General features: G+C 68.6%; 39 protein-coding genes, 2 tRNA genes, 2 pseudogenes and 1 riboswitch (1 of these 44 running past the window's edge). Of the genes and pseudogenes, 16 read left to right on the top strand and 27 right to left on the bottom strand.

The genetic code is table 11. The features are described 5' to 3' along the window. The first annotated feature begins 64 nt into the window (after window positions 1–64). From ACFORO_RS33025 to ACFORO_RS33000, 6 genes are read left to right on the top strand one after another with little or no spacing between them, the layout of a single operon-like run. Window positions 65–598, top strand: a complete 534-nt coding sequence (locus tag ACFORO_RS33025) for a hypothetical protein (protein ID WP_354739617.1) — start codon at window positions 65–67, stop codon at window positions 596–598. Between the two features lie 17 nt (window positions 599–615). After that, window positions 616–2,049, top strand: a complete 1,434-nt coding sequence (locus tag ACFORO_RS33020) for a hypothetical protein (RefSeq protein ID WP_377873528.1) — start codon at window positions 616–618, stop codon at window positions 2,047–2,049. Beyond that, the gene (locus ACFORO_RS33015; RefSeq protein WP_377873527.1) at window positions 2,046–2,864 is read left to right on the top strand and encodes a hypothetical protein; all 819 of its coding nucleotides are present in this window, start codon (window positions 2,046–2,048) and stop codon (window positions 2,862–2,864) included. The genes ACFORO_RS33020 and ACFORO_RS33015 overlap by 4 nt, the downstream gene beginning before the upstream one ends. Beyond that, on the top strand, window positions 2,861–3,949 hold the full coding sequence (locus ACFORO_RS33010) for an energy-coupling factor transporter transmembrane component T (RefSeq protein ID WP_377873526.1): 1,089 nt from the start codon (window positions 2,861–2,863) through the stop codon (window positions 3,947–3,949). The genes ACFORO_RS33015 and ACFORO_RS33010 overlap by 4 nt, the downstream gene beginning before the upstream one ends. Continuing rightward, complete coding sequence (locus tag ACFORO_RS33005; protein WP_377873525.1) at window positions 3,946–5,493, top strand: ABC transporter ATP-binding protein; 1,548 nt, start codon at window positions 3,946–3,948, stop codon at window positions 5,491–5,493. The genes ACFORO_RS33010 and ACFORO_RS33005 overlap by 4 nt, the downstream gene beginning before the upstream one ends. Then, on the top strand, window positions 5,490–6,287 hold the full coding sequence (locus ACFORO_RS33000) for an ECF transporter S component (RefSeq protein ID WP_377873524.1): 798 nt from the start codon (window positions 5,490–5,492) through the stop codon (window positions 6,285–6,287). Before ACFORO_RS33005 ends, ACFORO_RS33000 begins: the two co-directional genes overlap by 4 nt. A gap of 28 nt (window positions 6,288–6,315) precedes the next feature. Here ACFORO_RS33000 and ACFORO_RS32995 read toward each other — a convergent pair whose 3' ends face one another. From ACFORO_RS32995 to ACFORO_RS32970, 6 genes are all read right to left on the bottom strand, one after another. After that, a complete protein-coding gene (locus tag ACFORO_RS32995) occupies window positions 6,316–7,089 on the bottom strand; it encodes an enoyl-CoA hydratase (RefSeq protein ID WP_377873523.1) in 774 nt (257 codons plus the stop codon). After that, window positions 7,086–7,970, bottom strand: a complete 885-nt coding sequence (mmsB, locus tag ACFORO_RS32990; RefSeq protein WP_377873522.1) for a 3-hydroxyisobutyrate dehydrogenase — start codon at window positions 7,968–7,970, stop codon at window positions 7,086–7,088. Before mmsB ends, ACFORO_RS32995 begins: the two co-directional genes overlap by 4 nt. Further along, on the bottom strand, window positions 7,967–9,001 hold the full coding sequence (locus ACFORO_RS32985) for an enoyl-CoA hydratase/isomerase family protein (RefSeq protein WP_377873521.1): 1,035 nt from the start codon (window positions 8,999–9,001) through the stop codon (window positions 7,967–7,969). Before ACFORO_RS32985 ends, mmsB begins: the two co-directional genes overlap by 4 nt. A 70-nt stretch (window positions 9,002–9,071) precedes the next feature. Then, window positions 9,072–10,211, bottom strand: a complete 1,140-nt coding sequence (locus ACFORO_RS32980; protein ID WP_377873520.1) for an acyl-CoA dehydrogenase family protein — start codon at window positions 10,209–10,211, stop codon at window positions 9,072–9,074. Window positions 10,212–10,219: 8 nt separating this feature from the next. After that, the gene (locus ACFORO_RS32975; protein WP_377873519.1) at window positions 10,220–11,719 is read right to left on the bottom strand and encodes a CoA-acylating methylmalonate-semialdehyde dehydrogenase; all 1,500 of its coding nucleotides are present in this window, start codon (window positions 11,717–11,719) and stop codon (window positions 10,220–10,222) included. Between the two features lie 158 nt (window positions 11,720–11,877). Beyond that, window positions 11,878–12,048: riboswitch (cobalamin riboswitch) on the bottom strand. A gap of 59 nt (window positions 12,049–12,107) precedes the next feature. Further along, window positions 12,108–13,508 (bottom strand): short-chain fatty acyl-CoA regulator family protein, encoded by a 1,401-nt coding sequence (locus ACFORO_RS32970; RefSeq protein ID WP_377873518.1) that lies wholly within the window; start codon window positions 13,506–13,508, stop codon window positions 12,108–12,110. Between the two features lie 247 nt (window positions 13,509–13,755). On the opposite strand from ACFORO_RS32970, the gene ACFORO_RS32965 reads away from it, so the two are divergent. The 3 genes from ACFORO_RS32965 to ACFORO_RS32955 are packed head-to-tail and all read left to right on the top strand — an operon-like array spanning window position 13,756 to window position 17,277. Beyond that, the gene (locus ACFORO_RS32965; protein WP_377873517.1) at window positions 13,756–15,237 is read left to right on the top strand and encodes an MmgE/PrpD family protein; all 1,482 of its coding nucleotides are present in this window, start codon (window positions 13,756–13,758) and stop codon (window positions 15,235–15,237) included. Beyond that, entirely contained in the window at window positions 15,237–16,130 is an 894-nt protein-coding gene (prpB, locus tag ACFORO_RS32960) for a methylisocitrate lyase (RefSeq protein ID WP_377873516.1), read from the top strand. Before ACFORO_RS32965 ends, prpB begins: the two co-directional genes overlap by 1 nt. A 28-nt stretch (window positions 16,131–16,158) precedes the next feature. Then, window positions 16,159–17,277, top strand: a complete 1,119-nt coding sequence (locus tag ACFORO_RS32955; RefSeq protein WP_377873515.1) for a bifunctional 2-methylcitrate synthase/citrate synthase — start codon at window positions 16,159–16,161, stop codon at window positions 17,275–17,277. Between the two features lie 111 nt (window positions 17,278–17,388). On the opposite strand, the gene ACFORO_RS32950 is transcribed toward ACFORO_RS32955, so the two are convergent. The 3 genes from ACFORO_RS32950 to ACFORO_RS32940 all read right to left on the bottom strand — a co-directional run bounded on the left by ACFORO_RS32950 (window position 17,389) and on the right by ACFORO_RS32940 (window position 20,897). Further along, window positions 17,389–18,090, bottom strand: a complete 702-nt coding sequence (locus ACFORO_RS32950) for a tyrosine-protein phosphatase (protein WP_377873514.1) — start codon at window positions 18,088–18,090, stop codon at window positions 17,389–17,391. Window positions 18,091–18,477: 387 nt separating this feature from the next. Continuing rightward, entirely contained in the window at window positions 18,478–19,173 is a 696-nt protein-coding gene (locus ACFORO_RS32945) for a hypothetical protein (RefSeq protein ID WP_377873513.1), read from the bottom strand. A 65-nt stretch (window positions 19,174–19,238) separates the two neighbouring features. Beyond that, a complete protein-coding gene (locus tag ACFORO_RS32940) occupies window positions 19,239–20,897 on the bottom strand; it encodes a DUF885 domain-containing protein (protein WP_377873512.1) in 1,659 nt (552 codons plus the stop codon). A 446-nt stretch (window positions 20,898–21,343) separates the two neighbouring features. Between ACFORO_RS32940 and ACFORO_RS32935 the strand changes: the two genes are divergently transcribed. Then, complete coding sequence (locus tag ACFORO_RS32935) at window positions 21,344–22,843, top strand: PucR family transcriptional regulator (RefSeq protein ID WP_377896698.1); 1,500 nt, start codon at window positions 21,344–21,346, stop codon at window positions 22,841–22,843. Between the two features lie 180 nt (window positions 22,844–23,023). Here the strand turns inward: ACFORO_RS32935 and ACFORO_RS32930 are convergent. From ACFORO_RS32930 to ACFORO_RS32905, 6 genes and pseudogenes are all read right to left on the bottom strand, one after another. Next, a pseudogene (locus tag ACFORO_RS32930) lies at window positions 23,024–23,848 on the bottom strand (hypothetical protein); the annotation flags it as partial. Continuing rightward, window positions 23,787–24,323, bottom strand: a pseudogene (locus ACFORO_RS32925) (MFS transporter); the annotation flags it as partial. The pseudogenes ACFORO_RS32930 and ACFORO_RS32925, both read right to left, overlap by 62 nt. A 277-nt stretch (window positions 24,324–24,600) precedes the next feature. Beyond that, window positions 24,601–25,881 (bottom strand): NAD(P)/FAD-dependent oxidoreductase, encoded by a 1,281-nt coding sequence (locus ACFORO_RS32920; RefSeq protein ID WP_377873510.1) that lies wholly within the window; start codon window positions 25,879–25,881, stop codon window positions 24,601–24,603. Window positions 25,882–26,190: 309 nt separating this feature from the next. Next, window positions 26,191–26,667: an SRPBCC family protein gene (locus ACFORO_RS32915; RefSeq protein ID WP_377873509.1), complete on the bottom strand. Its 477-nt coding sequence runs from the start codon at window positions 26,665–26,667 to the stop codon at window positions 26,191–26,193. Next, window positions 26,664–26,912, bottom strand: coding sequence for a hypothetical protein (locus ACFORO_RS32910; RefSeq protein WP_377873508.1), 249 nt, complete (start codon window positions 26,910–26,912; stop codon window positions 26,664–26,666). The genes ACFORO_RS32915 and ACFORO_RS32910 overlap by 4 nt, the downstream gene beginning before the upstream one ends. 87 nt (window positions 26,913–26,999) lie before the next feature. After that, window positions 27,000–29,063 (bottom strand): prolyl oligopeptidase family serine peptidase, encoded by a 2,064-nt coding sequence (locus ACFORO_RS32905; RefSeq protein ID WP_377873507.1) that lies wholly within the window; start codon window positions 29,061–29,063, stop codon window positions 27,000–27,002. 210 nt (window positions 29,064–29,273) lie between these two features. Between ACFORO_RS32905 and ACFORO_RS32900 the strand changes: the two genes are divergently transcribed. Together ACFORO_RS32900 and ACFORO_RS32895 are read left to right on the top strand one after the other, a co-directional pair. Further along, on the top strand, window positions 29,274–29,435 hold the full coding sequence (locus ACFORO_RS32900) for a hypothetical protein (RefSeq protein WP_377873506.1): 162 nt from the start codon (window positions 29,274–29,276) through the stop codon (window positions 29,433–29,435). Further along, on the top strand, window positions 29,432–29,932 hold the full coding sequence (locus ACFORO_RS32895) for an SCO family protein (RefSeq protein ID WP_377873505.1): 501 nt from the start codon (window positions 29,432–29,434) through the stop codon (window positions 29,930–29,932). The genes ACFORO_RS32900 and ACFORO_RS32895 overlap by 4 nt, the downstream gene beginning before the upstream one ends. A 168-nt stretch (window positions 29,933–30,100) precedes the next feature. Here the strand turns inward: ACFORO_RS32895 and ACFORO_RS32890 are convergent, their stop codons facing one another. Continuing rightward, a complete protein-coding gene (locus ACFORO_RS32890) occupies window positions 30,101–32,389 on the bottom strand; it encodes a S9 family peptidase (RefSeq protein ID WP_377873504.1) in 2,289 nt (762 codons plus the stop codon). Between the two features lie 742 nt (window positions 32,390–33,131). Between ACFORO_RS32890 and ACFORO_RS32885 the strand changes: the two genes are divergently transcribed. Both ACFORO_RS32885 and ACFORO_RS32880 read left to right on the top strand, forming a co-directional pair. Continuing rightward, on the top strand, window positions 33,132–33,938 hold the full coding sequence (locus tag ACFORO_RS32885) for a hypothetical protein (RefSeq protein WP_377873503.1): 807 nt from the start codon (window positions 33,132–33,134) through the stop codon (window positions 33,936–33,938). After that, window positions 33,935–35,107, top strand: a complete 1,173-nt coding sequence (locus ACFORO_RS32880; protein WP_377873502.1) for an ImmA/IrrE family metallo-endopeptidase — start codon at window positions 33,935–33,937, stop codon at window positions 35,105–35,107. Before ACFORO_RS32885 ends, ACFORO_RS32880 begins: the two co-directional genes overlap by 4 nt. 299 nt (window positions 35,108–35,406) lie before the next feature. On the opposite strand, the gene ACFORO_RS32875 is transcribed toward ACFORO_RS32880, so the two are convergent. The 10 genes from ACFORO_RS32875 to ACFORO_RS32830 all read right to left on the bottom strand — a co-directional run bounded on the left by ACFORO_RS32875 (window position 35,407) and on the right by ACFORO_RS32830 (window position 48,672). After that, a complete protein-coding gene (locus ACFORO_RS32875; protein WP_377873501.1) occupies window positions 35,407–36,111 on the bottom strand; it encodes a tetratricopeptide repeat protein in 705 nt (234 codons plus the stop codon). Then, window positions 36,057–37,649, bottom strand: a complete 1,593-nt coding sequence (locus tag ACFORO_RS32870; RefSeq protein ID WP_377873500.1) for an ATP-binding protein — start codon at window positions 37,647–37,649, stop codon at window positions 36,057–36,059. Before ACFORO_RS32870 ends, ACFORO_RS32875 begins: the two co-directional genes overlap by 55 nt. Window positions 37,650–38,368: 719 nt before the next feature. Continuing rightward, window positions 38,369–39,379 (bottom strand): hypothetical protein, encoded by a 1,011-nt coding sequence (locus ACFORO_RS32865; protein WP_377873499.1) that lies wholly within the window; start codon window positions 39,377–39,379, stop codon window positions 38,369–38,371. 644 nt (window positions 39,380–40,023) lie between these two features. Next, entirely contained in the window at window positions 40,024–40,554 is a 531-nt protein-coding gene (locus ACFORO_RS32860; RefSeq protein ID WP_377873498.1) for a hypothetical protein, read from the bottom strand. After that, window positions 40,551–40,949 (bottom strand): hypothetical protein, encoded by a 399-nt coding sequence (locus tag ACFORO_RS32855; protein WP_377873497.1) that lies wholly within the window; start codon window positions 40,947–40,949, stop codon window positions 40,551–40,553. The genes ACFORO_RS32860 and ACFORO_RS32855 overlap by 4 nt, the downstream gene beginning before the upstream one ends. A 540-nt stretch (window positions 40,950–41,489) precedes the next feature. Then, window positions 41,490–41,924 (bottom strand): RES domain-containing protein, encoded by a 435-nt coding sequence (locus tag ACFORO_RS32850; RefSeq protein WP_377873496.1) that lies wholly within the window; start codon window positions 41,922–41,924, stop codon window positions 41,490–41,492. A gap of 347 nt (window positions 41,925–42,271) precedes the next feature. Further along, on the bottom strand, window positions 42,272–45,400 hold the full coding sequence (locus tag ACFORO_RS32845) for an SNF2-related protein (protein WP_377873495.1): 3,129 nt from the start codon (window positions 45,398–45,400) through the stop codon (window positions 42,272–42,274). After that, a complete protein-coding gene (locus ACFORO_RS32840; protein WP_377873494.1) occupies window positions 45,397–46,989 on the bottom strand; it encodes a GmrSD restriction endonuclease domain-containing protein in 1,593 nt (530 codons plus the stop codon). The genes ACFORO_RS32845 and ACFORO_RS32840 overlap by 4 nt, the downstream gene beginning before the upstream one ends. 502 nt (window positions 46,990–47,491) lie before the next feature. Continuing rightward, window positions 47,492–48,304, bottom strand: coding sequence for a tyrosine-type recombinase/integrase (locus tag ACFORO_RS32835; protein ID WP_377873493.1), 813 nt, complete (start codon window positions 48,302–48,304; stop codon window positions 47,492–47,494). Window positions 48,305–48,598: 294 nt separating this feature from the next. Then, window positions 48,599–48,672 (bottom strand) — tRNA-Pro (locus tag ACFORO_RS32830). Window positions 48,673–48,771: 99 nt separating this feature from the next. Between ACFORO_RS32830 and ACFORO_RS32825 the strand changes: the two genes are divergently transcribed. Further along, window positions 48,772–48,845: transfer RNA gene (locus ACFORO_RS32825), tRNA-Gly, on the top strand. Here ACFORO_RS32825 and ACFORO_RS32820 read toward each other — a convergent pair. After that, window positions 48,814–53,541: a HAMP domain-containing protein gene (locus ACFORO_RS32820; protein WP_377873492.1), complete on the bottom strand. Its 4,728-nt coding sequence runs from the start codon at window positions 53,539–53,541 to the stop codon at window positions 48,814–48,816. The genes ACFORO_RS32825 and ACFORO_RS32820 overlap by 32 nt on opposite strands. Window positions 53,542–53,696: 155 nt before the next feature. Between ACFORO_RS32820 and ACFORO_RS32815 the strand changes: the two genes are divergently transcribed. Beyond that, on the top strand, window positions 53,697–55,193 hold the 5' portion of the coding sequence (locus ACFORO_RS32815) for a SpoIIE family protein phosphatase (RefSeq protein ID WP_377896697.1). The gene runs 15 nt beyond the window's last position; the window shows 1,497 of its 1,512 coding nt (coding positions 1–1,497); it begins with the start codon at window positions 53,697–53,699; its stop codon lies off the right edge, out of view.

The raw sequence follows: 55,193 nt of genomic DNA, 5'->3' as shown, positions 1-55,193 counted from the left end.
CCCCAGGGCCCACCGATCCTACGAATGACCAGTTCAGACCCAACAAAGAAGGTAGGACATCACTATGTTCTCCCTGGCCAAGACTGCCGCGATCAGTGTGCTCGCGGTTCCCCTTTTCGTTTCCTCTCCCGCTGCCGCAGCACCGGCGTCGTACACGAACGGCCCGTGCCAGGGCAGTTCCGGCGTGACGGTCGTGGTGGACGCCACGCATTTCGCCGGCGCCTCGGTGACCAGACGTTGTGTCGCCGGTGATCCGGAGACGGCGTTCGAGGCGCTCAGCGAGGCCGGGTTCGCTCCGGTGCACGGGACCGGGCAGGGGCAGCAGGGTCCGTACCAGTACTTGTGCCGGATCGACGCTCGTCCGTCCAGTTCCGCCGATCCGTGCACCGGGTTCGTGCCGAACGCTCCGTACTGGGCGTACTGGGTGCCGGACAAGCAGAACGCCAACTGGACCTATGCCGACGAGGGCGTCGACGTCTCGGACCCGGCGCCGGGCACGGTGCTCGGGTTCTCCTTCGGCGCGGGCACGGCGACGGACCCGAACCAGATGAGCCTGACCCTCGCGCAGGCGAAAGACCCGAACTGGACCGGTTCGTGAGCTGGGGTGCCGGTGCCGTGGCCAGCGCGTTGGTGCTGGCCGCGGCGGTTCCGGCACCCGCGCCGGGCGTCGCCGAGCCCGCGGTGGCCGCCGCGGAGTTCCTGGCCCACGAGTTCAGCCGGCTCGGCGACGGCTATCCGGACCCGGTCAGTCCCGGCAACACCGACGCGGGGTTGATGGCCGACGCGCTGCTCGCCATGCACCGCGCGGGAGTCGAACCGGCAGCGCAGGCGAAGGCGACCGCGAAACTGCGGGCGCACTTCTTCAGCGCCACGATCGTCTCGGCGGGCCTCACGGGCAAGGACCTGATCGTGGCTGTCGAGCAAGGAGTGAATCCGCGCCAGTGGGGGAAGGACAGCAAGGGCGACACCATCGACCTCATCGCGCGGCTCGGTGCGGCGCAGGGTTCCGCGGGCGCTTTCGAGGACACCGCGGTCGGCGGAGCGCGCACCCCGGCCAATGTGTTCGGGCAGGCTTTGGCGCTGATCGGCTTGCACAAGGCCGGGATCGGCAACCCTGCCGGGAAGGCTGTGCTGCTGCGCCAGCAATGTCCGGGCGGCGGGTTCCGGCTGAACGTGCCCGCGGGCGGCGAGACCGCGCAGTGCGCGTCGGATACCGATGCCAGCGCGGACACCACGGCGATGGGGGTGTGGGCACTCGTCGAGATCGGCGGCCATCGGCAGCAGGTCGCGCGGGGGCTGGGCTGGCTGCGCGCTCATCAGGATCCCGCGACGGGGGCGTTCAGCGCGGATCCGAAAACCCCGGCGCAGGTGAACACCAACTCGTCCGGGCTGGCCGCGATGGCGCTGGCCCTCGGCGGCGACGGCGCGGCGGCCTCCCGGGCGACCGGGTGGCTGGCCGCCATGCAGGTGCCCGCGAGCGTGCCGGTTCCGGCGATGGCCGGTGCGATCGCGAAGAGCCAGACGGACCTGGACGCGATCGCCCTAGACGCGAAGGCGTTCTGGCTCAAGCGCAGCGGTGCCGACAACGTGGGCAAGCAGGACGGCGTGCGCCGGGCCACCGCACAGGCATTGCTGGGCCTGTCCGCCGCGGTTCCCGGTCCGGTTCCGCCTCGGCCGCCGGACAATCCGCCGCCCGGCACCGTGCTGCCTGGCACCGTGCCGCCTGGCAGTCCCGGGCGTGGCGCCCCGGGCCCGGGGTTGCCGGGAGGAAGGCACAGCGGCGTGCTGCGGACCGAACCAGCTGGCTCAGCCCCGCCCACCGCCGCCGAGGCTCCAGCGAGCGGTTCGGCTGGCCCGGTGCCGAGCGCGCAGCCGGTGCCGTCGACCACCTCGCCGCCGGATCAGGTCGGGCAGGCGCGGGCGCTGGAACCGCGTCCGGCGTCGTTCTGGGCCGGCCCGAACGGAATCGCGGCAGCGGTACTGGCCGGTTTGCTGTTCGCCGCGGGCACGTTCTGGTTGCTGGTGCGCCGCAGGGGATCCCGTTCGTGAGGCGGCTGATTGCCGCGCTGGCGGCCGGATTTATGGCGATGGGCGGCATCGCGGCGCCCGCTGCGGTGGCGGCACCGGCGTGCACGGCGACGTCCGGTGTGCTCGTGGTGGTGGACTTCGGGTCCCTCGGCGGCGGAGTGGTGCAGCGCTGCCTTGGCACGCCGCCCGAATCCGGGTACGACGCGTTGCGCGCGGCAGGATTCCGCACCGCCGGGACCGTGCACGACGGCCCGGCTTTTGTGTGCCGCATCGACGATCGGCCCTCGCCGTCGGTGGAGCCGTGCACGGACACGCCTCCCACGACGGCGTACTGGTCGTACTGGGACGGCAATGCCGGAACGAACCGCTGGGAGTACAGCAACGAGGGCGCGATGAGTGCCACTCCGCGGGCAGGCCAGGTCGAGGGCTGGTCCTTCGGGGACGGGAAGCCGCCCAGTCCGGCGGTGGCCGCGCTGATCGCCCCGGCGGGTCCGGCGCACCAGCAAGGCGGTGTCGCGGGCCCGAACCCCACCGCGGCAGGAGACAGTGCACCGTCGCCGCAGACTCCGGGAGGAACGCAACTGCCGCCGAAGAGTTCGGGTGCCGCCGCGCCGGGTGAGCCGCCGCCGTCGGCACCGGCGAACGCACCGGTTTCGACAGGCTCTTCCCGGCCGTCGGCGGCGAGCAGCGCGCCGGAACCGGCGGCGGCCGCGTCCGAGACCGCTGGCACAAGCGGATTTCCGATGCTGCCGGTCGTGGCGTTCGGGGCGATCTGGCTGCTGGGAGTCCTCGCCGCGGTCCTGGTCCGGCGCCGCCGCAGGCGGGAAGCGGAGTGATCGGCGCCGCCTCGCTGCCGCGGATGCTGCATCCCGCGGCGTGGTGGATCTGGGCGCTGGGCATGGCGACGGCGGCCAGCAGGACCACGAATCCGTTGCTGCTCGGGTTGATTCTCGCGGTGGCCGGGGTCGTGGTGGCCGCCCGGCGCGGGGAAGCCCCGTGGGCCAGGGGGTTCCGCGCGTACCTGGTCCTGGCGCTGGTGGTGATCGGGTTCCGGGTGCTGTTCCGGATCCTGCTCGGTTCCGCCTTCACCGGGGGAGGGCATCTGCTGTTCGCGCTGCCGCGGATTCCGCTGCCGCACTGGATGGCCGGGGTGCGCCTCGGCGGGCCGGTCGAGCTGGAAGGCATCCTCAGCGCCGCCTGCGACGGGTTGCGGCTGGCGACCTTGCTGGTGTGCGTCGGCGCGGCGAACACGCTGGCCAACCCCAAGCGGGTGCTGCGCATGCTGCCCGGTGCCCTGTACGAAATCGGCACCACCGTGGTGATCGCGCTGACCGTGGCGCCGCAGCTGATCGAGAGCGGACAGCGGATCATGCGCGCCCGCGCGCTGCGCGGAGCCACTGGAAAACTGTTCCGGTCAGTGGCGTTGCCGGTGCTGGCCGACGCGCTGGACCGGGCGATCGCGCTGGCCGCGGCGATGGACTCCCGCGGCTACGGCCAACGCTGGGAGCGGTCCGCGGCGGCTCGCCGCACCGCCGCGGCGCTGATGCTGGCCGGTCTGCTCGGGTTGTGCGTGGGCAGCTACGGGTTGCTGGCCGCCGAACAGCACAGTTACGGGCCGGTGATGCTGGCTGCGGGTGCGGTGGTGTGCGGTGTGGGGCTCTATCTCGGCGGCAGGCGCGTTCAGCGGACCCGCTACCGGCCGGATCCCTGGACAGTGCCGGAGTGGGCCGTCACGGCGTCCGGCGTTGCCGCGGCCGCGCTGGTCGCGTCGGCCGATCCGGTCGTGCTGAACCCGCCGCTGCTGGCGCCGGGGATGGATCTGGTGGCATTGGCCGGGATCCTCGCCGGATTGCTGCCCGCGCTCGCCGCCCCACCCCCTCCCGAGCTGACCGCGCGGTACCGGCCGGGAGTACTGCGGTGATCGACTTCTCCGAGGTGACCATCTCCTATCGGGACACGCCCGTGCTGCGCGAGGTCTCCTTGCACATCGACGAAGGAGAGCTGGCCCTCGTGGTGGGCCGCACCGGTTCCGGCAAATCGACGCTGCTGGGCGCGGTGAACGGATTGGTGCCGCACTTCACCGGCGGACGGCTGGCGGGCCGGGTCACCGTGGCCGGGCGGGACACCCGCACGCACCGGCCGCGTGAACTCGCCGCGGTGGTCGGCGTAGTAGGGCAAGACCCCGTCGCCGGGTTCGTGACCGACTCGGTGGAGGAAGAACTGGCCTACGGCATGGAACAGCTGGGCGTGCCCGCCGGCGTGATGCGCAAGCGGGTGGAGGAGACGATGGATCTGCTGGGCATCGCGGAGCTGCGGGACCGTCCGCTCCGCGCGCTGTCCGGCGGGCAGCAGCAGCGGGTCGCGATCGGCGCGGTGCTGGCCGCGGGCCCGCGAGTGCTGGTCCTCGACGAACCGACCTCCGCGCTGGATCCGGGCGCCGCGGAGGAAGTCCTGGCCGCGGTGACCCGGCTGGTCCACGACCTCGGGGTCACCGTCCTGATCGCCGAACACCGGCTGGAACGGGTGCTGCAGTACGCCGACCGGGTGCTGACCGTGGACGGCGGCCGGGTCACCGTCGCCGAGCCCGCGCAGGCGATGCGGTCCGCGCCGATCGCCCCGCCGGTGGTCGCGTTGGGACGCCTCGCCGGGTGGGATCCGTTGCCGCTGTCGGTCCGCGACGCCCGCCGCCAAGCGCAGTCACTGCGCGCCGAACTTCCTTCGGCGCCGGTGCCCGGGCCACTCGGTTCCGGCGAAGAAACGTTGGCCAGCCGAGGCGTCGTGGTTCGCTACGGCGACACGGTCGCGGTGCGCGAGGTGTCGTTGACAGTGGCCGCCGGGGAGACGGTGGCGCTGATGGGCCGCAACGGCTCCGGCAAGTCGTCTCTGTTGTGGGCATTGCAGGGCAGCGGCGCCCGGCACCGCGGTGCCGTCACGATCCGCGGGACGGATCCCGCGGGCCTGAAACCGGTGCCGCGCCGGGAACTCGCGGCCCTGGTCCCGCAGTCCCCGGCGGATCTGCTGTACCTGCACACCGTCGGCGAGGAACTCGCTTCGCCGGCAGCGCGGGCGATCCTGGACGAACTGGCCCCCGGCATCGACCCGGACTCGCATCCGCGCGACCTGTCGGAAGGCCAGCGTCTCGCGCTCGCGCTGGCCGTGCAGCTCGCCGCCGACCCCGCGGTGCTGCTGCTCGACGAACCGACCCGCGGCCTGGACTACCCCGGAAAGCAGCGGCTCACCGCGCTGGTGCGGGCCTATCCCGGAGCGGTGCTGATCGCTACGCACGACGTGGAATTCGTGGCCGAGACGTGCGATCGGGCAGTGGTGCTCGCCGAGGGCGAAGTGGTCGCCGACGGGCCCACTGCGGACGTCGTGGTGTCCTCGCCGCTGTTCGCGCCGCAGGTGGCGAAGATCCTCGGCGGCGGCTGGTTGACCGTCGACCAGGTCGCGGGAGCGCTGCGGTGAGCCCGGTACGCATCGGCCGCTGGTCCGCGGTCTCGCTGGCGGTGTCCTCCGTGCTGGGCGTCGCCGCGTTCTGCTGGCCGTTCTTCGTCGCCCCCGGCACGGTGCTGGCCGACGCGGCCACCGAGGCTCCGCTCATTTTCGGCGTGCTGCTGGTGCTCGTGCTCGGGGTCCTGCTGGCGCAATTGGCAGACGGCGGGATCGACGCGAAAGCATTGGCGCTGCTGGGGGTGCTCGCCGCGGTGAACGCGGCGCTGCGCCCGCTCGGGGCTGGCGCCGGAGGCATCGAGACCGTCTTTTTCCTGCTGGTGCTCGCCGGACGGGTCTTCGGCCCTGGATTCGGCTTCACCCTCGGCTCGGTGTCCCTGTTCGCCTCGGCGCTGCTGACCGGCGGGATCGGGCCGTGGCTGCCGTTCCAGATGTTCGGCTGCGCCTGGGTCGGGCTGGGCGCCGGGCTGCTTCCCCGCGCGAGCGGCCGCCTCGAAATCGTTCTGCTGGCGGCGTACGGGGCGCTGTCGGCCTTCGGCTACGGGCTCGCGCTGAACCTGTCGTTCTGGCCGTTCGCGATCGGTGCGCACACCGCCCTGTCCTTTGACCCCAACGCTTCGACGCTCACGAACCTCGGCCGCTATCTCCTGTTCGACACGGCCACTTCGCTGGGCTGGGACACCGGCCGCGCGGTGACCAACGTCGTCGCGATCGTCGCTTTCGGCCCGCTGGTGCTGGCGACGCTGCGCCGTGCCTCGCGCCGCGCCGCCTTCGACGCGCCGGTCGAATTCCACGACAAGCCGGTGTGACCAGCGGGCCGATTCGATGAGGCCGGGCTTATCCGTGGCGGAACTCCGGAGGCCGCTTCTCGACGAACGCCGTCATGCCCTCCTTCTGATCGGCAGTGGCGAAGGTCGAGTGGAACAGCCGTCGTTCGAACAGCAATCCTTCCGACAGGCTTGTCTCGAACGCGCGATTCACAGCCTCTTTCGCCAGCATCGCCGCCGGTTTGGACATCGCCGCGATCTTCGCCGCCGTCGCGACCGCTTCCTCCGGCAGCGCGTCGGCCGGGACGATCCGGGACACCAGCCCGGCCCGCTCGGCCTCCTCGGCCCCGATCATCCGGCCGGTCAGGACCAGGTCCATCGCCTTGGCCTTGCCGATCGCGCGGGTCAGCCGCTGGGAGCCGCCCATGCCGGGAATGACGCCGAGCGTGATCTCCGGCTGGCCGAACTTCGCGGTGTCCGCCGCGAGCAGCACGTCGCACATCATCGCCAGTTCGCAGCCGCCGCCGAGGGCGTACCCGGCGACCGCCGCCACCAGCGGCGTCCGGACACGGCCCAGCGTTTCCCAGCCCGCGAACCAATCCGCCGCGTAGACCTCGCTGAAGCTCTGCGGGGCCATCTCCTTGATGTCCGCCCCGGCCGCGAACGCTTTCGCCGAGCCGGTGAGGACGATCGCGCCGATGTCCGGGTCGCGGTCCAATTCGGCCGCTGCCGCGGTGATCTCGTTCATCGCCTGCCGGTTCAGCGCGTTGAGCGCCTGGGGCCGGTTGAGCGTGATTCGGGCTACCCGTTCGGCCGGGCGGTCGACGAGGATGGTCTCGGTCATGCGGTGCAGTCCTTGGTGAGGCTGGTGATGATGGCGGAGAAATCGCGACCGGGGCCGTCTGCGGCGACGAACGCGGTGTACAGCTCTTCGGTGTGCTTGCCGAGTTCGGTGCGGACGCCCTCGGCCTGCGCCGCGGCTTGGGCCAGGCGCAGGTCCTTGAGCATCAGGCCGCTGGCGAACCCGCCCGCGTAGTCCCGGTTGGCCGGGCTCGCCGGCACCGGCCCGGGGACCGGGCAGTTGGTGGTGAGCGCCCAGCACTGTCCGGACGCGGTGGAGGCGACGTCGAAGAGGGCCTGGTCGGTCAAGCCGAGCCGGCGGCCGAGGGCGAACGCCTCGCTGACCGCGATCATCGAGACGCCGAGGATCATGTTGTTGCAGATCTTCGCCGCCTGCCCGGCACCGGTCTCTCCACAGTGGACGATCCGCTTGCCCATGCTCTTCAGGTACGGCTCGGCGCTGATGAACGCCTCGGACGGACCGCCCACCATGAAGGTGAGCGTGGCGGCGGCAGCGCCGACGACCCCGCCCGACACCGGAGCGTCGAGCGCCAGGTGCCCGTCCGCGGCGGCGAGGTCGGCGGCATCTCGCGCGTCTGCGACCTCTATGGTCGAACAGTCGAGGAACAGCGTGCCGGGCGAGGCGGCGGGGACGATGTCCCGGTAGCAGTCCAGCACGTGCTGTCCGCTGGGGAGCATGGTGATCACTACTGCTGCGCCCGCGACTGCCGCGATCGCGGAATCCGCCACGGCCACGCCGTTTCCGGCCGCGGCGGCACGGGCGTCGGGGACCGGGTCGTAGCCGGTCACCTTCTCCCCGGCCTTGGCCAGGTTGGCGGCCATGGGCCCGCCCATGTTCCCGAGTCCCAGGAAAGCGATGTTCATCGGGCCACTCCCGTCCACTCTTCGTCGCCCAGCGCTGCGAAATAGCTGCCGACCAGGTCGGCGTCGACCTCGGCCAGGGTCGCCGGGTGCCAGCGGGGCGACCGGTCCTTGTCGATGACCTGCGCGCGGATGCCTTCGGTGAACTCGGCGGAGCCGAACGCCCGGTGCGAGATCCGGTATTCCTGCGCCAGCACCGATTCCAGGTCCGGCAGTGCTGCTGCGGCGCGCAGCGCCCGAAGGGTGACCTTCAGCGCGACAGGGGACTTGCTTTCGATTTCCTTGGCCGCGGCGACCGCCGCTTCGCCGCCGTCGCGCAGCCGGCCCAGGATCTCTTCGACCGTGTCGGCGGCGTAGCAGTGATCGATCCACGCGGCTTCGGCCGCCAGTGCACTCGGCGGCGGAGTTTCGGCGACCAGCGCCAAAGCCGAGTCGGGGGTGCGGGTGGCCAGGGCGTCGAACAGGTCGGGCAGCCGGTCCGCCGGGACGAAGAAATCGGCCAGTCCGCAGTGGACGGCGTCGGCTCCGGAGAGTTGTGCGGTCGTGAGAGCGGCGTGCGTGCCCAGTTCGCCGGGAGTGCGCGAAAGCAGATAGGTGCCGCCGACGTCGGGGACGAAGCCGATGCCGACTTCGGGCATAGCGATCCGGGACCGGTCGGTGGCCACGCGGTGGCTGCCGTGCGCGGACACCCCGACGCCGCCGCCCATGACCAGCCCGTCCATGATCGCCACGTACGGCTTGGGGTAGCGGGCGATCGCGGCGTTCAGCCGGTACTCGTCGGCCCAGAACTCCAGCGTGGCGGTGCCGCCCGCACGAGCGTCCTCGTAGATGGAGCGGATGTCGCCGCCGGCGCACAGCCCGCGTTCGCCGGCGCCTTCGACGAGCACGGCGCGCACGCCCGCGTCGTCGCGCCACCGGTCGAGGCGGGCGGTGATCGCCCGGACCATGTCGTGGGTCAGGGCGTTGAGCGCGCGGGGGCGGTTGAGCGTGATCCGCCCGATCCCGCTGTGGACAAGGAATTCGACGTCGCTCACGCGGCCTCCAGTGATGTGCGGGATACCCGCGCCCAGTCGGCGGCACGAGCAAACTGTCGCGATGATGTGCTCATGCCGCCTCCGCCAGCATCCGGCGGGAAATGATGACCCGCATGATTTCGTTGGTCCCTTCGAGGATCTGGTGCACCCGCAGGTCGCGAACGATCTTCTCGATCCCGTACTCGGCCAGGTACCCGTAGCCGCCGTGCAGTTGCAGCGCCTGGTTCGCGATCTCGAATCCGGCGTCGGTGCAGAATCGCTTGGCCATCGCGGAAAGCTGGGTGGCATCGGGGTCGCCTTGGTCGAGCGCGTCCGCGGCGCGCCACAACAGCGTCTGGGCGGCTTCGAGGTCGGTGCGCATGTCGGCCAGCCGGAACCGCAGGGCCTGCGCTTCGGAGAGCTTCGCGCCGAATGCGGAGCGCTCCGACACATGCCGGACGGCTTTGCCCAGCGCTGTTTTCGCGCCGCCGAGCGAGCACGCGGCGATGTTGAGCCGTCCGCCGTCCAAAGCGGACATCGCCACCTTGAACCCGGCTCCCTCGCCGCCTAGCAGCGCGGAGACGGGCACCGGGGCGTCGTCGAAGACGACCTGTCTCGTCGGCTGGGCGTTCCAGCCCATCTTGACCTCGTTCGGGCCGAACGAAACGCCAGGGGTGTTCCGCTCGACCACGAACGCGGAGATCCCCGCCGCGCCGGGCCCGCCGGTCCGCGCCAGCACGACATAGACGTCGGACGTGCCCGCGCCGGAGATGAATTGCTTGACGCCGCTGAGGAAGTAGTGGTCTCCGTCCCGTCGCGCGCGGGTCGTGAGGGCGGCGGCGTCCGAACCGGCGCCGGGTTCGGTGAGGCAGTAGCTGCCGAGCGAGTCCATAGTGGACATACGCGGCAGGTAGCGGCGACGCTGGGTGTCGTCGCCGAACCGGTCGATCATCGTCGCGACCATGTTGTGGATGGACGCGTAGGCCGCGATCGACGGGCAGCCGGTGGCGAGCGCTTCGAACACGAGCACGCCGTCGAGCCGGCCGAGGCCGGATCCGCCGACGTCCTCGGGCAGGTAGATCCCGCCGAGGCCGAGCTGTGCCGCCTTGCGCAGCACGTCGACCGGGAAATGCTTGTCCTGGTCCCATTCCAGCGCGTGCGGTGCGAGATGCTCGGCCGCGAAGTCCGCGGTGGTGTCGCGCAGCGCGAGTTGTTCTGCGGTCAGTCTCATGACCCGCCTCAATCCATCGTCGGGATGACGAACGAGGCTTCTTCCTTGATGCCGGACGGCCACCGCGAGGTCACGGTCTTCGTCTTGGTGTAGAAGCGGACCGAATCCGGGCCGTGCTGGTTGAGATCGCCGAAGCCGGACCGCTTCCAGCCGCCGAAAGTGTGGTACGCGATCGGCACCGGGATCGGGACGTTCACGCCGACCATGCCGGTGTTCACGCGGGCGGTGAAATCGCGGGCGGTGTCGCCGTCACGGGTGAAGATCGCCACGCCGTTGCCGTATTCGTGTTCGCTCGGCAATCGCAATGCCTCTTCGTAATCGGCCGCGCGGACGACCGACAGCACCGGGCCGAAAATCTCCTCCCGGTAGATCCGCATCTTCGGCGTCACCTTGTCGAACAGGCAGCCGCCGAGGAAGAACCCGTTCTCGTGCCCCGGAACCGTGAGATCGCGGCCGTCCACCACCAGCTCCGCGCCTTCGGCGACACCGACCTCGAGGTAATCCCGCACCCGCCGCACGGCGTCGGCCGTGACCAGGGGGCCGAAGTCGGCGGTCTCGTCGTGCGCTGCCCCGACCTTGAGGGTCTTCACGCGCTCGGCGAGCCGTTCGACCAGCGCGTCCGCGGTGGCCTCGCCGACCGGGACGGCGACGGAGATGGCCATGCAGCGCTCTCCCGCGGAGCCGTAGCTCGCGCCGATCAGGGCATCGACGACCTGCCCGAGGTCGGCGTCGGGCATGACGATCAGGTGGTTCTTCGCCCCGCCGAAGCACTGGGCGCGCTTCCCGTGCGAAGCGGCGGTGGTGTAGATGTACTCGGCGATCGACGACGATCCGACGAACCCGACCGCCTCGACCCGGGGATCGGTGAGCAGCGCGTCGACGGCCTCCTTGTCGCCGTTGACGACCTGGAAGACGCCCGGCGGCAGCCCGGCCTCCAGGAACAGCTCGGCCAGCCGCAGCGGCACGGACGGGTCGCGTTCGGACGGCTTGAGCACGAACGCGTTGCCGCAGGCGATCGCCGGCGCGGCCTTCCACAGCGGAATCATCGCCGGGAAGTTGAACGGCGTGATCCCGGCGACGACGCCGAGCGGCTGCCGCATCGAGTAGACGTCGATCCCGGTGCCCGCGGAGTCGCTGAACTCGCCCTTGAGCAGGTGCGGGATTCCGATCGCGAACTCGACCACCTCCAGCCCGCGCTGGAGGTCGCCGCGGGCGTCGGCGATCGTTTTGCCGTGCTCGGAGGACAGCAGCCGCGCGAGACTGTCCTCTTCGGACCGGACCAGGTCGAGAAACCGCATCAGCACGCGGGCGCGGCGCTGCGGATTCCAGCGCGCCCATTCGAGTTGGGCGGCGGCCGCGATGCCGACGGCGGCGCTCACCTCCTCGGCGGAGGCGAGCGGCACCCTGGCCTGGACGGCGCCGGTGCTGGGGTCGAAGACGTCGGCGAACCGGCCCGAGGCGCCGGACACGGGTTTGCCGCCGACGAAATGCCGGAGTTCGGTGGTCATGGCATGCCTTTCGCGAGAGCGCAGGACGAACTGCCCGGCCGCACACGGCGGCGGCCGGGGTTTCCGGGCAGGCTTGAGCTACCGAAGGCCGGGCGGCGGGTCGGCGTTTTTCGCGCAGGCAGGAAGAATCCGCATGCGTTCAGCTCCATCCTCGTGGACGAACACGAACGTCCGCGGCCGGTATCCTGGCTCCCGGATCCGCGGCGCCCCAGGCCTTCCCGGCTCGCGCCAGTGGCCGTCTTTCGGGTGGAGCGCCGCTCCCCGGTCACAGTGGCGGGACCGCGCCGGATTCGCACCGGCTTCCCTGCACCGCAGACCTGTTGGCATCCTATAGTAGGAATTCCTACTATGTCGACCGGCTGAGGGGATCTCGTCCGGGTGGCGGTGCTCAGCCGAGGGGCGGGTAGGGGAGCAGGCTGCTGGCGTGTTCGTCGACGCGCAGCGGCTTCCCGATCGCGGGGAAGGCGCGCTGCGGGCAGGCGGGCCGTTCGCACACCTTGCAGCCCATGCCGATCGGGGTCACCGCCGCGTCGGCGCCGAGGGCGAGGCCGTCGGAGTAGACGAGCCGCCGGGCGTGGCGCAGTTCGCAGCCGAGCCCGATGGCGAACGTCTTGCCGGGGTCGCCGTGCCCGCCGACGGAGCGGTCGACCGTGCGGGCGAGCCAGAAGTACTTCTTGCCGTCCGGCAGTTCGGCGACCTGGGTGACGATCTTTCCCGGCGAGCCGAACGCCTCGTAGACGATCCACAGCGGACACGAACCGCCGACGCGGGAGAAGTGGAACCCGGTCGCCGACTGGCGTTTCGAGATGTTGCCCGCCCGGTCGACCCGGACGAAGGAGAAGGGCACCCCGCGGGTGCCGCGCCGTTGCAGGGTCGAGAGCCGGTGGCAGATCGTCTCGAATCCGACGCCGAAGTGATCCGACAGCCGCGTGATGTCGTAGCGGCAGCGCTCAGCCGCCCCGAGGAACACGCGGTACGGGAGCACGAGCGCTCCGGCGAAGTAGTTGGCCAGGCCGATTCTCGCCAGGCGCCGGGCGGTTTCGCCGGTGAAACCGCCGCCGTCCACCAGCCGGTCGATCGTGGTTCCCGCTTCCAGCATGGCGAGTTCCGAGGCGAGACGGAACGCGGCCTGGCCCGGACGCAGCGCGGGGGAGAGGTGCAGCACCCGTGCGGCCGGGTCGAAGCGGTGCTGGTCGGCGCCGATGGGGGCGGCGGCAACGGTGACGCCGTGCCGCTCCCGCAGGCCCGATGCCAGTCCCGAACGCACTTCCCCAGGCACCAGTCGCAGCTCCGCCGCGAGTCGTTCGGCGGGCTCGTCCAGCTCGGCGACGTAGTTGCGGCGGCGGTAGAACCAGTCGCGGATCTCCTCGTGCGGCTGGTTCGCGACCGCGCGGTCCATGCCCTGCTCGGACACCAGCGTCGCGATGTTCTCCACGGCCTCCCGGTAGCGGCGGTGCAGCGCGACCAGCGTCCTGGCCACCTCGGGCAGCTTGGCGGTCAGCTCGTCGACCTCGCCCGCGGACGCCGAGCCGGTCACGGTTTCGTCGGCGAACACCTCGCGGACGTCGGCGACGAGCCGGGCGATGTCCTGCGGCGCGAAGAACTCGGCGTCCACGCCGAAATGCTCGGTCAGCCGCACCAGCACGGGCAGCGTGAGCGGACGCCCGTTGTGCTCGAGCTGGTTCACGTAACTGGGGGAGATCTCCAGCAGCCGGGCGAGGTCGGACTGCGTCATCGACTGCCCCTCGCGCAGCTGCCGCAGCCGCGCGCCAGCGAACATCTTCTCCATTTTCGAACTGTAACAACATTTACAAGGCTGCCGCGAATGTTCACAACACTTCACAGCCCCCAGGTATCGCCTGTCCCGTTCTTCGGTGCCACGCTGATCGCATGGCACCACAAGCTTCACAGGGAAGTCGGACGGACATCGCCCGAGCCGTCGGCGCTGGCCGCGTGCCGCGCCCGTTGCCCGCCGCACACGGCCGACGTCGGCCGGTCGGCGAGAAGACCGGTTTCTCCGTACCCGAAGGAAAATGATGATCGACCATTCCGTCCGCACCTACCGTTCCGCCGAGCCGCTGCCCCGCGAGGAGCAGCTGGCCTGGAAGCTAGCGTCCGTCGCTGTCGATCCCGTGACAGTCGCTCCCGAGGTGACCGAGATGGTGGTCAACCGGGTGATCGACAACGCCGCGGTCGCCGCCGCCTCGCTGTCCCGGCGGCCGGTGTCCGCGGCCCGCGACCAGGCGCTGGCGCATCCGGCCGGGCCCGGCGCGACCGTGTTCGGCGTGCCCGGCCGGTATGCCCCGGAGTGGGCCGCGTGGGCGAACGGCGTCGCGGTACGGGAGCTGGACTACCACGACACGTTCCTGGCCGCGGACTACTCGCATCCGGGCGACAACATCCCGCCGATTCTCGCCGTCGCGCAGCACACCGGCCGCACCGGAGCCGATGTGGTCCGCGGCATCGCCGCCGGGTACGAGCTGCAGGTCGACCTCGTCCGCGGGATCTGCCTGCACGAACACAAGATCGACCACATCGCGCACCTCGGCCCGTCGGTGGCGGGCGGCTTGGGCGCGCTGCTGCGGCTGGACACCGAAACCGTGTACCAGGCGATCGGGCAGGCGCTGCACGCCACGACGGCCACGCGGCAGTCGCGCAAGGGCGAGATCTCGTCCTGGAAGGCGTACGCCCCCGCATTCGCCGGGAAAGCCGCGATCGAAGCGGTCGACCGGGCGATGCGCGGCGAAGGCGCGCCGAGCCCGATCTACGAGGGAGAAGACGGGTTCGTCGCCTGGCTGCTGGGCGGCCCGGAAGCGCGCTACACCGTCCCGTTGCCCGCGCCGGGCGAGGCGAAGAGGTCCATTTTGGACACCTACACCAAGGAGCATTCGGCGGAGTACCAGAGCCAGGCGCTGATCGACCTCGCGCGGCGGCTCGGCCCGCGGATCGGCGAACTCGGCAAGGTCGAGAAGATCGTGATCCGCACCAGCCATCACACGCATTACGTGATCGGCTCAGGGGCGAACGATCCGCAGAAATACGATCCGAACGCCAGCCGCGAAACCCTCGATCACTCGATCCCGTACATCTTCGCGGTCGCGCTGCAGGACCGGGCCTGGCACCACGAGAAGTCTTACGCCCGGGAACGCGCGACCCGCCCGGACACGGTGGAGCTGTGGCAGAAAGTATCCACTGTGGAGGATCAGGAGTGGACTCGGCGGTACCACGAGCCGGAACCGGCGTTCGGCGGCCGTGTCGAAGTCACTCTTGCCGACGGAACCACGGTCACCGACGAGATCGCCGTCGCCGACGCCCATCCAGCCGGGGCCAGGCCGTTCGCCCGCGAGCAGTACGTGGCGAAGTTCCGCACGCTCGCCGACGGCGTGATCGCCCCGGCCGACCAGGACCGGTTCCTCGGCACCGTCAGCCGACTGTCCGAACTGGACGCCGACGAGGTTCGCGAACTGACCCTGCCGTCGGCGATCGACGCGACCCCGAAGACGAAGGGGATCTTCTGATGCTGCACGCCGCTCCCACTGCCGCGCAGAAGCGGGCCGCGTTCCGAGCCGGGCTGAATTCCGGCAAGCTGCAGCGATTCCCGGGCGCGTTCAACCCGCTCAGCGCCAAGCTCATCGAGCGCGAAGGGTTCGAGGGCGTCTACGTCTCCGGGGCCGTGCTGTCGGCGGACCTCGGCCTGCCTGATATCGGCCTGACCACGATCACCGAGGTCGCCGGCCGGGCGCAGCAGATCGCCCGGGTCACCGCGCTGCCCGCGCTCGTCGACGCCGACACCGGGTTCGGCGAGCCGATGAACGCCGCCCGCACCGTCCAGCTCCTGGAAGACGCCGGCGTCGCCGGGATGCACCTGGAGGACCAGGTGAACCCGAAGCGCTGCGGCCACCTCGACGGCAAGGACGTCGTCGACCGGGACGTCGCGGTCCGCCGCATCTCGGCCGCGGCCTCCGCGCGTCGCGACCCGGACTTCGTGATCGCCGCGCGCACCGACGCCGCGGGAGTGCACGGCCTGGACGACGCGATCGAACGAGCCAAGGCCTTCGCCGACGCGGGTGCCGACCTCATCTTCCCCGAAGCGATGACCGGTCCGGAAGACTTCGAGAAGATGCGGGCCGCCGTCGACGTCCCGATTCTCGCCAACATGACCGAGTTCGGGAAAAGCAAGCTGCTCGACGCGCCGACCCTGGAATCGCTCGGGGTGAACCTGGTCATCTACCCGGTCACGCTGCTGCGGATCGCCATGCACGCCGCCGAAACGGCTCTGCGCGAGATCGCCGGCGAAGGCACGCAAGAGGGGCTGCTCGACCGCATGCAGCACCGCCGTGATCTCTACGACCTGCTCGATTACCCCGCCTACAACACGTTCGACCAGAACATTTTCACCTTCTCCGTGTGACGCTCGCCCGACTGCCAGGAGGACGCCGATGTCCGCACCAACCATCCACAAAGGACTCTCCGGGGTCGTCGTCGACACCACCGGCGTGTCGATGGTCAACCCCGACACCAACTCCCTGACCTACCGCGGCTATCCGGTCCAGGACCTCGCCGCGCACTGCGGCTTCGAAGAAGTCGCCTATCTGCTCTGGCACGGCGAACTGCCCACGCCGGCGCAACTGGCCGAGCAGAACCAGGCCGAGCGAGCGCAACGCGGCCTGCCGGTCGAGCTGGTCATGACGTTGCTCAGCCTGCCGGAGACGGCGCACCCGATGGACACTCTGCGCACCGCGGTCAGCATTATCGGCGCGAACGACCCCGCGGAAGACGACAACTCGCCGGAAGCCAATCAGGCCAAGGCATTGCGCCTGTTCGCGGTGCTGCCGTCGGTCGTCGCGCTCACACAACGCCGCCGCCACGGACTGCTTCCGCTGCCGCCCCGCGACGATCTCGGCTACGCGGAGAACTTCCTGTACCTGACCCTCGGCGCGGTACCGGAGCCGGTGATCGTCCGGGCCTTCGAGACATCTCTGATCCTCTACGCAGAGCACAGCTTCAACGCCTCCACCTTCACCTCGCGGGTCGTCACCTCGACGCTGTCGGACCTCTACAGCGCGGTGACGGCCGCTATCGGGGCGCTGAAAGGCCCGCTGCACGGTGGCGCGAACGAGGCGGTGATGGCGACCTTCGAGGAAATCGGCGTCGCGGACAAAGCCGAGGCATGGTTGACGAAAGCCCTCGCAGACAAGCGCAAGATCATGGGATTCGGGCACCGGGTGTACAAGAAAGGCGATTCCCGGGTGCCGACGATGCGCCAGGCGTTGCAGGAGGTGGCCGAGCTGCGCGACGGCCACGAACTGCTCGACCTCTACGAAGCTCTCGCGCAGGCGATGCACACGGCGAAAGGACTCCACCCGAACCTCGACTACCCCGCGGGCCCGGCGTATCACCTGATGGGGTTCGACACCCCGGTGTTCACGCCGATCTTCGTGGCCGCGCGGATCACCGGCTGGACCGCGCACATCACCGAACAGCTCGCGGCCAACAGCCTGATCCGCCCGTCGAGCACCTACAGCGGCAAGCCGCAGCGGGCGATCACCCGCTGCTGACCCAGCGGAACCTGGACTGAGGAAGACTCGAATCAGCTGGCGCGATAAGGGGCCGCGTAGCCGGACCCTCCGATTGTCGGTGCCGAAGGTCCTCCCCGGCTGACCTGTTCGTCAGATGGCCAAGCGGGCGTGCAGGGCGGCGAGTTCGGTATCGGACAGGTCGTTGTCGAGAAGGTAGTCCGGCATCGTCAACGACGTGATCGTTGAGGCCAGCGATGCTTCGATGGTGGTGTTGCGGGCCGCGAGGAGCTTGGTCACTCCGGTCAGTTGGTCAGGGATGCCGAGTGCGTCGTACCGCTGCTTCATCCGGTCGTAGGTCAGCAGATAGTCGGCGATGATCTCCTCCGGTGCCGCTCCGGCCAACGTGAGCAACACCAGGGCCAGCAGCCCAGTCCGGTCCTTGCCGCCGGAGCAGTGGAACACCACGCACCCCGGCGCGGCGTTGGCGATCGCCCGCACGGCGGTGACCACCAACTCGGGGTGTTCGGCCAGTATCGCCGGGAAGTACAGCGGCGAGGCCAAGTTGTCGATCTTCTTCCACTGTTCGTAGAACGGTGTGCCGACCGGTTCCAGCGGGGCATGAACGGTCGTGATTCCCGCCGGTCTCGGTGCGTCGTCCGGCTCGTGCTCGTCGGGCTCGCGCAGATCGACCACTGTGCGGACCCCGTATGCCCAAGCCGCCGCCCACCCGGCCTCGCTCAAGCGCGTCGGCGCCTCCATCCGGACCACCGCACGCGGCCTGACCCGCCCCAGCCCGCTGAGATCCCGAACATTGACACACCCGTCCCAAGAAAGCTCTCTGCCGCCGATCACAGTCACAAGACGCGTGACGCCCGCTCTCGGTTGGCTCCCGGCAAGCCTGCCGCGCGGGGGACCGGACCGTCCCGCGCCGCACCGACATCGGCTGAGCGTCCGCTGCCATTTCCCCTGCACTCGACTGGCAACACAGGCGAGGCGGTGCGTCGGGCCGAATCGCCCTATCCGGGGCCACCTATCGATCACAGGGGCCAAATAGCAAAGACAGGAACAGGTTTCGTGGCGTCGATGCTGATCGCGAGCTGGCAGTGGTCGCTGGCGCTGACGAGGTGGTGGACATTCCACCGTGGCCGCTATGCGGCATGAGCGGATGTTTGTCCCGTGGTGGAGCGGGAGGTCATTCCCCGCGCTGCGGACGCCGGGCCCGAGCTGAGACTTGCGCGTCTAGGAGGCAGTTGATGCACCGTCCGAGTCGTGTGCCGCGAACGGATCGACGCCGGGCTCTATCTTCTCCGGGATGCACATGTCGTCGACCCAGTGGCTGTATCGAGTGCGGTAGGTGATCTTGAACTTCAGGCGCGATGCCAAGGAACGATCGACGTAGCCCGAGAAGTACCGCACTGCGGTCTCGGCGGTGAGGATGCCGACCTGCGAGTCGGGGCTTCGTTGGCGTCCAGGACCGACCTGCTGGTCTCCGATGACACAGTCGTGGAGGGTCACGCCGTCGCTGAACACGATGTCGAGGTCATGGATGGGTCTTGGCGACGTGTTCGTGACAATGACCTTGAGCTGGGACTGCTTCAGGTCGGTGTTGTCGATGACATGCTTGATGACGCGAACAGCTTCCGCGTCGAAGCGTTGTTCGCGCTCCAGCTGGCTTGTCATCTGACGCACCTGGAGCGCGAGCGCCTCTCCTTGGGCGCTGTGCAGATCAGCCTGCCGCCGGGAATCGTCGCGTTGGAGGTCAAGCTGGGCCTTCAGCGCCGCGAGGTTCTTCTCGTTCGCCTGGTTCTGGGACGTGAAGGTGCGCCAGGCGATGATCGCGCCGACCACCACGCCGATGAGTGCCAGGGCTGTCGGGGCTCGCGGCGTGACCGCATCGCGCAGCTCGGCGGCAGCCTGGGCGATGAGCTCGGACAAGATCCCGTCCGGTTCGGGGTCGGCCGGCGTATCCTGCCGAGATCCACCGGAGTCGCGCTGCGTGGTCAGCGGCTCAGGGCAGCCTTGACGTTGTGTTCGACGGCGGTGAGCGGAAGGCTGCCGGCGCCGAGCACTGTCTCGTGGAACTCGCGCACGTCGAACCGGCTGCCCAGTTCTTGCTCGGCCGTGCCGCGAAGCTGCCAGAACTTCTCGAAACCCAGCCGGTAGGACAGCGACTGGGCGGGCAGATCGGTGCCGTAGCGCAGGATCTCCGAGGCCACCTGGGCGGGTGACTCCATGGTCGTCGACGCCATGTACGCGCGGGCCTTGTCCTCGGACCAGCCCAGCAGGTTGAGCCCGGTGTCCACGACCAGTCGCTGGGCCACGAACCGCTGGTGCAGAAGGGCGCCGTAGCGGTCCCACGGATCGGCGAAGAGACCCATTTCGAACCCGAGCGAGGCCGCGTACTCGGCCCAGCCCTCGCTGTACGCGCCGAGCGCCTCCGCCGCGCCCTGCGCCTGCAGCGGGTGCAAAGAGGCATCTTCGGCCTGGCGCGCCAAGTGGAAGTGGTGACCGGGCACGAGTTCGTGGAAGATCAGCGCGGCGGCCGAAATCTGCGCACGATCGGCCAAGCCTGACCCGTTGAACCGGTAGCGGCCGACCGGGTTGGTCGCGATAGGCGGCTCGTAGTAGCCGAATGTCATGCCCGCTTCCAGCTCCGGATCGAGCCGGTGCACGCCGTACGCCGCCCGTGGCCGGACCTGGAACCACTGGTCGACCTGGGGTTCGACAGCGGCGATGTGCCTGCGATAGGTCTCCGCGACGTACTCCGGATCGGGAGCGTGGAAGCGCGGGTCGGCTTCGAGCCGGAGCCGGTAAGCGGCCTCGTCGCCGTCGAAGCCGGTCTCCCGGCGGACCTCGGTCAGCTGCTCGGTCAGCTGCTGGACCCGGGCCAGGCCCAGTTCGTGCACGTCGGCGGGCTCGATGGGATAGGTGGCGTACTGGCGCACCAGTCGGCGGTACGCCACGGCACCGCCGGGGTACTGGCCGAGCCCGATGCCCTCGACCGCGCTCTGTGCACCCGGTCCGTCCACGTAGGCAAGCACGGCGTCGAAGGCGGGCAGCAGTTCGTCCGCGATGAGCCGGTCCACGCCGTCGACCAGCGCCCCGCGTGCCGCGGCGTCGAGGCAGGCCAGCCGGGACTCCGCAGGACGCAGGAACTCCGCGGCCGCGGAACGATGCGCACGGACGGCGGTCCGGAAGCCGGCCAAGGCCGGGCGCGGCAGCCGGATGCCCTGTTCGGCCTGACCGGCGAGCTTGGTCCTTGCGGCCTTGACGGCATGCGTGAAGTCGCCGGCCAGGGACAGGTAGCGTCGCGCGTCGTCGCCGGTGGCGAAGGTGAACGGGCGGAACACCTGCTGGACGAACGACGTCCACCCGTAGCTCTGGTACGGCGCGATCGGAAAGCTCCACCAGAAGTCGTCGTCACCGCCGGCCAGGTTGCCTGCCAGTTCGCGCACCACAGCGGCGATCGAACTGTCCGCATCGGCCTCCGAACCGAGCCGGGCCAGCAGCCGGCGGCCCAGAGCGGCGGCCTCGCTCGCTTCCTCGTGGGTGCCGCGCGGCAGCTGGGTGACCGGTTCACCCGCATGCAGCGCGAGCTGCGGCTGGGTGCGCAGCAGGTGCGCCCACAACTCGTCGGCCAGCTCACTCGGTGAAGTCATGGCGGCCAACCTAACCTCGCGAACCTCCGCCCGGGAATCGACAACGGTCGCGTCCTTTCCGCGTGAGGCCGCACGATTGTCGCGGGCGAGCCGCGCCGTCAACGGATGTCCTTGACGATCCCGCCACGCCGGACGACCAGCGCCACCCTGGTCACGCACATCCTGAGGAACGACGCACCCGCAGGAAGGCCTTGCGCGCGCCAGTCGTCGACCGTGTCCCACCCGGCGCCGAGCCGGCCGTGACCGCCGGTCCAGGCCCGGCAACAGTCCACAGTGGATGATGCGTGGCCCCGGCACCTCGCCCGTGGCCGCGACGTTCCACGTCGACAGCGCTTACGGCGGTCTTTTCTTGCTGTGCGAGGAGATGCGGGGGCTGACGGGCGGTGCGGCCCGCGCCGACTCGATCTACGGCCCGCGGCTTTCGCGGAGTTTCAAGGCAACTCAAGGTGCGGAGTGCGCTCGAAGCGTTCGGGGTGGAGTCGTTCCGCGCCGCCACGCGCCGGCTCCGGCTGTCGGAACACTTCGCACGCGGTATCGGGGCCACAGCCGGCCTGACGCTGCTCGGGCCCGTGGTGCTCGACGGCAGGCTCGGTCTGCGCGCGTGCATCACCAACCACCGTACGACGGCCGAGGAAATCGACCTCATCCTCGCGCGATATACGGGAAATCGCCCTCGCCCCGCCCGGGTTACCGTGGACGGCGACCGCCGAACGAAAAGGGGTGCTGTGTCCGACCGCGACCTCCAGTCCATCGTGGACGAACTCGCCGAGCGCCTGCAGCGCTCGGTCGCGATCGACGACCCGGCCATCCGCCTGCTCGCGGCCAGCCGCCACTTCGGGGACGAAGACGCCATGCGCGTCAGCTCGGTGATGAACCGGGCGGTCGAACCGCGGATCGTCGACCACCTCCTCGCCCAGGGCATCGGCCGCTGGGTCGCACCCGCCGTCGTCGAGGTCGAAGGTGGAGCGTCGCGGCTGTGCGCACCGGTCCGCTGCGACGGCATGCTGCTGGGCTACCTGTGGCTGATCGACAAGGACGGCACGTTCACCGAACAGGAGACGGCGGCCGCGGGTGAAGCCGCCGACACCGCGGGAGCGGTGCTGCTGCGACGGCTGCTGCTGCACGAGCGGTCGAAGGCCCGGCAGGAAGGCATCCTCCGAGAGCTCGTCTCCGGCGACCCGGCCGCGCGCGCCCAGGCGATCGAGGACCTGCGCGCCGAACAGCTCTTCGGCGTCGAGAGCGGCCACTTCACCGTGCTCGCCGTGCAGTGCCCGGCTTCGCGGACGACCGCCGCGCCACGAGAGGTCGCATTCGAAGCTGCAGTCGAGGAAGGCGTCCGCACGGTCCACGACGGCGTCGCGCTGATGGCGGCGAACCGGTCACGCGCGTGGATCCTGCTCGTGCAGCGGGTTCCGCCGTCCCGGGCCCTGGCAGCTGCGGTCGCGGAGCGGATCACGACCCGCTTCGGCCGGTTCGGCGACGAGAACGCCGAGCCGGTCTTCGGGGTCGGCGGAACCGTGACGGCCCTCGGCGACGTCGTCACGTCCTACCGCGAAGCGCTCCTGGCCGCCCGCGCGGCCCTGCTGCTGCCCGGCATCGGGTCACTGGCCCGCTGGGGCGAGCTGGGCCCGTACGAACTCCTGCTGAAATTGCCGCCGGAAGACCTGCTCGACGCATCCGGGGTGCCGGCGCTCGCGGCGGTGGAGCGGGAGGACACCCACGACGTCCTGCTCACCACGCTGACCGAGTTCTTCGACCACGGCGGCAACATCCAGCGCACCGCCGACTCCCTGCGCGTCCACCGCGCCACGTTGTACCAGCGGCTCAAGCGGATCGAGCAGATCACGGGGTGCAGCCTCGACTCCGGCGACGACCGGCTGATGCTGCACCTCGGGCTCAAGCTACGGGTCCTCGCCGCGGCCTACCGCGACCACCTCGGCCGCTGACCGCCGGCTCGGCTCGATCGGGTTTCACCGCCGGGCCCGGCCGCGGCGGGGAGTCGTCCGGGACTTCCAGCGGAACTTTGTCCGACGGCGGGACGAGCTCGGCCCCGGCCCCGCCTCCGAGACCAGGGCCAGCGCCGCCCGCCCCGTCAAGACGTCGGACGGGACGGGCGGCGCTGGATGTCAGAGGCTCGCCGTGCGCCGGGGCAGCGCCATGCTCGCCGCGAGCGCGCCGAGGCCGACCACGATCGAGATGACGAAGATCGTGCCGAAGGACGACCAGGTGGGCAGGGGCGTCCCCGGGACGAGGTCGCTCGCCAGGACGCTGCCCGACACCTGCGCGCCCAGCGTCCCGCCGACCGAGCGCACGACCAGGAGGAAGCCGCTGGCACTGGCCACCCGCTCCGCGGGCACCGACGACGACACGATGTTCATCGCCTGGGTCAGCCCGACGCCGACGCCGAGCCCGGCCAGTCCCGAGGCGAGCGCGAGCATGCCGCCCTCGTACCGGGCCAGGAACAGGATCGCCGAAGACGCCGCGAGCGGCACGCGGGACAGCACCATCACCGTCTTGCTGCCCAGCGAACGCTCCAGCCGTCCGGTCAGGGCCGCCGAGGCGGCACCGGCCAGCCCGAGGGGCAGCAGCAGCCCCGTCGTGGTCGGCGTGCCCCCGAGTCCGTACCCGGCGGCCGGCGGCGCGGTCACCATCGTCGGCAGGGAGAGGAAGACCGCGTACGTCGCCCAGCCGGCCGCGAACGCGACCGCGCACGTGACGAGCACCGCCTTCCCACCGACCCGGAGGGCGACCAACGGCCGCTCGATCGTTCGTGCGACCACCGCGAACACCGCCACCAGGACCACCCCCCGCGCCGGCGAGCACGAGGAACTTCGCCGACGACCACCCCCACGCGGGGGCCTCGGTGAGGGCGACGAGCACCGCGAACAACCCGCTGCTGAGCAGCACCGCGCCCGCCCAGTCGATCTTTCCCTCGCCGGTGGCCGGGGCGGAGGGAAGAACCACCGCGGCCACGATGCCGAGGAGGACCAACGCCGCCAACGGAAGCCAGTAGAGCCAGTGGTAGGACAGCGCGGTGAGCAACGGGCCGGACACCAGCACGCCGGCGACGGAGCCCAGCGCGGACATGCCGATGATCAGCCCGTTGCCGGTCCGGGCCCGATCGGCGGACTGGGTGTCCGGCAGGATGCCGATCGCCAGCGGGACGAAGCCGAGCCCGGCGCCTTGCAGGACCTGGCCGATCGCGAGCAGCCTGATCGAGGTGGCGACGGCGGCGATGAGCGCACCGGCCGCGACCACTGCCCACACACCGAAGAAGACGGCTTTCTTGGTGTGGAGGTCGGCCAGTCGTCCGACGAGCGGGGTGCAGACCGCGCCGGACAGCAGCAGCCCGGTGAAGACCCAGGTGACCGAAGCGGTCGAGGCTCCCAACCCTTGCTGGATCAGCGGCAGCGCCGGGACGAGCATCGATTCCAGCAGGCTGTAGACGAGCACGACGGCACCGAGGACGGCCGCGGGAAACGACCCGGTTCTCTGTCCATTTTCGACGGTGAGCGCGGATGATGACATGCACGGCCTCCCGGAGGAGCGGGGAATTTCGAGTCCACTTCGGCCGGAAGGGGTGCGGTCGCCGGAGCGGATGCACGAGTGTCGCCGCTCACACCGGGCATTCCCTATCCGCGGATGTCCCGTTCCCGCCGGGCCACCGCGAGACATCTGTCGCGCGGCCCCCGCAGGTCCGGGTTCAGCCCATCACGGTGCCCGAGTTCGCGGAATTCCTGGTGCGCCGCCGGGAAAACGCGCCCAGGTCGATCTCCAGACCCGTGCGTGGCGCCCGGAACCGCACCGGCGACGCGTCGTGATCGGCGCCGTTCTCGACCCGGTCGATCAGCTCCGCCAGCACCTGCCCGACCATCGGGGCGTTCTTGAACTGGTTGCCGCTGGTCCCGATCGCGACGTAGAAACCGCCGAGGTCCGTCCGGTCGTAGATCGGGGTCCAGTCGTCCGCCACGTCGTAGACGCCCACCACCCCGCGCGCCCGGTTCGGCACCGCCAGCTCCGGCAGCCGCCGCGCCGCTCGCGTCACCTGGGCCTCGAACACCACCGCCGTCGGGTGGACGTCGACCGAGTCGGGATCGTCGACCCACCGCAACGGGTCACAGTCCGGTTCCGTGCCCCCGACGAGCAGGTCGCCGCCGACCTCGCCGCGGAAGTAGGTGCCGAGGTCCATGTCCGCCACCGCGGGCCCGCGGTACCCCGCCGGGACGGGCACGTGCGCGACCTCCTGCCGCAGCGGGCGCACGCCGACGGTGAAGTCGGCCCCCACCCCGGCCAGCCGGTTCACCGCTCCGGACCACGGCCCGGCCGCGTTGACGACCACCCCGCACGGGATCCGGGTGCCGTCCGCCAGCCGGACCGCCCTCACCCGGCCACCGGACTTCTCGACACCGGCAAGCGTGGCGCGGAAACGGAACTCCGCACCTTCGGCGGCCGCCGCGACGGCCAGGTTGACCGCGGCGAGCGAAGGGTCCGAAACGTATCCCGCGTCCGGGGTGTAGACAGCGCCGAGCGTGCCTCGCGAGTCACCCCAGAACTCCTCGTCTTCGAGACGTTTCGGCGGCCAGTAGCGGCCGGTGTCGATGCCGGGGACTCGTTCGGCCAGTGTCGCGGCATCCCATTCTTCGTACGGCACACCGATTTCGTCGAACAGCGGCAGCCACGACGCGCGCGGGGCGGCGTCGACGTCCAGCATCACCAGCCCGGATCGGCTGAACCGCGCCAGATCGCCGACGTCGTGCCCGAGGTGCCCGGGCCAGGCACGCCAGCCGAAGTGCGCTTCCCACGCCATCGCCACCCCAGCCGTGGTCGAGAAGTTGAAGCGCACGATCGCACTCGACGCCGACGTCGACCCCTGCCCCGCTCCCGGCGCACGGTCGAGCACGACCACCTGCTGTCCGGACCGGGCCAGCTCGAGCGCGATCGACGACCCGATCACCCCGGCCCCGACCACCACCACGTCCACCATGCGCTACTCCTTCGCCGAACGGATTACGTGGCGCCAGTTTCGGGGACGGCCGGGCCGGAACGCAGTCGACCACCGTCGTGTATTCGACGCTTACGACGCGACAACTGCCGTCGCTCGGCACCGCGAAGACCACCTCGAGATCGGAAGAATCGGAAGTCCGCCTCTTCGACGAGGTCGCTGCAGGCACGCAGTCATCCTCCGGACGGCATCTCCTACGAGGCGGAACAGCTCGCTGCGAGCTGACACTCCTTTGTGGACCGTCGGGCGACCGGCGCCCCGACAGCCCGCAAGAGCCAGCGTGCGCCGACGTCAGGCGACTTCGGATCCCAGGTCTTTACCCTCGATGAACCCCTTGAGCCGCACCAGCCCCTCGTCCATCATCTGCTGGGCCCAGGCGAGCAGGTCTTCCGCCGACTGCCCGGGAGGCAACATCGGACCGCGGCTGTAGACGTCGTAGGCGACCATGGTGCCGTCACCGGCCGGGGTCAGCTCCCAGGTCGCGAAACCCATGAAAGTGCCGTCCAATGTGTCGAGACGGATCGTGCGGCGCTGCGCAGGGACCAGCTCGGCGTTCTCGACGTAGTAGAGCGCGACGTCAGGAGCCTCGGGAGAAGCCGCGTGGAACCGCTGCCCCACGGAACCCGTCGGGCCGCCGAGGGGTGTCAGGAGCTGGCCCCTGCGCCAGCCGTCGGAGTCGACGATGTGCGGCCAGATCGCCGCCGCGCCGGCCGCGATGTGCACCTTGCTGTGGGTCAGGAAGTCGATGGTCGCGAGCGGTTCGGTCATGCGGGGTCTCCTAAGTGTGCGGCGCCGCGGTGGCGCAGACCGGTCTGGTCGATGAGGAAGGACAGGCAAACCGAGTCGTTCTCGACGAACACCCGGTAGACGCCGGGATGCACGACGTCGCACTCGATGTCGTGGTGCGACGGCCAAGTCGTCGAACACGTTCTGCTCGCGGCCGGCCACCCGGTGTCGTGCCGCGCCCGGCCGTATTCGCCGCTGCCGCGCAAGGACATCAGCACGAAGACCACGCCTGCTTCGACGAACGGGACGTACTCGCGGGAAACCGAGGCAGCAGCGAGACATTGAACGAATTGTCGAGCCCCGCGTTCTTCGACCTACCCACCGGCTGGTGTCATCCCCAGGCGCTGCATGAGGAAGGCGAGCCAATGGGTCGCGTGGGTGACGGCTTCCGACCGGTTGCTGGCGGTGCCGTGTCCGACGCCGTCCCAGACGCGCAGCAGCACTGGCGCGGTGGTGGCTTCGGAGGCTTGCACGCGCGCGACGAACTTGCGGGTCGGGCCGGGCGGGCAGGCGACGTCCGCGCCGCCTGCGTGAATGTAGAGCGCCGGGTAAGCGACTGTGTCGTCGACGAGGTGGTAGGGCGACATCGTGGCGAGGCGGGCGACCTCTTCGGGATTGTCCAGGTCGCCGTACTCCGCGCTGGCGGCGAACTTGCCGTAGGGCTGGCGGTGGGCGCCGATGACGTCCAGCGGCGGGCATTGCGGCACGACCGCCGCCCAGAGGTCCGGTCGTTGGGTGAATGCGTTGCCCGCGACGAAGCCGCCGTTGCTCCAGCCGGTCATGGCGAGCTGGCCGGTGGCGGTGGCGCCGGTGGCGAGGAGGTGTTCGGCGATCGCGTAGAGGTCGTCAAGGCTGTTTTGCTTGCAGCGGAGGCGTCCGGCGTCGGCCCAGCCGGTGCCGAGGTCGCTTCCGCCGCGCTGGTGGGAGATGGCCAGTGCGCCGCCGGCCGCGACGAACGCGGCGACGGGGCCGGGATACTGCGCCGGCCAGGAGACCCTGCCGCCGCCGTATGCGGTGACGAGCGTGGGCAGCGGACTCGTCCCGTCGGCACCCTCTGGCAGGACGAGGTGATACGGCACCTCGGTGCCGTCCGCGGAACGGGCCCAGCGCAGGGTTGACGTCGCACCGGCAAGGTGTACCCGCGGCGCGCGCAGGGTGTCGATCTGCCCGGAACCCCACCGGTAGCGATAGAGGCCCGGCGAGGAGACGGGGGTCGAGAACTGGAACACGAACTCGTCGGGGTGGCTCTCGGCCGCGAGCGCGGCGTTCGGCATGACGTCGAGCGGCAGGGCTCCCTGGCCGGGCATCGGCACCTCCTCGAGCTCCCGTCCATCCCGGTCGAACACCCAGGCGCGGGCCTCGGTGTCGACCGATCCCGTGACGACCAGCCGGTCGCCGACCAGCCGGACGTGGCTCAGAACCCGCTGTGACTCCCCGACGAGTTCCCGCCACGCGGCGGGATCCGGATCGTCGAATCCGATCGCCACGATCCGCCCGCGGGGTGCCTGGCGGTTGGTGACCGCGACGTAGCGGTCCCCGTCGATGACACCGGCCACGGACGCGTCGAGGTCCGGCACGAACGGGCGCCAGTTCCGTTCGGGCAGGTCGCACACGTACCGGGGGAGCGGCCAGACACTGGTCAGCACGGCGTGCTTGCCGTCAGCGGCGACCTGGACCGTCGGGCCTTCGCCGCCGGTGACCGGCTCCGGCTCGGTCGGCGGTTCCGCGCCGATCGAATGGAAGTAGACCCGGAAGGCGAACGACTCCGCTGACAGATCACCCGCGGTGTAGAAGAAACCGGAGCTGTCCGGCAGCCACTGCGGGGTGATCATCGGACCCATCGTCAGCTGCGGAAGCCGCTCCGGCAGCTGATCGCCAGTTTCCACGTCCAGCAGCCGGATCTGCCCGAGGTCGGAACCACCCTGGTTGACCGCGAACAGCGCGATCCGTCCGTCCGGCGAGGGAACGAACCAGGAGATCTGCCTGCCGCCGTCCCGGGCCGGGTCGTACAGGACGCGCCCTGGACCGTCCAGGCCGTCCGAGATCACAAGCGCGGCACTGTCCGGATAGCCGGGGTCGGGGGTGCGGGCGACACGGAACCAGCGGCCACCGGCGAACTTCGGTGTCGGGTCGACCAGCCAGTTGGGTGAGCCGGTGCCGTCCGCGACGTGCTCGTCGACCGAGGACCGGAGGGCGTCCAGGTGCGGCCACTGCCCGAGGAACGCGTCGGCGAGGGAGTTCTGCGTCTCCTGCCACGCCGCCGTCTCGGCCGAATCGTTTTCGAGCCAGCGGTAGGGATCGGCGAAACTGATACCTGCGACGGTGTCTCGGGTGTCGACGGTTCGCGCCGCAGGATAGGGCAGCTGCGCGTCGGTCATCTCGTCCTCCGTGGGGCTGGTCCGGTGTGGACGGTCGGGGTGGAACCACTCTGCCCTGGCCAGGCCCGGAACGCGATCGACAGATGATGGCTCACCTGCCTGACGCACGCGACAGATGTCGACGAAGTTTTGGGCCGGCGAAAGCCATCGTCGCGCTGTGCGGTCCTCCCGCATCGATCAGTGAGGAGGCCGCGCCGAGGCGCCTGGGCGTTGACGATCGACGGCAGCACTGTCGCCCGAGGCGACGAAGCCGGGGTCGAGCCGACGACGGAAGGACATCGGCTTCAACCGAGGCGCGTGGACGACGGGTTGCGGATCTCGCTCGATCTGCGTGGCCGCGTCGACCTCGAGATGATCTGGAGCAAGGCATGAACGTCACGCACCGCCCCCTCCAGCCGCGATACACCCTGGTCGACCACCACGGTCGCAAGGTCACCGAGCAGGACTTTCCGGGTCGCTACCAGATGGTCTTCTTCGGCTTCACCCACTGCCGTCCCGTCTGCCCCCGCGTGCTGGGCCTTCTGAGCACGGTGCTCGACAATCTCGGGCCGCTCGCCGACCGGATTCAGCCGCTGTACGTCTCAGTCGATCCGGAACGCGACACCCCCAGCGTCATGCGCGCGTTCCTCGAACAGACATACCCGCGGTCCCTGGGGCTCACCGGGAGCCCGGAAGCAGCGGAGGCGGCCCGCGCCGCGTTCCGCGTCTACGCCGGCCACGGAGCGGATCCGGAGGACCCGGAGGGATACGCGGTGCCGCACACCGCACTGACCTATCTGCTCGACCCGGTCGCGGCGTACCTCGCGCACTTCCCGGACATCCTGGATGCGGACGAGATCACCGACCGGATCCGGAAACTGGTCCAGTGAGGCACGTCGGGAGCGTCCGGTCTGGACAGGCTGTTCGCGCGGTTGAGCAAGCTCGGCGTCGGGGCGGCGTCGATCAGGCTGGTCAGGCCGAAGGCATCGGGCACGGTCCGCAGCATTCGGCTCAGCGCAAGTGATGCGACCAGCGAACACGACCGGCGTCGGCGCGGATCAGAATGGCAGTTCGGCGGGCGGCTTCTCGCCGAGCAGGTGTTCGACGAAGTAATCCCACATCAGCGCGCGGACGTATGGAGTGGTCCCGCTGTAGTGGTCGACTCCGGGCCAGATCTTGAGGTCGAATCGCTTGCGCGCATGGATGAGCGCGTCGATCAGCGCGAAGGTGTGATCCAGGCTGACGTTGGCGTCCCGGTCGCCGGACACCAGCAGGAGCTTGCCGCGCAACCGGTCGGCCAGCCGGAGATTGCCGAGGGCGACCAGTTTGCCGGGGTCTTTCGGATCCTCGCTGCCCAAGTGCCAGTTCCAGGCGCCGCGCGGGAGCTTGCGCGCGTCGTGCACACCGGCGGAGCTGACCCCGACGGTGAAGAACTCTGGGAAAGACAGCATCGCGCGCACCGAGTTGTACCCGCCGTAGGAGTGGCCGGTCACGCCGACGCGGGAGAGGTCCAGTTCGGGATGCTGAGCGGCCAGTGCACGGATGGCGGTGACGTGGTCCTCGATTCCCCGCGGGGTGTCGAGTTCTTCCCGCGTCCATTGCCGGAACACGGGATCGCGGCCGGGTGTGCCGCGGCCGTCGAGCACGACCGTGGCGAAGCCGAGGGCAGCGTAGGCCGAGCCGAGCTGGCTCCAGGACGGGTTGCCGCCGCCGCTGAGGAACCCGGTCGGCTGGGTGACGACCTGATAGCCCGCGTACATCAGGTCGATGACCGGGATCCGCGCCGGATCGACGGGGTCCGCAGGCAGCGTGAGCAGTCCCCACAGCGGCGTCTTCCCGTCGTCGGCGGTGACCTGGAACTGCTGCGGGAACACATAGCCCGCGTCGGTCAGCGCGGAGACGTCCGCGCGTTCCAGTTCGCCGATGATCGCGCCGGTCGTGGTGTCGCGCAGGACGATCTCGGTCGGCTTCTCGACAGTCGAGACGTGGTCGACGAAGCAGCGGCCGCTGGGGCTGATCGAACTGTCGGCAGCACCGCCGAAGATCGTGGTGAAGAACGCGATGGCGGGCGCCTTGAGTTCGTGATCGGCCGGTTCCGGCGTGAGCAGTGTTTGGGCGCCGCCGTCCAGCGATGCCTTGTAGAGCCGGCGCCAGTACGGGTTGCCGCCGTCCTCGCCGGTGCCGGCCAGGAACAGCACCTCGCGCCGCTGCTCGTCCACGCGCAGGATATCGCGGACGACGATGTCGCCGCTGGTGATGCGGTGTCGACAGGCTCCGGTGCCGAGGTCGTAGAGGTAGAGGTGGCCCCAGCCGTCGCGCTGGGAGAACCAGATCACCTCGTTCGTCGCGGGCAGCACATGGAGCAGCGGCAGGCTGTACTCGTGGGTGTTGGGTTCGTAGATCGGCTCTGCCGTCTCGCTGAGCGCCACGGTCCGCGCACCGGTACGAGTGTCGATCCGCAGCAGCGCCGCGGTTTTGCCGCCGGTTTCGTGGGCGAGCATGTAGACGAAGCGCTCGTCGGCCGACCACGCGACGGTGTCGAGGTGCGTCATGGCGAGGCCCTCGGTCAGGCCGTCCTCGTCGTCGAAGACGGCCTGGTCCCCGGTCACCAGGTCGATGATCGCAAGTTGAGGAACGCCCTCGGGCTTCTCGTCGATGTGGTGGTAACGGAAGGGATCCAACCGCGGCTTCGCCCGGTCGGTCGGAAGCTGGTCGACGAACGGGTGCTCGGGCATCGAACGCTCGTCCAGCCGCCCGGTGAGAAGGAGCCGACCGGATGGCGAGACCGCCGTGGCCAATGGCGGAAGCGGACGGTCCCGCGCGGCCAGCGGCAGATTCGAACGCAGGTAGTCCGAAGGCGCACCCCACGCGAAACGCGCTTCACCGCCTCGGGTCACCCGGCGTTCCTCGCCGTTCTCATCGCGCAGCCACAGGTCGTGCTCGCGCCGGAATACCTGGGTCTTGCCGTCCGGGCTGCGGAGCGCGGGCTCTGTGGCGGGGACTGCTGAGTCGCCGTCGGGGCCGAGTGCCGCGGCGCGGCCGTCGCCGAGCCGCACCAGGTGCGGCTCGTAAGTGGTGACAGCGATCGTGCGGAGATCGATCTCGGCACCGAACACCGCGCTCAGCCGCTTGGCCAGCGCGTCGCGGTCGAACAGCGGCCGCCTGGTGAAGGTCTCCGGGGCGACCAGGATGTATTCGTAGCCGTCGACTCCGTCGCGGCGGTACCAGAACTCGTCGCCGTCACCGGTCCAATGCGGGACGATCGCACGGTTGCGGACCAGTCCGGGCAGACGTTCGGGTACCAGAGCCAGCGCGCAGCGATAGCGCTCATCCATCATGGGACGCATGGTCGCTCTCCTCGGTCGAGGTCATTGATCTGATCTTGGTCAGCCGCTGTGCTCGGGACCACCGTCATTCGTCACCGCCTGAACTTCCCGGCCGCGACAGTTGTCGATCCCGCCCCGGGCTGTACACGCGACGGGAGTGACACCGGTGCCTCGCGCCGGTCGCCGAAATGCCGGCTGGCTACCGTTTTTCGGCCGACTGCAGAAGTCGGGTTGACCCCGCGCGGGACGTCCACCGAGCCGCGATACGGTCCGCGCTGGCCGACGAGCTCGTCGCCTGCTGATCTTCGCGAGCGTGGTCACCCTCGCGCTGAATGTGGCGGAGCCGCTCGTGGCAGGTCAGTTTGGGAAGGCGGCGTTCGACGCGGTAGGGCCACTTCTGTTGATCGGCTGGTCGGAGGTCGGTTCTGGCCCGGCGAGCAGACGCGGCTCATCGTGCAGTTCACCAGAAGCCGATATCCGCGGACACTCTGCGCGTCCAACTGGGCGTAGGCGCCGCTCGGGCTCGCCACCTTGTCAAGATCGTTCGGACGGAGTTCGAGGAGCAGGTGGCTGCTCGGTGACCTGAGGACGAAGCGGTGAAGGAGATGCAGTGGCCGAGTCGTCGGGCAGGCCGTGCGGCTACCGGTTGCTACGAAATGGACTTCGCCGGCATCCGGGGTTGCAGTTCATGTCAGATCTACCTGCGACGTGGAGGAGTTCATTTTTGGACACTATCTACTGACATGGTGTAGGTTCTGGAGCCATGGGTGAGCGCGATCAAGTGCTGAGGCTGCTCGGCGACGCTGGAGTCCTGGAGGGGATCCGCTGGGCGCAAGGTTCGGCGTATCGCCAGGTGCAACAGGATTTCAACCCGGCTGGCGGGCACGATCAGGGCTGGATTGGTTACAACGCATACAAGTATCTGCTCAATCGTCTGGATCGAGTGTTCCAGTGTGAGCAGTACATGGCACCGGACGGTGAAGAGTCAGTCGGTCGTGATGTCCTGGCAGATGGAATGATCGGTCGTGACTACCAGACCATGCGGTTGCTGCCTCCGGACGCGGTGAATCGCCGGGACCTCAACAACTCGCCCGGGTGGATGGCGGAAGGATGGCGGTGGTTGCTGTCCTCGTACAAGTTCGGCCAGGTTGACAAGATCCGCTGGTCGGAGAAGAGCGAGACCAAGGCCACCGTGGCTCGGCAGCCCCACGGGTGCGACGATGGCGGCTTGTTCCCCATGACGGCGATCCCCGCGCTTGCACTGCCTGAGAATCCCACCGATCGCGAACGTGAGATGCGTCAGACACTCGTGCTCGCTCATGCTATGGATCCGGACACGCTGGAGTTCGAGCTCTTCCTCGGGCGAAGCCGGTGGAATGCCGACGGCGGAAGCGCGTGGGTGTGGAAGCAGAACATGCTGGACTTGCCGCCAGAGCTGGGCAACCGCGGTTCTCGGTTGCAACCGCTGGACCCCACGACTCCCCGAGGCGACGTGGTGGCCGATGTCGAGTTGCGTGTTCGGCGGTCGGCGCGCGACGGAGGCACACCTCGTGCTATTGGTGAGGCATGAGTGATCGGCTGGACGATATCGCCGCGTTCTTCGACGGCGGACGTCTCACACTGGCACGGCAGCTGGCCGGTCTTCGCAAGAACGCGCTGGCCGGACTGATCGACAAGACGCCGACCGCGGTCGCGGGCTACGAGAGCGGGCTTAAGAACCCGGCCCCGGCAACTGTGGCCGCGTTGGCGTTGGCTCTCGAGGTCGACCCGAGCTTCTTCACCGTCCGGCCAAGCCACTTGACTGCGGCGACCACCGCTCCGCACTTCCGGTCGTTGCGTTCGACCAGCCAAATCTCTCGGGATCAGGCGTATGCCTACGGGTGCCTGGCGGTCGATGTCGCCGCTGCGGTCGAACGTCACGTCGAGTTCCCGCCTCTGGACTTGCCGAGTTACCCAGTCGCGACCGACGACGTCGTAGGGCGAGGTCCGGAGGCCGCAGCCGCGCTGCTGCGCAAACAATGGGACTTACCGTCCGGACCGGTCGGACATCTGGTGAGGCTGGTTGAGAACCATGGTGGCTTGGTCGTGTTCAGTCCGATGGACAACGCAACGGTGGATGCCTACTCGTTCGCCACGGCTCAGCGCCCGATCATGCTCCTCAACCCGCTGAAGGACGACTACTACCGGCAGCGTTTCGACGTTGCCCATGAACTTGGGCACTTAGTCATGCACGTCGACGCGGAGCCAGGCGGTCGCACAGTGGAGGACCAAGCCCACCGGTTCGCCGCAGAGCTACTCATGCCGGCGGACGAGATTGCGGACCAACTGCCGAGCAAGGCCGATTGGCGTCGCCTTGGACAGCTCAAGCATTACTGGAATGTCAGCCTGCAAGCATTGCTCTTCCGGGCTCGGACATTGAAGGTGATGAACGACGTCACGTATCGCAACGCGATGTCGACGGTGTCTGCCAGAGGCTGGCGGCGGCGCGAGCCCGGTCCGATGCCACTGCTTGAGCAGCCATCGCTGCTGCCCAGGGCAATCAAACTCTTGGAAGACGAAGCGCAGGTGGACGAGCAGGTCCTGGCTGCCGAATGTCAGGCCCCGCTGGGTCTCTTCAGGACGATCACGTCGCGTGTCCCCACACAGCGGCCCCTGCGGCCAGCGGAAGTCGGAGACTACGCGGGAAGTTCGTCGGGTCCGCGTATCCGCCCTGCCTCGTTGCTCACGATCGAGGAGTGAATCGCGCGAAGGGCTCGCGGCGTCCGCTAACCCTCCGAGCTCGATGTCGCGACCGCCGCTTGGACATCATTGCGGCAGCTATGCCCTTCTGTATCGAAGCGCCCGCCGCCATCGACCACTCCGACCGACTGGCCGTACGAGGTGTTGTCCCTAAGTGACCTCCGCAGTGCGTCTCTGGACGGTGTCCTGCCTGCCGCCGGGGCTCCCTGCTTGTCGCCTCCGTATTGGCGCTCGGGAACCCAACGATGGCCTTGTGCACGGCCTCGATGACCCGGTGCGGAGTGAACTCGTCGGTTCGGTCAGATTCGGACGGGGCCAATGCCGTGCAGGCTGTCGCAGTGGTTACGGGCGTCATCGCCTGCCAGACCTTGCACTTCGGCTTCGGAAAAGTTGTTCTCGACGGGGCCGGATGCGTTGAGGTGTTTGCGGATTTGGTCTGCCTGGTGGGGGTCGAGGTCATTCAGGATGCTGAGGGCTTCGTTCCAGGCGTCCCTGGCCTCGCGCGGCCGGCCGATGTCGTTCAGGACGGTCCCGAGATCGCCGAGAGTCATCGCGTAGTCGTAGGCTCGGTGTCCTGCACACTCCAGGGCGGCGGCCTGCCGGAGGCAGTCGACAGCATGGTCGCTGTGGCCCTGCTGGTGGTAGACCTTCGCGATGCATCGCAGTGGCCAGGCTTGGCCTCCCGTGGCCCCGATCGTGGTGAAGATGTTCAGGCCCTGCTGCAGGTGGGTCAAGGCCTGGTCGAGGTGGCCCATGCCGCGGAGAGCGTTGCCAAGGTTCGTCAGGTTGACGGCTTGGTTCCGTTGGTGGCCGATTTCTCGATAGATACCCAAGGCTTGGCGACTGTGCTCAGCGGCCTCGAGGTATCGCCCCAGTTGGTTGTAGACGTGGGCGAGGTCTCCCAGTGCGGCGGCCTCTCCGAATCGGTGGCCGATGTTTCTCCCGATGGTCAGTGCCCGCTGGTGGTGGACGATGGCGTCGTCGTAGCGGCGTTCCCCCCCCACAAAGCTTCACCGAGATGACCGTGCGCCCAGCGTTGGCCGAGTTGGTGACCGAGGTGCTGGGCCGCGGCAAGACCAAGCCGGTGAACGGCGATCCGGTCGGCGACGTGATGGTGATCGGCCAGGTAGCAGTCGACGGCGTTGGGCAGTTGCCAGCCGACGGTGTGCTGGCCGACCACAGGTGCGCGCCGGACGATGGCCATGAGGTTGGCGTGTTCGGCGGTGAACCATGTGCGGGCATGGGCGGTGTCGGTGAACGTCAATGGGTGGCAGTCGGGCGGGCGGGGGTCGATCGGGATCTCGGGGTGTTGCGGATAGAAGGCGAATAGGGCTGCATGGGCGGTGTGGAGGTACCACTGGAACAGCCGCCTGGTCGCGTCTTCTCGTTGTCGGTCTGGTTCGTCGGCGGACCGTTCGGCGGCGTAGTCGCGCAGGAGGTCATGGAACTGGTAGCGGTCGCGTCCGGTCTCGGTGAGCAGGTGAACCCCGGTCAGTACTGCGAGCAGCCGCTGGGTGCTGGCGGTGGTGGCACCGGTGAGGGCGGCGGCACTCGGGAGGCTGATGCTGGACCCGGGGTGCAGGCCGAGCAACCGAAATACGTGGGCGGCCTGGTCGGGCAGGGCGTGGTAGGACCAGGAGAACACGGTGCGCACGGCAGCGGTCTCGTCGTCGTCGGCGGCGAGCACGTCCAGCCGGTCGTGCTCCCCGGCCAGTTCTTGCACGAGATCGGCCACGGTGAGGTGCGGGCGGCTGGCGATCCGTTCGGCCGCGATTCGCAACGCGAGGGGCAGGCAGGCGCAGGACCGGACCAGTTCGGCCGTCGCCTGGGGTTCGTGGTCGGCGCGCGTGTGCCCGATGACCTCGCGGAGCAGGGCGCATGCCTCGTCGGGGGTGAGGACGTCGAGGCTGATGCGGTGCGCGCCGTCCCGGGCGATGAGCCCGGATAGTCGGCTGCGGCTGGTCACCACCACCATGCAGCCTGGTTCGCTGGGCAACAGCGGCCGGACCTGGTCGGGAGCCGCGGCATTGTCCAGCACCACCAGCATCCGCCGTCCGGCCAGCACCGACCGGTACAAGGCCGCCTTCGTGTCCACCTCCGGCGGGATCCGTTCTGCGGGCACGCCGAGAGCGCGCAGGAACGAGTCCAGGACGTGGTGCGCGGTCAGCGGCGGGCCAGAGTCGTAGCCGCGGAGATTGACATGCAACTGCCCGTCGGGGAACTGGTCTTTCACCCGGTGCGCCCAACGCACCGCCAACGAGGTTTTGCCGATCCCGGCCGCGCCGGCGATCGCGGAGATCACCACCGCTGACGGCCGCCCAGCCCCGGTGTTACCCAGCAATGTGTCCAATATGCCCAGCTCGGCGTCGCGGCCGGTGAAATGGGTGACCGCAGGCGGCAACTGCCGGGGCCGCGGAATCTCCGAGGAACTACTCGCGTGGACATGAATGCCGCCGGCAACGTCGCGAGCCTGCACAATCTGCTCCGCGCCGCCTACTACAGCATTGACGACCTTTCCCGCTGAGTTCTCCTCGTGGCCCATGAGTTCCCTCCTCCGCCCGGGTTTTAGGGTGACAGCGCGACGCGGTGCGCGGTAACGAAAACACCCGATTAGCTGCCTCTCCCGCGGGGACCGCGTGATGGGGGGCGAGGGCTGACGTCGGCGGTGTACCTCGCCCAGTCTCCGGTGGAGACGTGCTGCCACGCGACGCCGAGGTGGATGCCGGCCATGCGGGCCAAGGCGGCGGGGAGTTCGGTGGCGAGTTGGGACAGCGCGATGGATCGGGTCTGGCTGGGGCGGAGTCCGAGTTTGCGGAGGCGTCGGCCGAGCCGGTCGACGCTGACGGGAGCGGCCCGGTTGTCCACCGAGGAACAGCCAGGGCGAGGTTCCGTGCTCACCGATGGTGGCGTGGCCGCGCCGGATGGCGACCAGCACGAATGCCGAACCGGGGCCAGATCACGATGCCACGGCCACAGCTGCGGAAACATTACGATCTGCGTCGTGCGCCGTCATGCGGAAGGCCAACGCAGGCGAGGATCGGAAACGGATCAAGAAGAATAGCTATGCCGAGTATATATCATGCGCTTGATTAACCGATTTTGCTGGAAAGAACTGTGTTCTTCTCAGGCTAAAGCCAAAATGATCGAGCTGTCAACGCGCGTAGTAGTCATGGGGTTGCTCAACGACTGCGAGGAGCGGAACCACGTTGTTCGTGCGTGTCCGCTCCTCGCAGTACCAGACAACTCGGCAACAGCGGCTCCTTATTCTGAGCCGCCGGTGTCGTTGTATCGCTTGGTTACGGTGAAAGCCGTGTTGGCCAACGTCGAGCCGATGGGTGTTTGTGTCCAGGACTCCAGTTGCTCTTGGCTCGTGGTGAGCTTGAACAGTGCGACGACGTCGGTGATGTTTGGCCGCTCGGCGAGTACGCAGCGGATGACGGGCTCGCCGTGCGAATCCAGGGGGTAGCCCTCCTCGTCCCTTTTGTCTACCTCCCACCGGTCAATGGCCACACCCCACTCCACGCGGTTGTACTTTCCGCTAGGCAGCGGAGCCTCCACGTTCAGGAAGAAGCCGTCCGGGTCCTCCGGTTCCGCGGTGATCGACAGATCGTCCAGCTGGAGCCGAAGGTCGCCGATGTCGAGCTGCGCGGCGATGTCGAGCAGCAGTCGCAGATCGGTGATGGCGTCGTCGAGTTCCTGGCCGGTGGCGTCTGCTTCGAGACGGTCCAGGAGCTTGCGTTCTAGGCGGCCGAGCCCGCCCCATCTACTGTCGTACGTGACGAACGGATCCTCGAAGTCCCAAGCGCGCCGCGTTTCGTCGTCGGGAACCTCGATTCCCTCGGTGTATTCGGCCAGGGCGGCGAGGAGCCAGTGAGCCTCTGTTTCCAGTTCCGCGTCTATGGCCGTGCGGATCGGGGCCGGTACCGACGCTGTCGCATCGTCAAGGTCTGTCAACGCCTCGTGGAGCAGCCACATCGCCTGCTCGTACCACAGGCTGTGCGTGCCTTCGAACAGGCTGGCGCGCGAATCACGGTCGGTCAGCGCGGCGAGGTGCCTCTCCGGGTAGTGGTTGTAGCCGCTGCCGCGCATGTCGTACACGCTCACCGGAACCGATGCGCATGCTGAGACCCGGTTCAGGGCATCGACGATCGGAGCTGCTGTCGTGGTGGAATCCACGCTGGTCAGGGTGGAAGACACCACGCCGCTCGGTACGCGGTAGCTGGCCAGGACCTGAACCTTCCCCCGCTGGGGATGCTGAGAGTAGATGGTCATCGTCAACGTGCCCTTCCGATCAACGTCCCCGCTGGACACGTTGACCTGGGGTAAGAGGGAAACGAGTAAACAGCGGTAGCGCGGGTGCGATCCCACGCTCCTTGCTGCTCAGTGGAAGTCGGCGGTTGTTCAGGCACAATCCCGAACCCCTTGCCTGCTGGCGACGATAGCCGAACCGCGGTGACTCGACAACCGCCTGCGGCCTTTCGGACCGGCCACTCCGCCTGCACTGCCGCCGCTGGACCGTTGCTAGCTGGCGCACGCGGGCGGGGTGCAGTCGCCAACAGCACCGCAGTGACCGAAAGCCGGGCGACGCGCTGCTCGGATTGGTGGTGCGCGGGGGAGCCGCGCAGTAGTGAGAACGACTGCGGAGGAGTTTTCGCTGACCCACAAGTGCCCACGTCTGATCGGGGAGGCTGGCACTCAGGCAACGGGTGGGCCCGTCAACAGCAGGACTTCCGCGACTCCGGCAGCCGCGCAGGCGTCGGCAGACCGGATCGCGCCGTGCACCGACCGCATCTTCGTCCTCGCGGGTCTTGTTACACCGGCCCCCGGCGTCCAGGCCGCAAGACCGCGCCGCCGTCGAACGGAGCAGTTGGAGGACACGGCGACGTCTGTCGGCAGGCAACCGAACCGGTTCCGCATCACCGAGGAATCCCGGGAAGGTTGGCCGAACCTCCGTCAAAGAACCCTTCGGCGTGAGCCCGCGCCAGGGCGACTTGAAAATGCGCATTCTCCCATCCTTCGCAGACCAGGGCCATCCGTGCGTAGGCGGCCCGCAGGTGCTCGGGCTCGAACGGCCGACGTCGCCCCAGCCGTCCGGGCCGGTTGCGCTTATCCGGTCGGGGCTGAACTCCAAGGGCTCGGCTGGCTGTCATGATGGTCTTGTCCAGTACGAGTTCCGGGGTGGCGTGCAGCACCTGGTTTCGTTCCTCGTCGAGGACGTTCTGTGCCTCGTCAAGCCATCGTGCTGCTGAGGTGTGCGCATCGCTCTCCGCCCAGTGCTTGAGAGTTTGCCGTGCGAGCGTGACGTATTGGTCGACCGTTCCCGACGGAATGACCTGTGGGGAAATCGCGTAGCACACGCGGAGGATGGCGGCTTCGAGGTGGAGCCCGATCCAGGTGAACCGGCCAAGTTCAAGCAGTGTCTCGTCGTCTGGGTTGAGTTCCATCACTTGCCCACCGTGCAAGTGGCCGTGCTGCTGGCGGAGAGGCCGCTTGTGTCGGCCGCGGGCAGGCCGCCGTCTTCGGCGACCACCTTGCCGGCCGTGTCCTTGACGACGCACGACGCGCCGTTCGGCAACGTCGACTCGACGGTGAGCGTGAAGCTGCTGGCGTGGATCGTCTGGGTCGCTGTGCCGTGCGAGACGTCGATGGTGCTCATAGCGGATCCGATCTCGGACCAAGCCGCGGAAATATTGCCGTAGACGCTGACCTGGTAGTCGGCGGGTGCACGGTCACTGTTCGCGCGGACGAGCAGGACAACGCCGGCCGCGACGGCGAGGACGACGGCCGCGATCACCGCAACGACGGGATTCGTCAGTGCGGACTTTTCAGCGGTCTGAGCCATGGCGCGGTACCCCTTCGGTGTGGGTTTGGGGTAGGTCGCCTGTGGTGCTGGGTTTGTTGCCGGCGTATCCGAATCGCTGCTTTGCAGCGGGTCTTTGCACTGATTGCTGAGGACCGATCGGACGCAGCCCGGTCGCGTCCGCGGAAGTCTCTCGCCTGGCGGAGACGAGGCCGACTTGGAGCACGCATGGTCCCAGCCTTGGTTTGAGACCAACGGGAAGGCCAGCGTCGCTGACGAAGCACAGTCGGTGGTTCCGGTGCTTTGCTAACCGGTAGAACGGTTACCGTTGGCCTGACGCGTGCAGAGCAGTTACAGACGCTCGTCATCTGGACCTGCGGCACGGTGAAGCCTGCTTGCTGGTTCCCGGGCCTATCGGACGCGGTTGGCTTCAGTGAAAGCGAATTTGATCGACGCTTGGCTGATGATCATCGGCACGGAGCGTGCGACTGAAGAGTAGCGCGTCGATGACGCAAGCAAGCTGCCGCGAGAAAGTCCGCTGTGAGGCCCCGACGATGCTGCGGCTCGTGCTCTGCTTGCGGATCAAGCCACGGCAGGGCCGGGGGCGGCGATGATGCGTACGGCGCGCACAGTCTCAGGGTGCAGAGTCAGCCAAGGCTCAGCGAAGCGGTCAGGTTCCTGTCCCGGAACTAAACATTGGTCGCTGTTGCAGAAGAATACGCAGCACACGCCGTCGGTTTGTGCGCTCGGGTAGAGGATGCCGTCCACTTTCGTCGTAGACACGAATCGCAGATACTCGGTGATCACTTGTGTGGGCACGTATTCGGTGTGTTCGCGGCCGTCGAGGGCGATCGGCTGGGCCAGATCGCGTGCGAACTGACGCAGGAAGGTCAGGTCGTAACGTTCTGGGGTTCGGCCGGATTCGGTGTACAGGCTCGGGATTCTGGGCAGTTGGGTGAGGTCGAGCAGGGTCAGGTCGCGTGCGGTCTCGAACTCGCCCAGGATCGCGTAGCACATCGGCAACGGCGATCTCCGGTTGGGCACCGGCTCCGGATGCGCATCCGGCGGTGTACCCGCATGTCTACGGGGGCGGTGGCCCCACGCCGCTTTCACCTGACAACGTTCCATGGCAACAGTTTCCGCCGGCCTGACGGGCAATCTGATCTGGACTGGTCAGGTACAGATAAGCAGAGCAGACGATCGCTGCTGTCTGGCGAAGCTGCGTGGAGAAGGCCGCGAACTGCCAAATCGCGGTCTGCGCCCGGTGCCGGGGGCGTGCCAGCTCGGGTCAGCCCCACCTCACACCACCTCCTCCATCAAGCTCGGGCAGCCATTTGCGCCCAGGCTATGTCGCTCTGGCTCGGTCAGGACGCGGACTTCTCATTGGCCTCGTTGAGGAAGCCCAGCCAGGTCAGGAGCCTGACGCGGTCGACAGTCTCGCGCTCGGGTATTCGGTAACGATCCGCGACCTCTTTGCGGGCGGTGTCGATGAGGGCCCACAGCAAAGTGTGGAACGCGTGCGGATCGGGTGCGGGGTCCAGGACCGGAAGCGGCTGTTCGGAGAGCCATCTGTCGACGACGACTTCGGCGGCGCGCAGGCATTCGAGGGTGTCGGTGCTGCGGGCATGCTGGGCCCCTTGCCTGAGGTAGCACAGGGCAATTTCGATTCCTTCGTCAACGGCGACCTCGAAGCAGAACACTGCTTCGGGAGTTACGGGCCGACGGGGGTGGACCCCGCCCGCGCCGACAGGCAAGGCTTCGACCGCCGATCGAACGTCTGCCGCGCGCAGTGCGTTGCCGAGAATGGCCCGTGCGCGTTCGAACGGGCTGACCGGGACGGCGTGCGGCTCGCGGTCGAGGTCGTCCAGCGCGGTGCCGAAGTCCCGGGGTGTTTCGTTCGAGTCCGGGAGCAACGCGGAGGGTACGCCGACTGTCGCCGCAGCGGCGTCGATCTTGTTCTGGAGGATGGCCATGAGGTGCAGCACGACGTCTAGCGCCGTGTCGGGAAGAACGGTGTAGCAGTGCACGGTCGGGCGTTCGGCGTCGTACCGGTCGAGGCGGCCGATGCGCTGTCCGAGCGCTTGCGGGTTCCAGGGCAGGTCGTAGTTGATGAGGATGGACGCCTGCTGAAGGTTGTGCCCTTCGCTGAGCTGGTCTGTGCCGATGAGGAGGTCGTAGCGGTCAGGCGGGTGGGCGGCCCGCACACCGGAGGCTGGCCGCGCTGCTGTGCGGGGGACGAACTGCGCGATGGTGGCGAGCAGCGCGGACTTCTCCAGCGGTGGTAGCGGGGCGGCGGTTGCGATGCGTCCCTTGAGCACAGCCAGTCGCGGCTCGTTGTCGACTGCGTGCTGAAGTTTGGCGTGCAGGTCTACCGCGGTTTGCCGGGACAACGTGAGGATAAGGATCTTATGCCCGGGAAAGGTCTCGGTCAGCGTGCACAGGAGTGCGCGCAGCTCGGCGAACTTGGTGTCCTGGCTGACGGCCTGCCGGGCCAGCGAGGCGAGCTGCGCGAAGATGCGACGGTCGTGTTCGAGGTCGGCGCGCAACCGCGCCACGTCGTATTCAGCAGCTGGTCGGCGTTCGTCGGAATCGCTGTTCTCGATCGCTTTGACGAGCTGATCGAGGCGCGCGTCCGTATCCGTATCTGTTGAGCCAGCCATCCGATCGTCGAGCATGCCGGTCTTGATGGCGTGGACGAGTCGGCGTCGACGGCGTGGTCCGGGTGTCAGGACCCAGCCGCGGTCGAGACAGCGCAGAGCGAACGCGTAGTTGTCACGCATGTGCGTAGCGGTGGACGCGAACGCCGCTGGCGAGGATTCGAGTCGCTTGAGCAATAGGCATTTGATGAAGGCTGAGATCGGCACGAAGCCTTGAGCGCGGACGAGGCGGTATTCTTCGGCCCGGTAGGCAGCGAGGGTCAGCGGTGGCGTGCGCGGGTTGTCGCCGCGAAGCTGACGCAGTTGTCCGGCAGCGTCCGCGAGATCGCCAGCCCCGAGCCCGTCCAGGACGTCTCCGACGAGTTCGCGATGTCGCAGGGCGAGACGGTAGAGCACCCGACGGTGGATCCGCTGGGGGAAATGGCTAGTGCTCTCCGGATAGAGGCGCTGGATCAAAGACCGGCTACGCCGGACAATCCGGTCGTCAAGGGCCTGGTAAAAGCCCTGCATCGTCGGCCCGGCCGGGCTGTGGGCGGTGGGTCGCCGGCACACCGTGTACAGCCGGAATGCTGCAGGAGAACGCCCCTTGCGACGGCGTGCGGTGGTGGCTCGGGTTGCGACCCAGTGCGGTTCGAGAGACCGATCCGCGAGGCAAAGCAATTCGTACAGGTCGAGTCCGGCGTTGTTGACCGGGGTGGCGGTGATCAGAACAGTTTTCGGCGGGCAGGGCTGATGTGCGATGACTTGGCGAAGCGCGGAGTTGCGGAACCGTTCGGGGTTCCGCAGGTGGTGCGCTTCGTCGCAGATGAGCAAGCCGTATTCGCGCCAGCCGGTCTCGTTCTCCTCGGCGCTGCGCACGTCTTGCAGTAGCTTGTCGTAGCTGATCACGTCGCAGGGCACGAGATGCTTGCGGAGTTCGTCAATCCACATGCCGCGTAGGTTCGCCGGACACACGACGAGTGTTCTTCCCCAGCCTACGTGGGTGCCGTGCAGGGCGATGGCGATAGCTTCGTCGGTCTTGCCGACGCCGACGTCGTCGGCAAGGAGCGCACCTTCGTGCCGATCGACGATGTCCAGCGCCTTGGCGACGGCGTCGCGCTGCCACGGCCGGAGGTCCATTGCGGAGCGGTGGTCAACCTGGCGGCCGAATACCTGACTGAGCATGGCCAGATAGACGAGTTCTGGCCGGTACGGGACGAACCGGCGCTGGATCGCAGCTGCCAGGTCGTAGGGCTCGGCTTCCTCCCACCAGGCCCCGATCAATTGTCCGATCAGCGGAACAGCACGGGGATGGGTGACGCTGGCGAGTTCCCGGTTGACCCGGAAGCCCAGCAGGCTGAGATTGGCCGAACCCACGAGGGTCTGCACTTCAGGAACGACTACACCTTTTGCGTGCATCGTCCGTCTTTCCTCGCGACGACACTCAACCGGCGGCGCGGCGAGCAGATCGGAGAGTTCCAGCAGCGCCATGCCTTTTGCTCTGCTCACGGGAACTTGGTCGATCTCGGCGAGTAGTGTTGATTCGGCATTACGAAGCCAGCGCGCAAGATCTTCGTCGCGGTAGGCAGATCCGCCGTCGGCGATCAGGACTACGGACGTCTCCGGGGGGCTGACGCCGAACAGAAGCCTCAGCGGTACTTGTTCGCGCCTCAGCCGGTGCAGGGCGGGCAGCGCTTCGAGCAGGCCGCGGATACTCAGATAGCCGGTGAATAGTGTGACCGGTCCGGGTGTGCTGCCGGCGAAGTCTTCGAGGAGCGCCCGCAGTCCGGTGCCGATCGTGGCACCGGACTCATTCACCAGGACAAGATCGCGCTTTCGGCGAGAGTGCCCGGTCATTGGCCGAAGGGGAGCATCGGTTCGGGCGGTTCGCGCAGAGGCCCGACGTCGCGGAGGAACCGGTTGATCCGTTGTGCCAGCACGGGGGTGCGGTTTTCCAGCAGCCAGTCGGCGACCTCGGCCGAGGACAGCGCACGTGGTGGTGCCGGGAGACAGTGCGCAGCAAGCTGTTCGTCCTCAGGCTTGAGTTCGTGGATGGCGTTGTACGTCCATCCGCCGAAGCTGGCGATCTTCTCTGCCGTGTGGTCGGTCATGAGGGTGTAGTGCGCCAGCAGCCCACGTTTGGGATCCAGGCAGAGCGGACGCAGCCGCAGATCGGAATGCGGATAGTGCAGATCCCCGTCGCCGAGGTCTCGCGTCGTCCCGATGGGGTGCGCGGCGGTGAGGGCATACAAGGATCCGTTGCTGCCGAAAGTGGATCGTTTGAGCGGTATGGGATGGAGGTGCTGCTCGGTGATTCGGTTCGGTTCTCCTGCGGGGACAAGTGCCGCCATCAGCGCTTGTATCTCCGCGTAATTGCCGCCGCCGAGGACGGCTTCCAGGCTCTTGGAGAAGAGACTGGGGCGGCCGAAGAACAAGTTTCCGGCGACCACGTGGGTGACCCAGCGCATTGAGAATTCGTCGGTGTCGGCGTGCGGTATCCGGTCGAACAGAGTCATCAGGACTTCGACGATGGCTGGTGTCGACACTATTTCGTCATGGACGAGACCGTGGGTATGGAGGTATCGCAGCGTGCATTTGCAGGTGTTTCGCAGTCGTTGAGCTGCTTCTTGGACGAGATCTGGGTCTGCGCGCAGCGCGTTGCCGCGTCGCTGCTGCGGCGGCAGCATCCGTTGCACTACGTTGTTCGCTCGCCGCCGGGTGAATGACTTGTTCAGGTGATAGCTCGCTGCCTCGCACAGTGCCGGGTCCACGTACTCTCGTAGCAGGGGGCCGAATCGCGTGGCAAGCAGAGATAGTTCCAGCTCCTCCTGTCGAAGCGACATCTGAGTCGACCGGCTGTTCCTGCGCTTAAAAGCCAAAAATGCATCATCGATCTGACCGGGCATCCATTCGATGGGAAACTCCGCATCCAGAATGGCTTTCACGAAATGGTCGAATTCCAGGACGGAGGTCTCGGTGGCGGGAAACCCGGACTCTCGGATCAACGCTGGCATAGTGCGCATTTCGCTCGCCTGAAATAGATCGGACACCAATACTCGGGGTCCGCGCTGATTCCGCTCCGCGACGACCGCGCGACCATCGGATGACATCGTTGCCGAGACGCCCAGCGTGTTGCCGCCGCAGGCTGACCACTGCTGCTCGTTCATCCACGGCGGGCGGATGCCGAGTGCGGCCAGAACGGCTCCAGTGCGCTGCTGGCCGTCGACTATCCACCAGATGGCCGCGGAGCCGGTTCGATACCTTCCGTTTTGCGGTGTATGTCCCTGCTTGGGTGCCCAGAGGAGTAATGCTCCCAGCGGTATCTCGCGGGACGCCGAGTCGATCAGATCGCGAACCCACGCTGGGTCACGACTAAAAATACGTTGAAACTCAAGGACGTCGAAATCTCCGTTGCGCGCATGAGCGACGACGTCGCTGATCTTCATGCGTTCGATCCCAGGATGAGTCATGAGAGCGCCTCACTTCACGAGAAATCGACTGCGATAGTACAATCGCCGATTCTCGCGGGGAAGCGGTTGCGGGGAAGACTGGAAATCGGCACCGTCAGCGGGGTTCTGTCGGCGGTTTTGCCCGCTTTCGGGCCCCCAAACGAGCAATTCCGTCGCCGCAGCAGGGGGCAGTGGTCGCGGACCAGCGGCGCTTTCTCTCAGAATGCCCAGGAGAAGGCCGAAGCCTTCTTGCGGGCCGCACTCTGGAAGGCCAAGGGTATGCTGCATGATTCCCGACGCCCGGCCCGCTAGGCGACGGTGTACCCCGTGCCTCCTTCCTGAATGGAGTGCTGGTGCGGGCGCTCGAAATCTGTCCTGATCCGCCACCAGGACCCTCTGCGGGCAAGCTGGCGTAGTGAACACGATGTTCAGGCACTGCACCGCCGAAACGGGTGAATTAGTGCATGCTCGTGGTTGGGGCGGGGCGCTTGCCTCTGGATCAGAGGGCGTCCCCGACCCGGATTTTCCTCGCGGCTTCGTGGGCTCGTTCGGTGGCGGCGCTGGCACCGTACTTCCGGGCCATCTGCGCTGTAGACCAGCCGTTGAGGAGCATGAGGTCGCCTTCGCTGCCGCCGGATTTGAGGAAGGTGTGCGACTGGAAGTGTCGGCCGAGGTGTGCGTGGAGGTTGCGGCCGAGCACGCCGTGGGCGTCGGCGTCGTTGCCTCGTCGGCGGAGCATGATCTTGATGCCGTTCGGCGATAGCGGCGTGCTGCGGCGGTGGTCGCTGAGCCACAGTCTGGTGGTGGCGTCGGCGTAGGGGTGGCGCGCGCGGACGCGGAGGTAGCGGCCGAGGGCTTTGCCGGTGGCGGCGCTGAAAGGGAGCGCGCGCCATCTCCCGCCTTTGCCCAGGACGTTGACGACGCGACGGGAGAGGTCGAGGTCGCGTTCCAGATCGATGTTGGCGATTTCAGCGAGGCGGCCGCCGGTGTCCCAGATGAGGCGGATGATGGCTTCGTCGCGGCGGCTGTGGAAGTCGCGGCCCTGGCAGTCCCGGAGCACCTGCTTGATGAATTCCACTGGGGTGATAGGGATCGGCTGGTCCGGGATGTGCGGCGGGTTCATGCGGGCCATCGGATGGTGCTCGATTTCTTCCTCGGTCAGGAGCCAGTTGAACCACGCGCTCAAGGCTCGGTAGTTGTTGTTCGCGTTGCCGGGGCTGGTGGTGGCGAGGCGATAGGCGATCCACCGTTTGAGGTGGTTCGGTTCGTAGCCTTCGGGCTCGGTGGTTCGGGTGGAACCAATGCCAGCCAACCTTCTGGGTCGTCGGCTTCCGGCGGCGCGACGGGGTTGGCGAGCCAGATGTGGAAGAGGCGCACGGAGTCGCAGTAGCAGCGGATCGTCCGGGCACTCTGTTCTCCGCCTCGAGTGACATAGCCCACTCGTTGATCAACGCCTGCCAGGCCCGCGGAGCGAGGGTCAGGGCTCGGGTGCGCAGGCGAGAATCCTCAAATAGGAGTCTCACTGAGCGCTGTGCTAGCTCCCGGGCCGCGTCCGACGGCACGAAAAAGGGGCTGAACCCGCAGGTCCAGCCCCTCCAAAGCCGAGTCGGGATGACAGGATTTGAACCTGCGACCCTCCGCTCCCAAAGCGGATGCGCTACCAAGCTGCGCCACATCCCGGCACCCCCGGAGCTTCCAGAACCCGTGTACCCGGGGGGTGTACGACCCACCCTAGCGGGCACGCTAAGCTGGCTTCGCTCCCGGGTCACCGAGGGCGCTGCGGGTGTAGCTCAATGGTAGAGCCCTAGTCTTCCAAACTAGCTACGCGGGTTCGATTCCCGTCACCCGCTCCAACGGTTCCACCTCTGAAGAAGACGACGCCGCGTCCGCCTCCAGGCGGGCGGCGATCACGTCCAGCAGCAAGTCAGTGTCCACCGGCTTCGTGATGTAGTCGTCCGCTCCCGAAGCCAGGGTTCGTTCGCGGTCTTCCTCCGTCGCTTTCGCTGTGACGGCGATCACGGGCAGGTCTTCGTGAGCCGCTTCGGCGCGGATCGCCGCGATGGTCGCGTTGCCGTCCAGTTCCGGCATCATCACGTCCATCAGCACCAGTGCGGTGTCCTCGTGGCGTTCCAGGGCCCGGATTCCGGCCACACCGGTGTCGGCGTAGATGACTTCCAGGCCTGCCTGTTCCAGGACCGCGGCTAGCGCGAAGACGTTGCGCAGGTCGTCGTCGACGATGAGGACCTTTTCGCTGTTGAAGCGCTTCGGGGCGCTGTTCGGTTCGGCCACTGTGATGGTGCTGGGCAGGACCGGCAGCTTCGGGGTGGGGCGGACGGGCGTCGTGGGGGCGATCAGGTTCGCGGCGCCCACCGGCAGGTACAGCGTGAAGGTGCTGCCCCGGCCGGGGACGCTGCTGACGCGCAGTTCGCCGCTCAGCAGCTCCGTCAGCTGCTGGCTGATCGACAGGCCCAGGCCCGTGCCGCCGTACTTGCGGCTCGTCGTTCCATCGGCTTGGCGGAATGCGTCGAAGATGACTTCCAGCTTCTCCTCCGGAATGCCGATTCCGGTGTCCTCGACGCCGAACGCGATGATCCCGGCCGCGGAGCGCAGTGACTCCTGCTCGACCTCGTCGGGGTCGGCCATCCGGATGTGCAGGCGCACGCCGCCCTCGTCGGTGAACTTCGCGGCGTTCGACAGCAGGTTCCGGAGCACTTGCTGGAGGCGGTGTTCGTCGGTGTGCACGCTGCCGGGCACCGGCGGGTCGATCAGGACCGCGAACTCCAGGCCCTTGTCCGCGGTCAGCGGGCGGCACAGGGATTCGACGTAGTTCACCAGCTCCGGCAGCGTCACGTCGGACATCTGCAGGTCCAGCTTCCCGGCCTCGACCTTCGCCAGGTCCAGGATGTCGTTGATCAGCTGCTGCAGATCGCTTCCCGCCGCCCAGATCGTCTTCGCGAACTGGATCTGCTTCTCCGTGAGGTTGCCCTCGGGATTCTCCGACAGCAGTTTCGCCAGGATCAGCGCACTGTTGAGCGGAGTTCGCAGCTCGTGCGACATGTTCGCCATGAACTCGTTCTTGTACTGCGACGCGACCGTCAGCTGCCCGGCCCGCTCCTCGAGTTCCTGCCGCGCCTGTTCGATCTCGATGTTCTTGACCTCGATGTCGCGGTTCTGCTGGGCCAGCAGCGCCGCCTTCTCGGCCAGTTCGGTGTTCGACCGGCGCAGTTCGCCCTGCTGGGCCTGCAGCTGCTCGGACCGCGCGCGCAGTTCCTGGGCCAGCCGCTGCGATTCGGTCAGCAGCGCCTCGGTGCGCGAGTTCGACAGGATCGTGTTCACGTTGACGCCGATCGTGTGCCGCAGCTGCTCCAGCAGGTCCAGGTGCACCGCGGAGAACTCGTTGACCGATGCCAGTTCCAGCACGCCCAGCACCTCGCCCTGGAACAGCACCGGCAGCACGATCACGTTCACCGGCGGAGCCGAACCGAGCCCGGACGACACCAGCGCGTACTCCGGGGGAGCGCCGTTGACCAGTATCGTCCGCCGGTCCACCGCGGCCTGGCCGATCAGCGATTCGCCGAGCCGGAACCGCAGCCCGGTGCGCGCCTGGGCGAGGCCGTAGGCGGCGATGCAGTCGAGCAGCTTGTCGGGGTCGCCGGCGTCCTCGTCGTCGTGCGCGATGAAGAACGCGCCCTGCTGCGCGCTCACCAGCGGGGCCAGTTCGGACAGGATCAGCGTCGCCACCGACGCGAGGTCGCGGTGGCCCTGCATCCGGCCGGACAGCCGCGCCAGGTTCGTCTTCAGCCAGTCCTGTTCGCGGTTCGCGGAGGTGGTCTCCTTGAGGTTCGCGATCATCTGGTTGATGTTGTCCTTGAGGTCCGCCAGCTCGCCGGACGCGTCCACGGTGATGTGCCGGGTCAGATCGCCCGCGGTCACCGCCGTGGCGACCTGGCCGATCGCGCGGACCTGCGTGGTCAGGTTGCCCGCCAGCTGGTTCACGCTCTCGGTCAGCCGCTTCCAGGTGCCGGACACGCCCTCGACCTCGGCCTGACCGCCCAGCTTGCCCTCGGTGCCGACCTCGCGGGCGACCCGGGTGACCTCCGCGGCGAACGCGGACAGCTGGTCGACCATCGTGTTCATCGTGGTCTTCAGCTCGAGGATCTCGCCCCGGGCGTCGACGTCGATCTTGCGGGACAGGTCGCCGCGCGCGACCGCCGTCGTGACCTGCGAGATGTTCCGGACCTGGCTGGTCAGGTTGTGCGCCATGAAGTTGACGTTCTCGGTCAGGTCCTTCCAGGTCCCGGCCACGCCGGGCACCCGCGCCTGACCGCCGAGGATGCCTTCCGTGCCGACCTCGCGGGCGACCCGGGTGACCTCGTCGGCGAACGCGCGCAGCGTCTCGACCATGTCGTTCAGCGTCCCGGCCAGCGCCGCGACCTCGCCCGCCGCGTCGATGGAGATCTTCTTCGACAGGTCGCCGTTCGCCACCGCGCTCGCCATCGTGGCGATGCTCCGGACCTGCACGGTCAGGTTGTCGGCCATGACGTTCACGTTGTCGGTCAGGTCTTTCCAGATCCCCGCAACGCCGGGGACACGCGCCTGGCCGCCCAGGCGGCCTTCGGTGCCGACCTCGCGGGCGACCCGGGTGACCTCGTCCGCGAAGGCGGACAGCTGGTCGACCATCGTGTTCAGGATGTTCTTCAGCTCGAGGATCTCGCCGCGCGCGTCGACGGTGATCTTCTGAGTCAGGTCGCCGCGCGCCACGGCGGAGGTGACCTGGGAGATGTTCCGCACCTGGTCGGTGAGGTTGTTGGCCATGAAGTTGACGTTGTCGGTGAGGTCCTTCCAGGTCCCCGCCACGCCCGGCACAGTCGCCTGACCGCCGAGTTTTCCTTCCGTACCAACCTCTCGCGACACTCGGGTGACCTCGTCGGCGAACGACGACAGCTGGTCGACCATCGTGTTCAGCGTGGTCTTCAGCTCGAGGATCTCGCCGCGCGCGTCGACCGCGATCTTCTTCGTCAGGTCGCCTCGCGCCACCGCCGTCGCGACCTGCGCGATGTTGCGGACCTGCGCGGTGAGGTTGTTGGCCATGAAGTTCACCGAGCCGGTCAGGTCGCGCCAGATGCCGGCGACCCCGGGCACGGTGGCCTGGCCGCCCAGCTGCCCTTCCGTACCCACTTCGCGGGCGACTCGGGTGACTTCGTCGGCGAAGGACGAGAGCTGGTCGACCATCGTGTTCATCGTGGTCTTCAACTCGAGGATTTCGCCGCGCGCGTCCACGGTGATCTTCTGCGTCAGGTCGCCCTTCGCGACCGCGGTGGTCACGTGCGAGATGTTCCGGACCTGGTCGGTCAGGTTGTCCGCCATCTGGTTGACCGAGTCGGTCAGGCCGCGCCACGTGCCGGCCGCGCCGGGGACCTCCGCCTGACCGCCGAGGCGGCCGTCGCTGCCGACCTCGCGGGCGACTCGGGTGACTTCGTCGGCGAAGGACGAGAGCTGGTCGACCATCGTGTTCAGCGTCGTCTTGAGCTGCAGGATCTCGCCGCGGGCGTCAACGTCGATCTTCTTCGTCAGATCGCCCGCCGCGACCGCCGTGGCGACCTGCGAGATGTTGCGGACCTGGTCGGTCAGGTTGTCCGCCATCAGGTTCACCGAGTCGGTGAGGTCGCGCCAGGTGCCCGCGACGCCCGGCACGCGCGCCTGGCCGCCGAGACGTCCTTCGGAACCGACCTCTCGCGACACCCGGGTGACCTCGTCGGCGAAGGACGAGAGCTGGTCGACCATCGTGTTGATCGTGTTCTTGAGCTCGAGGATCTCGCCGCGAGCGTCGACGTTGATCTTCTGCGTCAGGTCGCCGCGGGCCACGGCGGTGGTGACCGACGCGATGTTCCGGACCTGCTCGGTGAGGTTGTCGGCGAGGAAGTTGACCGAGTCGGTGAGGTCGCGCCACGTGCCGGCCACGCCGGGGACCTCGGCCTGGCCGCCGAGACGGCCCTCGCCGGCGATCTCGCGGGACAGCCGGATCACCTCGGCGGCGAACCGCGACAGCTGCGCGTTGAGCCCGTTCACGGTCTTCGCCAGCTCGGCGTACTGCCCGCGCAGCGGACGCCCGTCCAGCTGCAGCGCCATCGGCTGCGACAGATCGCCCTCGGCGACCGCGCCGAGCACCCGGTCCAGCTCCACGACCGGACGGCTGACGTCCTCGATCAGCCCGTTGACCGTGTCGACCGCGGTGGCCCAGCCGCCGGGGCCGATCTCGGTGCGCACGCGCTCGGTGAGCTTGCCCTCCTGGCCCACCGCGCCGCGCACGCGCATGAGTTCCGTCACCAGCCGCTGGTTGCGTTCGGCGATGTCGTTGAACGCCGACGCCAGCCGGGCGGTGATCCCGTCGCCGTGCGCCACGAACCGCCGCCGGAAGTTGCCGTCCCCAAGGTCGTGGACAGCGCCGAGCAGCCGCTCCAGCGCCGCGACCTCGCTCGCCGGGACGAGTTCCGGTTCCTGGGCCCCGGAGTTCCGGGGGCTCCCGGAAGCCTGTGGGGACTCTGTCATCTTTGCCGACCTTCCCACCACGCGTGTGCCAGCCATGGTCGTCGACCCAGCGTGCCATGGTTCGCCCTACACTTCGACCCAGTCCGCCCGCGCACACTGTGCCAACCTGGAAGGACCAGGACCGTCAGGTCGACCCGGAGGCAGGAGGTTCGTGCATGGTGTCACGGCCCGCTCCGGCGTCGGCCCTGCCACCCGGCACCGAGCTGCCCGGGCACGCCGGATTCTGGCGCTCGGTGCTCGACGACGTGCGGGAGCCGGTGTTCCTGCAGGACCCCGAAGGCGCGCTGCGCTGGGCGAACGCGGCCGCCGAGCGGCTCGGCCCGGCGGAGCTCGTCGGCGTGACCGAGACCACCGGCACGGTCGGCCACCGGCCGGCCAAGATCCGGGTGCTGCCCGGCGGCTGGCGTGCCTGGACCGTGGTCGACGACGGCCGCCGCCGTCCTGAAGAGTTCCTCGCCGAGGCCGGTCCGAAACTGGCGCTCGCGCGCGGACGGCACGGCACGGCCCGGGTGATCGCGGAGCTGGCGGCGTCCGCTTTGGGCGATTGCGCCTTCGTGCTGCTGCCGACGACGCGTGGCCGCTGGGAGTGGTGGAGCTGCACCGAGCACGGCGCGGCGGGCCACGGCCGGATCCGGCGGGTGCCGCCGCAGCTCGCGCCGGTGGTGTCCGACGCGGTCACCGACGTCGCCCGGCCCGAGATTCGCGCGGTGCCCGCGACCGAGGTCGCGGCGTTGCCCGCGGCGGTCGCCGAGCCGTTCGAAGGCCACCTCGAGGTCTCCGTGGTCTCGTTCGGCTCCGGCATGGCCGGAGCGGTGCTGCTCGGCAGGCGCGGCGAGCCCGCGTTCGGAGTGTCGCAGGGCCAGGCGGTCGAGGCGTTCGCGGACGCGGCCGGCACGGCGCTGGCCAACGCGCAGCGCTACGCCAGCCAAGAGGAGGCCACCCGCGGGCTTGAATCGACGTTGCTGCCGACGCCGCCCGCGCAGGTCGACGGCGCGAATTTCGAGCTGTGGTACGAACCCGCCGGCGGAGTGCTGGGGGTCGGCGGCGATTTCTACGACGTTCTCTCCCGCGACGACGGCAGCGCGTTCGTGGTGGTCGGCGACATCTGCGGCAAGGGAGCCGAGGCGGCCGCGCTGACCGGCCGGGTGCGGCATTCGCTGGCCGCGCTGCACCTCGTCGAACGCGACGGCCGCACGATGCTGCGGCTGCTCAACGAACTCCTGATCTCCGGCGGCAGCAACCGGTTCGCGACGCTCGTGCTCGGTTCGGTCGCGGCGGCGGAATCCGGGCTCGACGTCACGCTCGCCTCCGGCGGCCATCCCGCCCCGCTCGTGCTGCGGCGCGGGGGAGGGGTCGAGGAGATCAGCGTGCCCGGCACTTTGGTCGGCGTGTCGCCGCAGGCCCGCTTCGCCGAGGCGACGACGCACCTGGCCGAGGGCGACGTCTGCCTGCTCTACACCGACGGCGTCACCGAAGCCCGCAACCGCACGGAATCCACCGAACTGTTCGGCGACGAACGGCTCTACACGGTGCTGGAGGATTGCGTCGGGCAACCGGCGCGGGAAGTCGTGCGCCGGTTGCGCGAGGCGGTGCGGGAATGGCTCGGGAATTCCGGCCACGACGACATCGCGGTGCTGGCGATCGAGGCCGCT

It is taken from the genome of Amycolatopsis halotolerans, from assembly GCF_042647905.1.
In the GTDB taxonomy this organism is placed as follows: Bacteria; Actinomycetota; Actinomycetes; order Mycobacteriales; family Pseudonocardiaceae; genus Amycolatopsis; species Amycolatopsis halotolerans.
Note: the sequence above shows the minus strand (reverse complement) of the source record. Positions and strands in the feature narration are given on the sequence as shown.

Coding starts and splice junctions, on each gene's coding strand:
- ACFORO_RS32880 (WP_377873502.1), top strand. CDS start 33,935: ATGAGTGATCGGCTGGACGATATCGCCGCGTTCTTCGACGGCGGACGT.
- ACFORO_RS32820 (WP_377873492.1), bottom strand. CDS start 53,541: ATGACAGAGTCCCCACAGGCTTCCGGGAGCCCCCGGAACTCCGGGGCC.
- ACFORO_RS32905 (WP_377873507.1), bottom strand. CDS start 29,063: ATGACCGACGCGCAGCTGCCCTATCCTGCGGCGCGAACCGTCGACACC.
- ACFORO_RS32850 (WP_377873496.1), bottom strand. CDS start 41,924: ATGTGCTACGCGATCCTGGGCGAGTTCGAGACCGCACGCGACCTGACC.
- ACFORO_RS32995 (WP_377873523.1), bottom strand. CDS start 7,089: ATGACCGAGACCATCCTCGTCGACCGCCCGGCCGAACGGGTAGCCCGA.
- ACFORO_RS33025 (WP_354739617.1), top strand. CDS start 65: ATGTTCTCCCTGGCCAAGACTGCCGCGATCAGTGTGCTCGCGGTTCCC.
- ACFORO_RS32885 (WP_377873503.1), top strand. CDS start 33,132: ATGGGTGAGCGCGATCAAGTGCTGAGGCTGCTCGGCGACGCTGGAGTC.
- ACFORO_RS32855 (WP_377873497.1), bottom strand. CDS start 40,949: ATGGCTCAGACCGCTGAAAAGTCCGCACTGACGAATCCCGTCGTTGCG.
- ACFORO_RS32970 (WP_377873518.1), bottom strand. CDS start 13,508: ATGGAGAAGATGTTCGCTGGCGCGCGGCTGCGGCAGCTGCGCGAGGGG.
- ACFORO_RS32975 (WP_377873519.1), bottom strand. CDS start 11,719: ATGACCACCGAACTCCGGCATTTCGTCGGCGGCAAACCCGTGTCCGGC.
- ACFORO_RS32965 (WP_377873517.1), top strand. CDS start 13,756: ATGATCGACCATTCCGTCCGCACCTACCGTTCCGCCGAGCCGCTGCCC.
- prpB (WP_377873516.1), top strand. CDS start 15,237: ATGCTGCACGCCGCTCCCACTGCCGCGCAGAAGCGGGCCGCGTTCCGA.
- ACFORO_RS32895 (WP_377873505.1), top strand. CDS start 29,432: ATGAACGTCACGCACCGCCCCCTCCAGCCGCGATACACCCTGGTCGAC.
- ACFORO_RS32955 (WP_377873515.1), top strand. CDS start 16,159: ATGTCCGCACCAACCATCCACAAAGGACTCTCCGGGGTCGTCGTCGAC.
- ACFORO_RS32920 (WP_377873510.1), bottom strand. CDS start 25,881: ATGGTGGACGTGGTGGTGGTCGGGGCCGGGGTGATCGGGTCGTCGATC.
- ACFORO_RS32940 (WP_377873512.1), bottom strand. CDS start 20,897: ATGACTTCACCGAGTGAGCTGGCCGACGAGTTGTGGGCGCACCTGCTG.
- ACFORO_RS32865 (WP_377873499.1), bottom strand. CDS start 39,379: ATGACCATCTACTCTCAGCATCCCCAGCGGGGGAAGGTTCAGGTCCTG.
- ACFORO_RS32890 (WP_377873504.1), bottom strand. CDS start 32,389: ATGCGTCCCATGATGGATGAGCGCTATCGCTGCGCGCTGGCTCTGGTA.
- mmsB (WP_377873522.1), bottom strand. CDS start 7,970: ATGAACATCGCTTTCCTGGGACTCGGGAACATGGGCGGGCCCATGGCC.
- ACFORO_RS32840 (WP_377873494.1), bottom strand. CDS start 46,989: ATGAAGATCAGCGACGTCGTCGCTCATGCGCGCAACGGAGATTTCGAC.
- ACFORO_RS32845 (WP_377873495.1), bottom strand. CDS start 45,400: ATGACCGGGCACTCTCGCCGAAAGCGCGATCTTGTCCTGGTGAATGAG.
- ACFORO_RS32915 (WP_377873509.1), bottom strand. CDS start 26,667: ATGACCGAACCGCTCGCGACCATCGACTTCCTGACCCACAGCAAGGTG.
- ACFORO_RS32980 (WP_377873520.1), bottom strand. CDS start 10,211: ATGAGACTGACCGCAGAACAACTCGCGCTGCGCGACACCACCGCGGAC.
- ACFORO_RS32870 (WP_377873500.1), bottom strand. CDS start 37,649: ATGGGCCACGAGGAGAACTCAGCGGGAAAGGTCGTCAATGCTGTAGTA.